45 protein-coding genes (1 of these 45 running past the window's edge) are annotated in these 57,671 nt (G+C 61.7%); 36 read left to right on the top strand and 9 right to left on the bottom strand.

The annotated features are described in order from the left end of the window. From KGA82_RS15375 to KGA82_RS15360, 4 genes are all read right to left on the bottom strand, one after another. Positions 1-465, bottom strand: partial view of a non-ribosomal peptide synthetase gene (locus KGA82_RS15375; protein WP_223451082.1) — the 5' portion only. The gene continues 2,952 nt to the left of window position 1, outside the view; 465 of the gene's 3,417 nt are visible here — the first part of the coding sequence; it begins with the start codon at positions 463-465; its stop codon lies beyond the left edge, outside the window. Between the two features lie 13 nt (positions 466-478). Then, entirely contained in the window at positions 479-1,408 is a 930-nt protein-coding gene (locus KGA82_RS15370; protein WP_223451080.1) for a diiron oxygenase, read from the bottom strand. Beyond that, positions 1,405-2,181, bottom strand: a complete 777-nt coding sequence (locus tag KGA82_RS15365) for a DUF3050 domain-containing protein (RefSeq protein WP_008039599.1) — start codon at positions 2,179-2,181, stop codon at positions 1,405-1,407. Before KGA82_RS15365 ends, KGA82_RS15370 begins: the two co-directional genes overlap by 4 nt. A gap of 638 nt (positions 2,182-2,819) precedes the next feature. Continuing rightward, positions 2,820-3,530 carry a GntR family transcriptional regulator gene (locus KGA82_RS15360; RefSeq protein ID WP_008039600.1) on the bottom strand — a complete coding sequence of 237 codons (711 nt, stop codon included), beginning with the start codon at positions 3,528-3,530 and terminating at the stop codon, positions 2,820-2,822. A 193-nt stretch (positions 3,531-3,723) separates the two neighbouring features. Here KGA82_RS15360 and lapG point away from each other — a divergent pair, with 193 nt between their 5' ends. Together lapG and lapD are read left to right on the top strand one after the other, a co-directional pair. Then, positions 3,724-4,416, top strand: coding sequence for a cysteine protease LapG (gene lapG, locus KGA82_RS15355; protein ID WP_192226605.1), 693 nt, complete (start codon positions 3,724-3,726; stop codon positions 4,414-4,416). Between the two features lie 14 nt (positions 4,417-4,430). Further along, positions 4,431-6,377: a cyclic di-GMP receptor LapD gene (gene lapD, locus KGA82_RS15350; protein WP_223451078.1), complete on the top strand. Its 1,947-nt coding sequence runs from the start codon at positions 4,431-4,433 to the stop codon at positions 6,375-6,377. Positions 6,378-6,473: 96 nt separating this feature from the next. Here lapD and KGA82_RS15345 read toward each other — a convergent pair whose 3' ends face one another. Next, the gene (locus tag KGA82_RS15345) at positions 6,474-6,839 is read right to left on the bottom strand and encodes a tryptophan synthase subunit beta (protein ID WP_192226609.1); all 366 of its coding nucleotides are present in this window, start codon (positions 6,837-6,839) and stop codon (positions 6,474-6,476) included. A 499-nt stretch (positions 6,840-7,338) separates the two neighbouring features. Here KGA82_RS15345 and bcsQ point away from each other — a divergent pair, with 499 nt between their 5' ends. From bcsQ to KGA82_RS15240, 21 genes are all read left to right on the top strand, one after another. Next, a complete protein-coding gene (gene bcsQ, locus KGA82_RS15340) occupies positions 7,339-8,478 on the top strand; it encodes a cellulose biosynthesis protein BcsQ (RefSeq protein WP_223451076.1) in 1,140 nt (379 codons plus the stop codon). Continuing rightward, positions 8,475-10,697 carry a UDP-forming cellulose synthase catalytic subunit gene (gene bcsA / locus KGA82_RS15335; protein ID WP_008039607.1) on the top strand — a complete coding sequence of 741 codons (2,223 nt, stop codon included), beginning with the start codon at positions 8,475-8,477 and terminating at the stop codon, positions 10,695-10,697. Before bcsQ ends, bcsA begins: the two co-directional genes overlap by 4 nt. Then, positions 10,697-12,970, top strand: coding sequence for a cellulose biosynthesis cyclic di-GMP-binding regulatory protein BcsB (gene bcsB, locus KGA82_RS15330; protein ID WP_223451071.1), 2,274 nt, complete (start codon positions 10,697-10,699; stop codon positions 12,968-12,970). The genes bcsA and bcsB overlap by 1 nt, the downstream gene beginning before the upstream one ends. Next, positions 12,970-14,205: a cellulose synthase complex periplasmic endoglucanase BcsZ gene (gene bcsZ, locus KGA82_RS15325; RefSeq protein ID WP_223451070.1), complete on the top strand. Its 1,236-nt coding sequence runs from the start codon at positions 12,970-12,972 to the stop codon at positions 14,203-14,205. Before bcsB ends, bcsZ begins: the two co-directional genes overlap by 1 nt. Next, positions 14,181-18,158: a cellulose biosynthesis protein BcsC gene (locus KGA82_RS15320; RefSeq protein ID WP_223451069.1), complete on the top strand. Its 3,978-nt coding sequence runs from the start codon at positions 14,181-14,183 to the stop codon at positions 18,156-18,158. The genes bcsZ and KGA82_RS15320 overlap by 25 nt, the downstream gene beginning before the upstream one ends. A 54-nt stretch (positions 18,159-18,212) precedes the next feature. Further along, positions 18,213-18,836: an SGNH/GDSL hydrolase family protein gene (locus KGA82_RS15315; RefSeq protein ID WP_050562986.1), complete on the top strand. Its 624-nt coding sequence runs from the start codon at positions 18,213-18,215 to the stop codon at positions 18,834-18,836. Further along, the gene (locus tag KGA82_RS15310) at positions 18,833-19,501 is read left to right on the top strand and encodes an alginate O-acetyltransferase AlgF (RefSeq protein ID WP_223451065.1); all 669 of its coding nucleotides are present in this window, start codon (positions 18,833-18,835) and stop codon (positions 19,499-19,501) included. The genes KGA82_RS15315 and KGA82_RS15310 overlap by 4 nt, the downstream gene beginning before the upstream one ends. An 18-nt stretch (positions 19,502-19,519) precedes the next feature. Beyond that, on the top strand, positions 19,520-20,935 hold the full coding sequence (locus tag KGA82_RS15305) for an MBOAT family O-acyltransferase (protein ID WP_223451063.1): 1,416 nt from the start codon (positions 19,520-19,522) through the stop codon (positions 20,933-20,935). 11 nt (positions 20,936-20,946) lie between these two features. Further along, on the top strand, positions 20,947-22,089 hold the full coding sequence (locus KGA82_RS15300; protein WP_223451061.1) for an alginate O-acetyltransferase AlgX-related protein: 1,143 nt from the start codon (positions 20,947-20,949) through the stop codon (positions 22,087-22,089). A 301-nt stretch (positions 22,090-22,390) separates the two neighbouring features. Next, complete coding sequence (locus KGA82_RS15295) at positions 22,391-23,278, top strand: TauD/TfdA dioxygenase family protein (protein WP_223451059.1); 888 nt, start codon at positions 22,391-22,393, stop codon at positions 23,276-23,278. A gap of 18 nt (positions 23,279-23,296) precedes the next feature. Beyond that, the gene (locus tag KGA82_RS15290) at positions 23,297-24,322 is read left to right on the top strand and encodes an ABC transporter substrate-binding protein (RefSeq protein ID WP_008024498.1); all 1,026 of its coding nucleotides are present in this window, start codon (positions 23,297-23,299) and stop codon (positions 24,320-24,322) included. 5 nt (positions 24,323-24,327) lie between these two features. Continuing rightward, a complete protein-coding gene (locus tag KGA82_RS15285; RefSeq protein ID WP_008024500.1) occupies positions 24,328-25,188 on the top strand; it encodes an ABC transporter ATP-binding protein in 861 nt (286 codons plus the stop codon). A gap of 20 nt (positions 25,189-25,208) precedes the next feature. Beyond that, a complete protein-coding gene (locus KGA82_RS15280) occupies positions 25,209-26,075 on the top strand; it encodes an ABC transporter permease (RefSeq protein WP_207285547.1) in 867 nt (288 codons plus the stop codon). A gap of 90 nt (positions 26,076-26,165) precedes the next feature. Further along, positions 26,166-27,092: a LysR family transcriptional regulator gene (locus tag KGA82_RS15275; RefSeq protein ID WP_192226630.1), complete on the top strand. Its 927-nt coding sequence runs from the start codon at positions 26,166-26,168 to the stop codon at positions 27,090-27,092. A 212-nt stretch (positions 27,093-27,304) separates the two neighbouring features. Continuing rightward, on the top strand, positions 27,305-28,843 hold the full coding sequence (locus tag KGA82_RS15270; RefSeq protein WP_223451057.1) for an MFS transporter: 1,539 nt from the start codon (positions 27,305-27,307) through the stop codon (positions 28,841-28,843). 26 nt (positions 28,844-28,869) lie between these two features. Further along, the gene (locus KGA82_RS15265; protein WP_223451055.1) at positions 28,870-29,934 is read left to right on the top strand and encodes an HlyD family secretion protein; all 1,065 of its coding nucleotides are present in this window, start codon (positions 28,870-28,872) and stop codon (positions 29,932-29,934) included. Continuing rightward, complete coding sequence (locus KGA82_RS15260; protein WP_223451054.1) at positions 29,931-31,514, top strand: efflux transporter outer membrane subunit; 1,584 nt, start codon at positions 29,931-29,933, stop codon at positions 31,512-31,514. The genes KGA82_RS15265 and KGA82_RS15260 overlap by 4 nt, the downstream gene beginning before the upstream one ends. A gap of 74 nt (positions 31,515-31,588) precedes the next feature. Continuing rightward, positions 31,589-32,374 (top strand): efflux RND transporter periplasmic adaptor subunit, encoded by a 786-nt coding sequence (locus KGA82_RS15255; protein WP_008039635.1) that lies wholly within the window; start codon positions 31,589-31,591, stop codon positions 32,372-32,374. Then, the gene (locus KGA82_RS15250) at positions 32,371-33,690 is read left to right on the top strand and encodes an efflux RND transporter periplasmic adaptor subunit (RefSeq protein WP_223451052.1); all 1,320 of its coding nucleotides are present in this window, start codon (positions 32,371-32,373) and stop codon (positions 33,688-33,690) included. Before KGA82_RS15255 ends, KGA82_RS15250 begins: the two co-directional genes overlap by 4 nt. Beyond that, positions 33,691-35,787, top strand: a complete 2,097-nt coding sequence (locus KGA82_RS15245; protein ID WP_223451050.1) for an efflux RND transporter periplasmic adaptor subunit — start codon at positions 33,691-33,693, stop codon at positions 35,785-35,787. It begins immediately after the preceding gene. 11 nt (positions 35,788-35,798) lie between these two features. After that, positions 35,799-36,296: a GNAT family N-acetyltransferase gene (locus tag KGA82_RS15240; protein ID WP_192226644.1), complete on the top strand. Its 498-nt coding sequence runs from the start codon at positions 35,799-35,801 to the stop codon at positions 36,294-36,296. Between the two features lie 126 nt (positions 36,297-36,422). Here KGA82_RS15240 and KGA82_RS15235 read toward each other — a convergent pair whose 3' ends face one another. Together KGA82_RS15235 and KGA82_RS15230 are read right to left on the bottom strand one after the other, a co-directional pair. Then, the gene (locus KGA82_RS15235) at positions 36,423-36,734 is read right to left on the bottom strand and encodes a DUF6916 family protein (protein WP_223451048.1); all 312 of its coding nucleotides are present in this window, start codon (positions 36,732-36,734) and stop codon (positions 36,423-36,425) included. 54 nt (positions 36,735-36,788) lie between these two features. Next, positions 36,789-37,376: a phage tail protein gene (locus KGA82_RS15230; RefSeq protein ID WP_223451046.1), complete on the bottom strand. Its 588-nt coding sequence runs from the start codon at positions 37,374-37,376 to the stop codon at positions 36,789-36,791. Between the two features lie 240 nt (positions 37,377-37,616). Between KGA82_RS15230 and KGA82_RS15225 the strand changes: the two genes are divergently transcribed. From KGA82_RS15225 to cysC, 5 genes are all read left to right on the top strand, one after another. Further along, the gene (locus KGA82_RS15225; RefSeq protein WP_192226650.1) at positions 37,617-39,188 is read left to right on the top strand and encodes a glycosyltransferase family 39 protein; all 1,572 of its coding nucleotides are present in this window, start codon (positions 37,617-37,619) and stop codon (positions 39,186-39,188) included. Between the two features lie 143 nt (positions 39,189-39,331). After that, positions 39,332-40,186 carry a sulfotransferase family protein gene (locus KGA82_RS15220; RefSeq protein ID WP_008039654.1) on the top strand — a complete coding sequence of 285 codons (855 nt, stop codon included), beginning with the start codon at positions 39,332-39,334 and terminating at the stop codon, positions 40,184-40,186. 51 nt (positions 40,187-40,237) lie between these two features. Continuing rightward, complete coding sequence (locus KGA82_RS15215) at positions 40,238-47,209, top strand: Ig-like domain-containing protein (protein WP_223451040.1); 6,972 nt, start codon at positions 40,238-40,240, stop codon at positions 47,207-47,209. 38 nt (positions 47,210-47,247) lie between these two features. Then, positions 47,248-48,762, top strand: coding sequence for a TolC family protein (locus KGA82_RS15210; protein ID WP_223451038.1), 1,515 nt, complete (start codon positions 47,248-47,250; stop codon positions 48,760-48,762). Further along, positions 48,746-49,351, top strand: a complete 606-nt coding sequence (gene cysC, locus KGA82_RS15205; RefSeq protein WP_008039663.1) for an adenylyl-sulfate kinase — start codon at positions 48,746-48,748, stop codon at positions 49,349-49,351. The genes KGA82_RS15210 and cysC overlap by 17 nt, the downstream gene beginning before the upstream one ends. A gap of 4 nt (positions 49,352-49,355) precedes the next feature. On the opposite strand, the gene KGA82_RS15200 is transcribed toward cysC, so the two are convergent. Next, positions 49,356-50,111 carry a slipin family protein gene (locus KGA82_RS15200; RefSeq protein ID WP_008034707.1) on the bottom strand — a complete coding sequence of 252 codons (756 nt, stop codon included), beginning with the start codon at positions 50,109-50,111 and terminating at the stop codon, positions 49,356-49,358. A gap of 2 nt (positions 50,112-50,113) precedes the next feature. Then, positions 50,114-50,644 (bottom strand): NfeD family protein, encoded by a 531-nt coding sequence (locus KGA82_RS15195; protein ID WP_192417291.1) that lies wholly within the window; start codon positions 50,642-50,644, stop codon positions 50,114-50,116. 273 nt (positions 50,645-50,917) lie between these two features. Here KGA82_RS15195 and KGA82_RS15190 point away from each other — a divergent pair, with 273 nt between their 5' ends. The 8 genes from KGA82_RS15190 to KGA82_RS15155 all read left to right on the top strand — a co-directional run bounded on the left by KGA82_RS15190 (position 50,918) and on the right by KGA82_RS15155 (position 57,641). Continuing rightward, a complete protein-coding gene (locus KGA82_RS15190; RefSeq protein ID WP_008039666.1) occupies positions 50,918-51,379 on the top strand; it encodes an aminoacyl-tRNA deacylase in 462 nt (153 codons plus the stop codon). 139 nt (positions 51,380-51,518) lie between these two features. Next, the gene (locus KGA82_RS15185; protein WP_008039667.1) at positions 51,519-51,764 is read left to right on the top strand and encodes a DUF2789 domain-containing protein; all 246 of its coding nucleotides are present in this window, start codon (positions 51,519-51,521) and stop codon (positions 51,762-51,764) included. 126 nt (positions 51,765-51,890) lie between these two features. Continuing rightward, a complete protein-coding gene (locus tag KGA82_RS15180) occupies positions 51,891-52,319 on the top strand; it encodes a MarR family winged helix-turn-helix transcriptional regulator (RefSeq protein ID WP_223451036.1) in 429 nt (142 codons plus the stop codon). After that, on the top strand, positions 52,316-54,388 hold the full coding sequence (locus tag KGA82_RS15175; protein ID WP_223451034.1) for an FUSC family protein: 2,073 nt from the start codon (positions 52,316-52,318) through the stop codon (positions 54,386-54,388). Before KGA82_RS15180 ends, KGA82_RS15175 begins: the two co-directional genes overlap by 4 nt. After that, positions 54,385-54,594, top strand: coding sequence for a DUF1656 domain-containing protein (locus KGA82_RS15170; protein WP_008034684.1), 210 nt, complete (start codon positions 54,385-54,387; stop codon positions 54,592-54,594). Before KGA82_RS15175 ends, KGA82_RS15170 begins: the two co-directional genes overlap by 4 nt. Next, a complete protein-coding gene (locus KGA82_RS15165) occupies positions 54,591-55,478 on the top strand; it encodes an HlyD family secretion protein (protein ID WP_192226661.1) in 888 nt (295 codons plus the stop codon). The genes KGA82_RS15170 and KGA82_RS15165 overlap by 4 nt, the downstream gene beginning before the upstream one ends. Then, on the top strand, positions 55,475-56,923 hold the full coding sequence (locus KGA82_RS15160) for an efflux transporter outer membrane subunit (protein ID WP_223451033.1): 1,449 nt from the start codon (positions 55,475-55,477) through the stop codon (positions 56,921-56,923). Before KGA82_RS15165 ends, KGA82_RS15160 begins: the two co-directional genes overlap by 4 nt. A gap of 82 nt (positions 56,924-57,005) precedes the next feature. After that, positions 57,006-57,641 carry a hypothetical protein gene (locus KGA82_RS15155; protein WP_008034678.1) on the top strand — a complete coding sequence of 212 codons (636 nt, stop codon included), beginning with the start codon at positions 57,006-57,008 and terminating at the stop codon, positions 57,639-57,641. Positions 57,642-57,671 lie beyond the last annotated feature (30 nt).

The following is a 57,671-nucleotide window of genomic DNA, read 5'->3' as shown; positions in this document are numbered from 1 at the left end:
GTGCTCCAGGAACCGCAGGCTTTCTAGCCGCTCGAAATGCACCGGGGTCGCTGGCTCGGCCAGTAGAAAATAGTCGGCGTCCCGCGAGAAACGACTGACCAGCAACGCTACGTGGTCCACCAGCTCCGCCACCGCCCGCACACGCAATGCCTGGCCGTTGCCCGAAGGCTCGTCGGCAATCGGCACGCGCGTGAGCAGCGTCGAACCGTGCAGGCATAGCAAGTCCAACGGCACAAGGCCTGAAGTCTGCGGCTCGCCGATGCCCAGTTGCAGCGTCAGTCGCGATGTCGCGCCGAAGTCCTCTAACGGCAGGCTTGTGTCGTCGATCAGCAAATCGAACGGTCCCGTCGCAGGCTGATCAACTGCCTCAAGCCGCATCAGTGAATGACCGTGTTGTTCGAGCTCCAGCGCCAGGTCGGTCAGGGCCTGGCTCTGCCCGATGAGCAGAATGTCGAGACGTCTCATGATGTGCTCCTCGTTAAACCAGGTAGTCGCTCAGGGCTTCTTGAACGCACGGCGAATCGAGCAGCGAACTGCTGCGGAAAAACCGCACGATGTTGGCGACCAACGGGTGATGGCGGTTGATCGGGAAGGCCAGTCCCGACACCTCGCGCTTGAGTGCGGCGCGCGCGGCTTCGCTGATCTGCAAGGAATCGATCAGGCGGAAGTCGAACGACTTCTGAATGTCGTTGGTCAGGTAATGGCCGATGAACACCGGCAAAATCTGCGCGATGCATTGGCGGTCTTCTTCGCTTGCGGTGTGCCAGTAGATGCGCACCAACCGCGCCCAGAAGCCGGAGTGACGACCCTCGTCGAGCAGATGGTCAGCCATCAATCCCTTGATCGATTGCTTGACCGTGTCGTCCTTGGCAAACGCCGCCACGTCGCCGGTGACGGTGTTCTCGGCGATGGCCACGCAGATCAATTCCACGGCACTGCGCAGGTGTTCCGGTGCGAGTGCCACGGCGGCCGGAATCGCCCGGCTCAGTTCGATTTCATCCGGCAGGCCGATGGGCGTGATGCCCGTCATGGCGACGGTTTGCTGCATGAAATCCATTGCGACCAGCGCGTGATAATCCTCGTCCACCACCACGGTCATGGCGTCGTACCGGCAGGCAAACGGGAAGGTCACGGCAAAGCGGTTCTTGGCGATGCTACGCGCGGTTTTGTCGACGATCTCGGTTTCGAAAATCACCACGTCGTTGATGAATTTGTAGAGCGTCTGCACCAGGGCGAAATCCCGTTGCTCCGGGCATTCGCGCAGAAAGGTTTCGCTCAATACCAGCGGTTGGCGACTGAGCGGGTAGATCAGCTTTTCGTCGTTCTCCAGCACGCGGCGCGGTCGGGTGCGGATGGTCGCGCGGCTTTCCCAGGCGTCGGCGAAGGATTGGTAGTCGGCGGCGTTCATGCGTTCACCTCCGCCAACGGCTCGCTCATGCTCAGACGCAGGCCGTCCCACAGGGCAATGCGGCTTTCCACGGCGGCGAGGGCGCTGGCGTAGACGTCTTCTTCGCGTTGCGGATCGCCATTGACCAATCTCGCGAGGAGTTTTTCCGCTGCCGGGCCGTGGTCTTCGGAATCGACTTCGATGTGCCGTTCCAGGTAGTAACGAAAGGTCGGCGCCTGCTCGATGCCGATGCCCCAATCGTCGAGAATCCGCTGGAACATCTGCGGAATCACGCTCTCGCGACCGTGCAAAAATGCCGCTGCAACACTGTGGCCGGGTGCATGCAGCGCGGTGTGCAAGGTGTGGCGCACGAACTGCGCAGCGGCCGGGTCAACGTCCACGCTCTGCAATGCCACGTCATAACTCACGCCTTCTTGCTGCAGCGCCACGAAGCGTTCGATGACGGCCGTGCTGGCCCCCACTTCGCGCATCGCATCGAGGTACAACTCGAAATGGCTGTAATGGCCGTGGGCCGGACGATCATCGGACTCTTCACCAAGCACGATCTCGTTGATCAGGCGCGCCGCCTGCGGATCGCTCGGCGGCAGCCAGGGCAACTGAACGCAGGTCAGCTCCTGTTGCAGGCGCTTGGTCAGCGACATGAAATCCCATACCGCAAACACATGGGATTCCATGAAACGTTGAAGTACCGAAAGCGAATGTATTTCAGAGAAAATCGGGTGCGCGCTAAGTTCTGCTTTCTTCTGATTAAGACGGTCTTTAGTCGATTTCATGGCGAGCCTATAAGTGGTCCGGAGTGAGGTGTGATCAATAAGTAATGAGTGATTTAAAAAGTCTGATGGCGAGCGGATGCCTCAAATGAATTGATCGGTATTAGTTGCATATAAGCCTTATGGCTAAGGGGTTGCAGCCAGTAGCCAGTAGTGGCGGAGAAAAACTAATACACGAATAAAGTGCTGGGCAAGTTATTTTTATACTATTTTAAAGTTTAACTTTTTCGAGCGTGACAAGTTCCAATAAGACTTTTTGAATAAGTTTTATTTGGGCGTAGTTGCTCCTTTCGGCTTATATAAGTCGAAATCGAAATAAAGAGTGAATGCCTCACTCGAAGCAACTTTCTAAGGGTGATCGTTAGTGTGATTTGAGGGGTGGAAGTTGGCCGGGACGCCGATGCTTCCTTTCCCGTGGCAAGACTCCTTCCTTAGGTTCTTGATGCGGGGACTGCGCCGCTCATGCGGTGCGTCGCCCGTTTGTTATTCGTTGGCAGCCCAAGAGTGAGCGTAAATCAAGGCAGCCGCTATCACCGACGCGTCATAGGGTCAGTGCAAGGGGCGGGTTTGGCAGAAAGGATGTGCAGGCGCGGCAAGCGCGGGCGAGCAGGTCGACCTGCTCGCGCCGTTGCCGGGGTGATTTATTTCGAGGTTTTTCTGCTTTGCGCTTCAGGGCTTTCGAGATAGCGGGTGATGACCTCGACACCTCGGTTGAGGTGATGTTCGAGCAGCTTCACCGAACGCTCGATGTCGCGGTCTTCCACCGCCCGCAGCAGCGCACGGTGATCTTCCTGGGACAGTTTGCCCAGGCCCATGGCTTCCAGGTTGAAGCGCAGGAAGCGTTCCTCTTCGTTCAGTCCGTCTTCGACCAGCCTCAAGAGCCGACGGTTAGGCGCCTTGCAATACATCGACATGTGGAACAGGCGGTTCAGCCGGCCGATTTCGGTGTAATCGTGTTCCGTTTCCAGTTCGTCGATGTAGCGGGCGGCCTGCTCGAAGTCTTCGTTGGTGAGCAAAGGGATCGACAGGCGCAGGGCTTCGGACTCCAGAAGGATGCGCAATGCGTAAGTCTCGACGGCGTCGCCCTGAACCAGTGGCGCGACCACCGCACCTTTGTGGGCGACCACGTTAAGCAGTGCATGGGCTTCGAGCTGGCGCAAGGCTTCACGGACCGGCATGCGGCTGACACCAAACAGGTCGGCCAGGTCTTGTTGGCGAAGGGCCGTGCCGCAAGGAATGCGACCATCGAGAATGGCGGCACGCAGGGTCTCTTCGATGACCGAGCGGGCCAAATGCGCGGGAATCGGCCCGTTGACCTTGATACTGCTGAGAGGGTTGGGCTTCTGTGTCACTACAACGCACCCTGAATGACTGAGATAATTTGGATCCAAGAGGACACTAGTGACTGCCTGACAGGTTGTCAAACGCACACAGGGTCACACTTCAAGTTTAGTCGGCCCGCAGTGATCTCACCGTGCCATTGTTATTTAACAGGCTAACCTTCAACATCAATCGATTCCACCTGCCCACCCTGGATGCCTCGCATTGGCGGCACGTTTCGCGATCCCTCGGACCTTGCGCTGGTTGTGCTGCGCGTTGCTGCTGGCCGGTGTCATTTCGGGCGGCCTGCACGCCGACTGGGATTTTTCCCTGATCAGCCGTCGGGCGCAGGCGTTGTACGGACCATTGGGCGAGGGTCAGCAGCGCATCGATGCCTGGCAGCAATTGTTGGCGACGCAGAAGCAACTCAGTGAGCTGGACCAGCTCAATGTGGTCAACCAATTCTTCAACAAACAGATGCGCTATGAAGAGGACATCGACCTGTGGCACGAGGTCGATTATTGGGAAACCCCGATCGAAGCCCTGTGGAAAGGCGCCGGTGATTGCGAAGATTTCGCCATCGCCAAGTATTTCAGCCTGCGCCGCCTCGGCGTTTCCAGTGACAAGTTGCGCATTACTTACGTAAAGGCCCTGAGCCTCAATCGCGCGCACATGGTGCTGACCTACTACGCCAGCCCCGACGCCATGCCGCTGGTGCTCGACAGCCTGATCGATGCGATCAAGCCCGCCAGCCAACGTACCGATCTGTTGCCCGTCTACGCTTTCAATGCCGAAGGCTTGTGGTTGCCGGGTGCCAAGGGCAACAAGAAAGTGGGCGATACCAAGCGGTTGTCCCGTTGGCAGGATGTGTTGAAGAAAATGCAGGCGGAAGGATTCCCGGTCGAAACGATTAACTAGGAGCACGCGCTCAGATGTCTTTGTTCAAACAGCTATTGATCGCTATTTGTCTGTTCCTGGTGGTCGCCTTCACCGGCAGCTTCATGGTCAGCCTCGAGAGCTCGCGCACCCAGTACGTCAACCAGTTGCGCTCCCACGCTCAGGACGCCGCGACGGCGTTGGCGCTGTCGTTGACGCCGAACATCGATGACCCGGCGATGGTCGAGCTGCTGGTCAGCTCGATCTTCGACAGCGGTTACTACGCGAGCATCCGCGTGGTCGATCTGTCGAACGACAAGACGCTGGTCGAACGCAACGGCATCCCGGCGGTCACCAATGTGCCGGACTGGTTCATCAAACTGATCGGCCTGGAACCGGCGGGCGGCGATGCGATTGTCAGCCGTGGCTGGGAGCAGGCTGCGCGGGTCGAAGTGGTCAGCCATCCGATGTTCGCGCTGGCCAAGCTTTGGCAGAGCGCACTGGGCAGTCTCGGCTGGTTGCTGCTTTGCGGCGCGGTGAGTGCGGCGCTGGGGGCGTTGCTGTTGCGTCGGCAATTGAAACCGCTGGACTACATGGTCCAGCAATCCCACGCCATTGCCCGCCGCGAATTCCTCAGCCTGCCGGACCTGCCGCGCACACCTGAATTGCGCCGGGTGGTGCAGGCCATGAACCAGATGGTCGAGAAGCTCAAGGCGTTGTTCCAGGAGCAGGCCGAACGCAGTGAAAAACTGCGCGCCGAGTCCTATCAGGACAACCTGACCGGGTTGGCCAACCGGCGCTATTTCGAGATGCAATTGAACGCGCGGGTGAGCAATCCGGAGCAGGCGAGTTCGGGTTATTTGCTGCTGCTACGGGTCAAGGACCTCGCCGGGCTGAATCAGCGTCTGGGCGGTCAACACACCGATGATTTGTTGATCGCGGTCGGCGAGCAACTGTCCCGCGAGTGCGCCAAATACCCCGAAACACTGAACCTTGTCACGCGGATCCGTGGTGGTGAATTTGCCGTGCTGGCGCCGGGATTGCTGCGCGCAGAAGCGCTGCAACTGGCGCAAAACCTCGACAGCGCCTTGGTCACCCTGCATGCGACCGGCGCCACCGACGTGGCCGCCGTGGCTTTCATCGGGCTGGCGCCGTTTGTGTATGGCGATGCCCCGCAAGCGGTGCTCGGGCTGGCGGATCAGGCACTGGCGCAGGCCGAAGGCCAGGGCGATTCCCGATGGGTGTGCCTGGACCGCGCAACGTCGACCCCTGTCGGCGATGATCATCATGCCTGGCACAGCTTGCTCGATCTGGCGCTGAGTCAGCAGCGCTTCGAGCTGTATTTCCAGCCGGTGGTGGCCAGTCAGGACACGACGCGGGTGCTGCATTACAAAGTGCTTTCACGCCTGATCGACGAGCAGGGCCAGGCGATCCCCGCCGGCCGGTTCTTGCCGTGGCTTGAGCGTTTCGGCTGGGCCGCGCGCCTGGACCGCCTGATGCTGGAGCGGGTGCTCGAGCAGATGGCCGACCATGAAGCGTCGTTGGCGCTGAACCTGTCCTCGGCGACGCTGGCCAATCCGCAGGCGCTGAGTCAACTCTTCGATATTTTGCGTGCGCATTCCAGTTTGGGGTCGCGGCTGACGCTGGAAATCGGTGAGGAACAACTGCCAGAGCAGGCTGAGCTGGAAGAGCTGACACGGCGCCTACGTGAACTCGGCTTCTCGTTGAGCCTGCAACACTTTGGCGGGCGCTTCAGCATGATCGGCAACCTGGCACGGCTCGGGTTGGCGTATTTGAAGATCGACGGCGTTTACATCCGCGCGATTGATCAGGAGAGCGACAAGCGTTTGTTCATCGAGGCGATTCAGCGGGCGGCGCACAGCATCGACTTGCCGTTGATTGCCGAGCGGGTCGAGACGGATGGGGAGCTGGCGGTGATTCGCGAGATGGGGATTTACGGTGTGCAGGGGCAGTTGATTGGTGAGCCCAAGCCCTGGCAGTGATCAGATCTGAAGATCACCATCGCGAACAACCCGGTAAACATTGTAGGAGCCGGCTTGCCGGCGATGGCGTCAGCACAGAAAACGACAAAGGTTGGATCAGATCAACCCCGAATCATCCTCATCCACCAGATTACTCAACCCACCCAACGCTTCCCGGGCCTGTGACCGGTCCATCAGTTTGGCCTGTGCGGCGGCCGGCAGGTCGGTGACGCGGATCACGCCCTTATCGGTCAGCACCTGAATCAGGTCGTCGAGTACCCGGATCATGTCCAGGTCACTTTGTCTCAATTGCTTGAGTTGTTTGATTTGCTGAAGTTGCTTGTGGCTGGTCGCCATGACTTCGCTGGCAAACCAGGCTTGAAGATCGGGATGGTCGGCCGGGAGTATTTCGGTAGACCCGGCATAGGCCTCGGTTTCCACGCGCATCAGTTGGCCGTCTGCATTGCGTTGCACGTAGAACATAGAGCATCCCTCATGAATGACCCGCATAGGTCTGTCAGCAGCATAGCCAACGGAGCGGTGGCTGGATGTCAAACCGTGGCAAAACATGCTTATGAACTAAGTAACTAATTGATTTAAAAGATATATACGAAACAACTAAACGTCTATTCGTTAATTGCCTGGGTAAATGGTCCGCTTATTGCTCCGTTGTTACTTGTGTTCGTGATGTTGTCAGCGACTGAATGAGCCTGCCATTCGGCGCCAAAATGAGCGGCCGTTCAGGCTTGAGTGGATAATCGCGCGCCGTCCGGTCGAGCCGTTTTTTCGGTGAATGCATGCAGAGATCTGCAGCCAAAAAAACAGCGCTAAGTCAAAAAAATGGCGATTAAAAAATAATTTTGATCGCGATTAAGTATTACGCTAGTGTAGTTCAAAATATTGACGATATCATTTTAGTGGCTCACCTCGACGGACCGTCACGAGCTTCGTGTTCTATCTCAGTAAGCGCCTCGGGCAGTCTATGAATCGTACAGACGATATATCGAACCTGTTCAACAGGTTCGGGGCAAGTGCGGACAGCTATCTCGAATTCGATAGCCATTTTGACTACAAAGAAAAGCCGTTGGCGCTGGTGCCGACTACGCCTGCGTCCGTGGTGATTGAAGCCCCTCAGGCCGCTATTGAGGTGGTTGAAGCCGCACCGGTCGAACGTGCGATACATGTTGAGGCTGAACTGCCGCCCGTCAAAATCCCCCAGGTTGCTGCGCCGCTTCGCCATTTACTGGCCGAGGTCGCGCTGGCGCGTCAGGCAGAAGCGCAGGCACGCAACGAAGAGGCGCTGCGCCAGGTGCTGCCTCATGGCCGTCCGAGCAAAACCAAGGCGTATGTCATCGCGTTGATATCGGGCAAGGGCGGTGTTGGCAAAAGCACCCTGGCTTCGGCGCTGGCTACCCTGTTGCGGGTTGAGCACGGTCAGACGCTGGCCATCGACCTCGATCCGCAAAACGCCTTGCAGCATCACCTGGGTGCCGAGCCGGATGTGGCGGGCATGGCCAACGCCAGCCTGCAGGGTGAAAACTGGAATTCACTGCTGTTGGCCGGGCCGGCAGGCTCATTGTTGCTGCCTTATGGTGCGGTCACTGAAGATGAGCGCCGGACGCTGGAACGCTATCTGGAAAACGATCGATTCTGGCTGGCCCGTCAGTTGGCGAACATGGCGCTGGGCGAAAACGACGTGGTGATTCTCGACACACCACCGGGTCGTACGGCTTACCTGGACCAGGCCTTGATGGTGGCTGATCAGGTGCTGGTGGTGGTGACCGCCGACGCCGCGTGCTTCCTGACACTGGACCCGATGCAGCGCTTGCTCGACGAACGCAAGGCCCGGGGGCAGGCTCCGCAGTGCAATTACGTGATCAATCAGTTCGACGCCTCCCGAGCGTTTTGCCGGGATATGCAAGAGGTGCTCAAGCGCCGTCTCGGTAATGATCTGCTGGGGGCCGTGGCGCTGGATCACAGCATCGGTGAGGCGTTGGCGTACGGTCAAAACCCGTTGCTGGAACCGGGCTTTTCCCCGGCCTGCCGAGACATGCGAGTCCTGAGTGACACGCTCAAGGCGCAACTGAAATCGATGGATATCGCGGAGTCGTACGCTTCGTGATTACAGCCTCAGCTCCCGATACCGAAGCCCTGACGCGATCGCAGCGTTGGGCGCAGGCGCTGTCCGAACGCGTAGACAGTTTGCCCAAGGCATTGCGTCGAGCGTTGATCCTCGGCGTCACGCTGATGTGCGCGCTGATGGCTGTTTTTATCATCACAGTGCCGTTCGATCTGTATTCGCAGTGCCTCTTTGCGGCGGGTTGCTTCGCCACCGCGTTGGTGCTGCGCAAGATTCCGGGGCGCCTGACGGTGATGGTGCTGATCGGTTTGTCACTGACGGCGTCCCTGCGCTACCTGTACTGGCGGCTGACGTCCACCCTCGGTTTCGAAGGTTGGCTGGACATGCTGTTTGGCTACGGCCTGGTCATGGCCGAGCTGTACGCGATGATCGTGCTGGTGTTCGGTTACATCCAGACCGCCTGGCCACTGCGCCGCAAACCGATATTGATGAGCGGCCCGCCCAGTGAATGGCCGACGGTCGATGTGTTCATCCCGTCGTACAACGAAACACTGGATATCGTCAAAGTCACGATCTTCGCCGCTCAGGCCATCGACTGGCCTCGCGACAAGCTGCGCGTGCATGTTCTCGATGACGGGCGCCGCGAAGACTTCCGCGAGTTCTGCGGGCAGATCGGCGTCAACTACATCGTTCGTGACAACAACCGCCACGCCAAGGCAGGCAACCTCAATGAAGCGTTGAAGGTCACCAGTGGCGAGTTCGTGGCGATTTTCGACGCCGACCACGTGCCCACGCGCTCTTTCCTGCAGGTGAGTATCGGCTGGTTCCTCAAGGACCCCAAGCTGGCGATGCTGCAAACGCCGCACTTCTTTTTCTCCCCTGACCCGTTCGAAAAAAACCTCGACACCTTCCGTTCCGTGCCGAACGAAGGTGAGCTTTTCTACGGCCTCGTGCAGGACGGCAACGACCTGTGGAACGCGACGTTCTTCTGCGGTTCCTGTGCCGTCATCCGCCGTGAACCGTTGCTGGAAGTCGGTGGCGTGGCCGTCGAGACCGTGACCGAAGACGCCCACACGGCGCTCAAACTCAACCGTGCCGGCTACAACACTGCGTACCTGGCCATTCCTCAGGCGGCGGGCCTGGCGACGGAAAGCCTGTCACGCCACATCAGCCAGCGGATTCGCTGGGCACGGGGCATGGCGCAGATTTTTCGCACCGATAACCCGCTGTTCGGCAAGGGCCTCAGCCTGGGCCAGCGTCTGTGCTACGTGAACGCGATGCTGCACTTTTTCTATGGTTTGCCGCGTCTGGCGTTCCTTACCGCGCCGCTGGCCTTTCTGATTTTCGACGCGCGGATCTACCACGCCTCGGCCTTGATGATCACCGCTTATGTGCTGCCGCACATCCTTCACGCCAGCCTGACCAACTCCAGCATTCAGGGGCGGTTCCGCCATTCGTTCTGGAACGAGGTCTACGAGACGGTACTGGCCTGGTACATCATGGGCCCGGTGCTGATGGCGCTGGTCAATCCCAAGTTCGGCGGCTTCAACGTGACCGACAAGGGCGGGATCATCGACAAGAAGTACTTCGAATGGAAGCTGGCGCGCCCCTACATCATCCTGCTGAGTTTGAACGTCGTCGGCATGATCATCGGTGTAGTGAAGCTGATGGAGGGCGCGGACGATGCGGCGACCACGATCCTGATCAACCTGGCCTGGACCGTTTACAACATCATCATCACCAGCGCCTCGGTGGCGGTGGCCAGTGAAACCCGGCAGATGCGTTCCGAGCCGCGGGTTGCGGCGGCGTTGCCGATGCGCCTGACCCGTGCCGACGGCAGTGTCATCGAAGGCACCACTCTCGATTTCTCGCAAAAAGGCCTGGGCTTCCGTTTGCCTGACGGGGTGACGGTTCCCCAGGGCGAGCGGGTGCAGATCTCGCTGTTTCGCAATCAACACCTGAGCGTGTTCCCGGCGGTGATTGTGTTCAGTCGCGGCACCGTTTTGGGCGCGCAGTTCGATCAGTTGACGCTGCGCCAGCAAAGCGAACTGGTGCGCCTGACCTTCTCGCGCGCCGACACCTGGGCGTCGACCTGGGGCAGCGGTCAGGTCGACACGCCGTTGGTGGCGTTGCGTGACGTCAGTGCCATTGGCCTGCGCGGTATCTACGAACTCTTCAAGGCCACGGTCCTGGAAGCGCGGGCATGGCTGCGCAACCGTCGTCCACCCCCACCCCTCTTAGAAAACGTTCTGGACAAGTGATGAACTCGAAGTCTTTCGCTGTCGGTAACCTGCGCGGCGTTCGTCGCGCTCTGGCTCGTGCGACCTGCACCTTGCTGGCGTTGGGGAGTGGTGTCGCGGCGTTCGCCGAAACGGCGCCGGCGACCAGTGCCACGGCAGGTGCCGGCAACTACAGCCTGACGCTCAAGCAGCTGGGCCGGAACTATCCGATGACCCTGCGCGGCGTCGAGTCCGCCGACAGCGTCAACTTCGACGTGCGCGCCGATGCGATCGTGACCGGCGCGCACCTGACGTTGCAATACACCTACTCCCCTGCGCTGCTGGCCGACCTTTCGCAGATCAACGTGATGGTCAACGATGAGGTGGCTGCCAGCCTGCCATTGCCCAAGGAAAACGCCGGGGCGATGCAAAAACAGGTGGTGGAGATTCCCGCTCACCTGATCACCGAGTTCAACCGTTTGAGCCTGCAGTTCGTCGGCCACTATTCGATGAGTTGCGAAGACCCGCAGCACTCCAGCCTGTGGGCCAGGATCAGCAACAACAGTCAGCTCGACATTCAAGTGTCGCCACTGACCTTGCCGGACGATCTGGCGATCCTGCCGTTGCCGTTTTTCGACCGTCGGGATGCGCGTCAGCTGAGCTTGCCGTTTGTGTTTGCCGCTGCGCCAGACAACAGCACCCTGGAAGCCGCCGGCGCACTGTCGTCGTGGTTCGGCGCCCAGGCCAGCTATCGCGGCGCGGTGTTTTCCTCGCGCTTCAACCAACTGCCGGCCAGCGGCAATGCCGTGGTGCTGCTCAGTGGTCCTGATGCGCTGCAACTCGGTGGTTTGACGCTGCCGGCGGCGACAGGGCCGACCCTGACGCTGATGAGCAATCCCAACGATGCGAACGGCAAATTGCTGGTGATCACCGGTCGCGACGGGGCGGAACTCAAGCGCGCCGCGACGGCGTTGGTGCTGGGCAGTCAGGCGTTGTCGGGCAGCCGCGTGGTGATCGACCATCTCGACAACGTGCAGCCACGCAAGCCGTACGATGCACCGAACTGGTTGCCCACCGATCGTCCGGTCAAGCTGGGTGAGTTGATTGCGGCCAAGCAATTGAATGTCGCCGGCTACAACCCCGGCGAGATCACCGTGCCGCTGAATTTCCCGCCAGACCTGTTCACCTGGCGCGACGAAGGCGCACCGCTGGACCTCAAATACCGCTACACCCCGCAAGAGAAATCCTCCAACTCGTCGTTCATTGTCAGCTTCAACGACGGGCTGATTCAGTCTCGCAACCTGCCGTCCCAGGACAAACTCGACAGCGGTGTGCTCAGCGCGCTGAAGACCAACGACAGCCTGGCCCGCGAAGTTCGTGTGCGCCTGCCGTTGAACTCGGTCGCCCTGCAATCGCGCCTGCAACTGCGCTACATGTTCGATTACATCAAACAGGGCGAGTGCGGCGACATCATCATCGACAACATGCGCGGCAGCGTGGACCCGGAATCGACCCTGGACCTGCGCGGCTACGACCACTTCATGGCCATGCCCAACCTCGGCGTGTTCAAGGATGCAGGCTTCCCGTTCACCCGTTTGGCCGACCTGTCGCAAACCGCCGTGGTGCTGCCGGACAACGCCGGGGCTACTGACCTGGACGCCTACCTCACGGTGCTCGGACGGTTTGGTCAGTCCACCGGTTACCCGGCCACCGGCGTACAGGTGACGCAAGCGGCGCAGGTCGCTGCGGCTGCTGACAAGGATCTGCTGGTGTTGGCGTCCGGTGCCAACCAGCCGCTGCTGACCCAGTGGGCCGACCGTCTGCCGGCGGCCGGGAATGACGGTAAGCAACGTTTCGAACTGTCCGACTTGCCCATGCGCGTACGGGATTGGTTCAGCCCCGACCCGGATGCCAACCAGCGCAAGGCACGGCTGGCCATGGCGTTTTCCGGCGGGCAGCGCAGCACGTACCTGACCGGTTTCGAGTCGCCGCTGAAGAGCGGTCGCAGCGTCGTGGTGATTGCCAGCGACCGGCCGGAAGGCCTCACCGAAGCGACCAAAGCCTTGGTCGGTGGCGAGGAATACACCCAGTCGATCCAGGGCAGCCTGGTGGTGGTTCGCGGCAAATCCATCGAAGCGCTGGTGGCGGACGAGCAGTACTACGTCGGCGAACTCGGGCCGTTCAAGTACGTGCAATGGATGTTGTCGCGGCATGTGGGCTGGATGTTTGCGCTGACCGGGCTGGCCATCGTGCTGCTCAGTGGTCTGGCGTACGTGTCGCTGCGTGCCCGCGCCAAACGACGTCTTGACGTGTGATGAGCGTGCCCGCCTTCGCCCATAAACGCCCGTGCCGTGCCGCCGTGATCGCGCTGTCGACGCTGCTGCTGGCATGGCTGCTGCCCGCCACCGCCCAGGCGCAACGTTGCGAGGCATCGACCTGGCCGTTGTGGCAGACGTTCGTCGAGCACTTTGTGCAACCCGACGGGCGTGTGCTGGACGCCAGCACGCCGCAACGTCACAGCTCGTCTGAAGGTCAGTCGTACGCCATGTTCTTCGCCCTGGTGGCGAATGATCGGGTCACCTTCGACAAGCTGTGGCGCTGGAGTCAGGACAACCTCGCCCAGGGCGATATCAAGAACAATCTGCCGGGTTGGTTCTGGGGCCTGGACGAGCAGGGCAACTGGCGCCTGCTGGACAGCAACTCGGCGTCTGACGCCGATCTCTGGTTCGCCTACGCGTTGCTCGAAGCCGGAAGACTTTGGCAGAGCGACGCCTACACCCAGGCGGCGCGCCAGATCCTGCACAACGTTGTCACCCAGGAGGTCGAGGACCTGCCGGGGCTGGGCAAAATGCTGATGCCGGGAAAGTTCGGATTTATCAAACCCGACCTCAACAAGCCTGAGCTGTGGCAGCTCAACCCCAGCTATCTGCCGATTCCGGTGCTGCGCCGATTCGCCGACATCGATCGCAACGGACCGTGGGCGGAAATCGCCACGAACACCGCGACCCTGATCAAGGCCGTCAGCTACAAAGGCTTCGTTGCCGATTGGGTCAGTTATCGCCGCACCGGGCCGGGCAAGGGCGAGTTCATCGTCGACCCGGTCAAGGGTGAATTGGGCAGTTACGATGCGATCCGCACGTACCTGTGGGCGGGCGTGATGCCCGTCAAGGACCCGATGCGCAAACCGTTGCTCGGCAGCCTGGGCGGCATGCTCGCCGCCACGCTCGCCGACGGTGTGCCGCCGGAGAAAGTCCAGGTGCTCAGCGGTCAGCGCAGCGGTGCCGGCCCGTTCGGTTTTTCCGCCGCGCTGCTGCCGTATTTCAAAGCGCTGGGCAATGCGTCGCTGCAACAGCAACAGGCCTTGCGCGTGCAGCAACTGATGGCCCAGACCCTGACCGCCGAAGCGGTCCAGGCAAAGCAGCCACCCTATTACTTTTTTGTACTGAGCCTGTTTTCGCTGGGCTACATGGACAACCGCTACCACTTCCTCGATCACGGGAAGTTGCAACCGATGTGGGAGAAGCAATGCCAGCGCGCCGTCACGCCATAGCCTTCGGGGTTTTCGCCGCCCTGATCCACAGCAGCAGCTTTGCCGAGCTCAATGGTGCCGGCAAGGCGCTGCTGCAACAGGGGCAATACTGGCAGGCACAAGGTGACCAGGTCCGGGCCACCGAAGCCTGGAAAAAACTGCTGCTGATCGATCCGCAGCAAGCCGATGCGATTTACGGTCTGGGCTTGCTGGAGCTCAAGGCCAACCGCCCTGCGGGTGCCAATCGCTACCTGGATCAGCTCAAGCAATCCCATCCCGGCGAATCGCAAACGTTGTTGCTGGAACAAGCCATCGCCTTGCAAAGCGGCAGCAATCTCGATCAGTTGGAGCAGGCGCGCCTGCTGGCAACGGCGGGCGAACTGGACAAGGCCATGCCGATCTATCGGCAGATCTTCGCGGACAAGGCACCTCAAGGGGAGCTGGGCCTGGAGTTCTACAACTACCTCGGTTACTCGACCGGTGGCTGGGCCGAGTCGCGCCAGGGCCTGGAGCGTTTGCTGCAACAAAGCCCGGACAACGCCAAGATCAAACTGGTGTTGGCCAAGCTGCTGCTGCGTAACGAAGTGACACGTACCGACGGTATTCGTCGCTTGGGTCAGCTGTCGACCCTGCCCGAACTGGGCGGTGAGGCTACCGAAAGTTGGCGCGAGGGGCTGGTGTGGCTGGGTTCGCCACGAGCGGCGGAGATCCCGTTGTTCGAGGAGTACCTCAAGGCCAATCCGGATGACGCCGAGATTCGCACGCAAATGAACAGCCGTGGCACGGCTGCCGTGGCTGCCCAGCAGAATCCGAACCTGGCACGCGGTTTCAAGGCGCTTCAGGACAACCAGTTGAATGTCGCCGAGCAAGCCTTTCTGGCACGACTCAAAGAACAAGCGCAGGACGCCGACGCGTTGGGCGGCCTGGGGATCGTTCGTCAGCGTCAGGGCCGCTTGAGCGACGCCAATGAACTGCTCAAGCGTGCCGCCGGCCGTGGCGGTAACCCGCGCTGGCAAGCGGCGCTGGAGAGCAATCGCTACTGGGATCTGCTGGGCCAGGCTGACAAGGCCAAATCCGACCATGACCTGGTGCGGGCGCGCAGCCTGTTGCAACAGGCCATCGCCAGCAAGCCGCGACAAGTCGAAGGCTATGTCGCTTTGGGCGGTGTGCAAGCGGAGCAGAACCAGTTGGACAATGCCGAGGCGAGCTATCGTCAGGCACTGACCCTGGACAATGACAACCCTGCGGCCCTGCTGGGACTGATCACCGTGCTGGCGCAAAACGGTCAGGCCAGCCAAGGGTTGCGAATGATCGAAGGGCTGAACCCGGCCCAGCAAAAACGCCTTGGCGATTTGCGGCCATTGCGTGCCGCCGTCGCGGTCGGCCAGGCGAAAAATGCCGAGCGCAGCGGCGACCTCAACGGCGCGATTGCCGCGCAACAGGAAGCCGTGCGCAACGACCCGCAGAATGTCTGGACGCGCTATGACCTGGCGCGTCTGTACGTGCAAGCGAAGGCCCCGGACAAAGCCCGGCAGACCATGGCGGAGCTTCTTAAGGCCGATCCGCAACGCGTCGATGCGCTGTACGTCAGCGCGTTGCTGTCGAGCCAGTTGGGTGAGTGGTCGAACGCGCAAAGCACACTGGAGCGCATCCCGGTGAGCCAGCGCAGCACGGCGATGCAACAACTGGCCAACGAGGTTCAGGTGCAATCCTTGGCCAGCCAGGCCTCTACCCTGGCCAAACAAGGTGACCGCAGCCAAGCCATCACGTTGCTGCGTCGTGCCGAATTGGCGGCCAACGGCAAACCCGAATCATTGGGCATGCTGGCCTCGGCGTACGTCGATGCCGGTGATACCGAACACGCGTTGTCGATGCTGCGCAACGCCATGGCACAAAGCAGCACACCGTCAGCGTCGCTGCGCCTGGCGTACGCCGGCGTGCTGCTGAAGACCGGTGACGACGTGCAGGTCAATCAGATCCTGCACGAGCTGCAAAGCCAGCCATTGGCGGCGGCGGATCAGCGCAGTTACGACCAATTGTTGTACCTCTACACCGTGCGTCAGGCCGATCTGTTGCGGGAAAAGGGCGACCTCGTGGCGGCCTACGACACGCTCGCGCCGGCGCTGGCTCAGCGTCCGAACGACCCCTTGGCGGTTGGCGCGCTGGCGCGCATGTACCTGGCCAACAACAACGCCAAAAAAGCCATCGAGCTGTATCAACCGCTGCTCGACCAGGCGCCGAATGATCCGCAGCTGCAGATCGGCATGGCCCAGGCCTTGAATCAGTCCGGCGATTATCGCGGCGCTGAAAAAGCCATGGACAAGGCGCTGGAACTGGCGCCGAACGACGCGCCGATTCTCGCCACCGCCGCCAGTCTGTATCGCGCCCAAGGCAAGAACGCCAAGGCCGCGCAGCTGTATGCACGTGCCCTGGCACTGCAAGCGCCGAGCAAGGAAGACGCCAATCCGTTTGCCGGGACCGTGGCTGCCAACCCGTTCGTGGGCAAGGCTGGCCAGCGCAGTCAATCGCGGCTGGCCGAGGCTACGCTGTCGCAAATTCCGGCGCCCGCGCAGGTGCAAGTTGCGCAGGCGGCGGATGAGGCCGAGCCGGCCCTATCGAATGCCCTGGCGAGTAATGGCAGCGCTGGCGCTTACGCTGTGCAACCCGCGCGGGCCCCGGCCAAGCCGACGGACCCGCAGGCAGAAGCCCGCCAGGCGATGCAAAGTGCGCTGGACCAGATTGATCAGGAGCGCAGCCCGCGTGTCACTCAAGGCGTGACCATCCGCAGCAATGACAGCGAGTCGGGCCTGAGCAAAATAACCGACGTCGAAACGCCGCTGGAAATCAGTGTGCCGCTGGGTGATGACCGTCTGGCGCTGCGCGTTACGCCGGTGTCGCTGAACGCCGGTGGCATCAGTGATCCTGCCAAGTCGCGCTTCGGTGGTTTCAATGAGCAGCAGATGGCCGCGTTGCAAGCCCAGTTGGCGAACAACACGGACCCGGTCCAGACCGATTTTCTGCGTAATCAGATCAGCGGCCCGATCGGGCGCCAAAAGGACACGGGTGTCGGCCTGGCCGTGGCTTACGAGAACCCGTCGCTGGGGCTGAAAACCGATCTTGGCGCAAGCCCCATGGGTTTCCTCTACAGCACCGTGGTCGGTGGTATCAGCATTGATCGCTCGTTCACCGAAGGCAGCGATTTCCGCTACGGCCTGAGCCTGTCGCGGCGCCCGGTGACCGACAGCCTGGTGTCTTTCGCCGGTGCGCGAGACGCCCGCAGTGGCCTGGAATGGGGCGGCGTCACCGCCAATGGCGGGCGTTTGCAGCTCAGCTATGACAATGGCGATTACGGCGTCTATGGCTACGGTGGCCTGCACAAACTGGTGGGCAACCACGTCGAATCCAACAGCCGTGCCGAGGCCGGCACCGGTGTCTACTGGTACTTGCTCAATGACGATAGCCGTCAGCTGACCGCCGGCCTGAGCCTCACCGGCATCAGCTACGACAAGAACCAGGGCAACTTCACCTACGGCAACGGCGGTTACTTCAGCCCGCAAAACTTCTTTTCCATCGGCGTGCCGATTGGCTGGTCGCAACGCACCGATCGCTTGAGTTACTCGGTCAAGGGCTCGGTCGGCGTGCAGCACATCGAGCAGGATGCGACGCCGTACTTCCCGAATGATAGCGACATGCAGAGCGTGCTGAGTCAGGTCTCGCAGCAGTACGCCACGGCCGGGATCATTGTGCCGACCCAGTACTCGGGACAGAACAAGACAGGCGTCGGCTACAACCTGAATGCGGCCGCCGAGTACCGTTTTGGCGACAACGTCTTCCTGGGCGGCAGCTTCGGCCTGGACAACGCCCAGGACTACAAGCAATTCACCGGTGGTTTGTACCTGCGGTACATGTTTGAAGACTTCACCGGTCGCATGGCGATGCCGGTCAGCCCTTACCGTTCCCCTTATTCGAATTAAGCAGCAGGAGTTTGCACCGTGGCAGTATCGATTCTGGCAGGCATGACCATTTTGATGATTGGCGACAGCCACCTGGCAACGCCTGACTATCTGATTTCCTCCCTGCACGACAGCCTGGTTGCCCAGGGTGCGACCGTGCATACCTTGGGTATTTGCGGCGCCAATGCCGGTGACTGGCTCAAAGCCACGCCGGGCACCTGCGGTGGCGCCGAGCGTCGTGGCACGGAAAAAACCGTGGTGCTGGGCGGTAAAGCCGCGACCTTGCCGATCAGCCAGTTGCTGGCCACCGACAAACCGGACCTGGTGCTGATTGTCATGGGTGACACCATGGCCAGCTACACCAAACCGGCGTTCCCGAAAGCCTGGCTGTGGCAGCAGACCACTGCGCTGACCAAGGAAATCTCGGCCAACGGCACCCGTTGCGCGTGGGTCGGCCCGAACTGGGGCACCGAAGGCGGCAAGTACGGCAAGACATTTGCCCGGGTCGAGATGACCTCCAAGTTCCTCGCCGCCAACGTGGCGCCGTGCAGCTACATCGACTCGCTGCAGTTCTCCAAGCCGGGCCAATGGGCCACGGTGGACGGTCAGCATTTGACCGCGCCGGGCTACAAAACCTGGAGTGCTGACATCAGCAAGGCTCTGCTGGAAGCCCCGGCCGTCAAGGAAGCCAAGAAATGATCAAGCTGTTCACGGCGCTCGCGGCCGTCCCGGTGTTGTCGATCAGTACCCTGGCCCACGCCGAAGTGGCGTTGTACCCCACCGGCCCGGCCGAAGATTCGGCGTTCATCCGCTTCGTCAACACCGTCACCGCGCCGCTGGACGTGATCGCTCAGGCCGGCCAACCGCCGCTGCGTCTTGAAGTGGCCGCACCGGTATCGTTGTTTTTCCCGGTGCAGGCCAGCAGTCCGATCAAGGGCAGCCTGGTCAGCGGTGCGCAAAAACTGGCCATGGATTTGAAAGTCGAGCCCGGTGAATTCGCGACCGTGCTGGTGTTGCCGGACGGTGCAGGCATCAAGCAAGTGGCGGTGCGCGAGCAGCCGGACGACTTCAACGGCCTGAAAGCGTCGCTGGCGTTCTTCAACGTCGACGCTTCGTGCGCCGATGCCAGTCTGCGTCCTGCCGGGCGTACCGCCGACCTGTTCAAAGCGGTGCCGGTCGACAGCTTGCAGCGTCGCTCGATCAACCCGGTGAGCCTGTCGGTGCAACTGGTGTGCGCCAACGCCAACGTCGGCGGGCCGCTGGATCTGGGGGAACTCAAAGCGGGTGAGCGCTACAGCGTGCTGCTGGTGCCGTCGGCCGCAGGACCGCGTCTGTTGAACGCCACGGACTCGTTGTCCCACTGATCGGATCTCTGCGCCGCCATGGTCTTCGCCTCATTAGAGTTCCTGACATTGTTTTTGCCAGCGTTTCTGCTGGTCTACGCATTGGGCCGACCGGCCTGGCGCAATGTCATCCTGTTGCTCGGCAGTTGGCTGTTCTACGGCTGGCTGAGCCCGTTGTTCCTGACGCTGCATATCGTGCTGACGATTGTGGCGTGGGTGGGCGGCCTGCTGGTGGCCCGCGCACCGGACGGCTCCCGCGGGCGAGTGCGGCTGTTGATCGCGTTGATCGTGTTCAACACAGCGGTGTTGTGCTGGTACAAATACGCCAACATCCTCGCCGGGACCTGGAGTGAACTGATCACGTATTACGGGGCGATGCCGCTGGAATGGCAGCGGGTGGCGCTACCGGCGGGCCTGTCGTTCATCGTGCTGCAGGCGATTTCCTATCTGGTGGATGTGCATCGGCATACCGTGCCGGTGGAGCGCAGTTTCATCAATTACGCCACGTACATTTCCATGTTCGGCCACTCCATTGCTGGCCCGATCATTCGTTATGACTGGGTGCGCCGAGAGCTGACGCAGCGGTATTTCAGTTGGCAGAATTTCTCCCTCGGTGCACGTCGATTCATGATCGGCATGTGCATGAAAGTGCTGGTGGCCGATACGCTGTCGCCGCTGGTGGATGTCGCGTTCCACCTGGAAAACCCGTCCTTTGTCGACGCCTGGATTGGCTGCCTGGCCTACTCGCTGCAACTGTTTTTCGACTTCGCCGGCTACAGCGCCATGGCCATCGGCCTGGGCCTGATGCTGGGCTTTCACTTTCCGGAAAACTTCAACCGGCCGTACCTGGCCAGCAGCATCCAGGACTTCTGGCGGCGCTGGCATCTGTCGCTGTCGAGTTGGCTGCGCGACTACCTGTACATCGCCCTTGGCGGCAACCGCAACGGTGCGTGGAAGACTTATCGCAACCTGTTCCTGACCATGGCCATCGCCGGTCTGTGGCACGGCGGCGACAGCTGGAATTACCTGTTGTGGGGTTCGGCGCACGGGGTCGCATTGTGCGTTGATCGCCTCTGGTCCCGTTCCCGATTGCCAAACATTCCGCCGTTGCTCTCGCACAGCCTGACGCTGCTGTTCGTGTTCCTCGCCTGGACGCTGTTCCGCGCGCCGGATTTCCATTCGGCGCTGACGATGTATGCCGGGCAGTTTGGCCTGCATGGCTTTGCGTTGGGCGATGCGCTGGCGGTGACCCTGCGCCCGGTGCATGGGCTGGCAGCGTTGCTCGGCGTGGTGTGCATTCTCGCGCCGCTCCTGCAAAGCCGAGTCGAGCAGCGGTTCGCCCGTCATGCCTTGTTCGTTCCGGTCACGGCTCTGTGGCCGGTGGCGGGGTTCCTGCTTTCGTTTGCGTTGATCGCGAGCCGTGAAGCCGTACCCTTTCTGTACTTTCAGTTCTGATGACCGCGCCCATGACTTCTTCGTCTCCCGCACCGGCTCAACCCTGCGAACGTACCGCCCGCATCAGCAAGCTGTCGGGCGTCGTGTTCGTGGCTTTTCTGGCGCTGGGTTTCGCCTCTTGCGCCTGGCTGCTGGCGAGCGGCAAAGTCGAGTTCGTGCCGCCAAAACTCACGCGTCAGGCCGCACTGGAAGGCGACATCACCCACAAGATCGCCAAGCAGTTGTCGCAGGCGTCAGTGCCTGAGCAAGCGGCGAATCTGGAGCGCGGCGCAAGCTGGCTGGCGCTGCACGATACCGGCCCGCGGGTGCGCTCGGGATGTGCCGGCTGGTTGTTCCTGACCGATGAGATGCGCATCAACCGTCACGCCCACGCCAATGCCGACACCAAGGCCGGCGTGGTGCGTGAACTTCAGCAACGCCTGGCCAAACGCGGCGTCACGTTGCTGGTGGCGGTGGTGCCGGACAAGAGCCGCATCGCCCAGATGCAATTGTGCGACCTGCGTCGCCCGGCGATGTTGCAGGACCGCGCTGCGGCGTGGGTCGATGGGCTGAACAAGGCCGGTGTCGCTGCTGTGGACCTGGCGCCGAGCCTGCAACCGTTGGGCGCTGACGCGTACCTGCGCACGGACACCCACTGGAGCGAAACAGGCGCCGCCGCCGCGGCAAAAGCCGTGGCCACGCAGGTGCAGCGCATGGGCATCAGCGCCACGCCGCACAAAGATTTCGAGGCGCAGGTGCAAGAACCGGCGCGCCGTCCGGGCGACCTGGTCAGGCTTGCCGGCCTGGAATGGCTGCCGGTGGCACTGCAACCGGCCCCGGAAACCGTGGCGGCCACCCGGATCAGCGAGAAAGCGGCCGCAGCGCAAAGCGGCGGCGATAACCTCGACGACCTGTTTGGCGATGACAACCTGCCGAACGTGGCGCTGATCGGAACCTCGTTCTCGCGCAACTCCAACTTCGCGGGATTCCTGCAGCAGGCGCTGGGTGCGCCGATCGGCAATTTCGCCAAGGACGGCGGCGAGTTTTCCGGTGGCGCCAACGGCTACTTCAACAACCCGGCGTTCAAACAGACGCCGCCCAAGCTGATCATCTGGGAAATCCCCGAGCGGGATTTGCAGACGCCCTACAGTGAAGTGATTGATTGGGCAAAGTGAGGTGGGGCTGATGGCCTCTTCGCGAGCAAGCCCGCTCCCACAGTTAACCGAGTAGTCCTGACGGACACGGTCAAGGTGGGAGCGGGCTTGCTCGCGAAGGCTGCCTGACAGACAACACAATTCAAAAGCCATATCGTTATTCGCTAACGGTATTTAAATTTCAATTCTTATATCTATAAAGTCACTCACCTGCGTACCTGCCGACCAATCGGCGCGCCGCACGAAACGAACCAACACGGGACCTCCGTGAGTTTCTGATCGACGCGCGCGCCTTTGAGCGTGCCGTGCGTGGGAGTGATTTATGTCTGTCGTCTCTGCAACTCAAAGCATCGCACCGCAAACCTTCGAGATTCGCCCGTTCAGCGGTGCCGTCGGAGCCGAAATCATCGGCCTGGACCTGTCCCGTCCGATCAATGATCAGGACTTCGCCCGCATCCATCGCGCGCACCTGGATCATCACGTCGTGGTGTTCCGCGAACAACGCATTACTCCCGAACAGCACATCGACTTCAGCCGCCGTTTTGGCGTGTTGCAGATCCACGTGCTCAAGCAGTTCTTGCTGACCGGGCACCCGGAAATCCTCATCGTTTCCAACATCATCGAAAACGGCCAATCCATCGGCCTCGGTGACGCCGGCAAGTTCTGGCACTCCGACCTGTCCTATAAAGAATTGCCGAGCCTGGGCTCGATGCTGCACGCCCAGGAATTGCCGTCCGAGGGCGGCGACACCTTGTTCGCCGACATGCACAAAGCCTGGGACAACCTGCCTGAAGCGTTGCGCAAAGCGGTCGAAGGTCGCTCGGCGGCGCACTCGTACACGGCGCGCTACAGCGAGACCAAATTCGAAGGCAACTGGCGTCCGACCCTGACGCCGGAGCAACTGGCCCAGGTTGCCGAAGTCGTCCACCCCATCGTGCGCACGCACCCGGAAAACGGTCGCAAGGCGTTGTTCGTCAGCGAGGGTTTCACCACCCGCATCGTTGGTTTGCCGGACGACGAGAGCAAGCAACTGCTCGACGAGCTCTACGCCCACAGCGTGCTGCCGCACAACATTTACCGCCATCAGTGGCAGCCCCATGACCTGGTGTTCTGGGACAACCGTTCGCTGATCCACCTCGCCGCCGGATGCCCCAGCCATCTGCGCCGCAAGTTGTATCGCACCACCATTCAGGGCGACGCGCCTTTCTGATTTGTCGGAGATTGAATCATGTCCAAACGTCTTCCCTTTGCACCGCTGGCTGCGGCCATCGGCCTGGGTTTCAGCCTGATCGCCGGCAGCCTGGTGGCGCCGACCGTGGCTCACGCCGAAGGTGAAATCCGCATCGCCGAACAGTTCGGCATCGTTTACCTGTTGCTCAACGTGGTGCGCGATCAGAACCTGATCGAGAAGTACGGCAAGCAGGAAGGCATCGACATCAAGGTCGACTGGACTCAGCTGTCCGGCGGCGCGGCGGTCAACGATGCGTTGCTTTCCGGTTCGATTGATATCGCCGGTGCCGGCGTCGGTCCGCTGCTGACCATCTGGGACCGCACCCACGGCAAGCAGAACGTCAAAGCCGTGGCTTCTCTCGGCAACTTCCCGTACTACTTGGTGAGCAACAATCCGAAGGTCAAAACCATCGCCGACTTCACCGAGAAGGACCGCATCGCGGTGCCGGCCGTGGGCGTGTCGGTGCAGTCACGCTTCCTGCAATACGCGGCCGCCAAGCAATGGGGCGACAAGGAATTCAATCGCCTCGACAAGTACACCATCGCCGTTCCGCACCCGGACGCCACGGCCGCGCTGATTGCCGGCGGCACCGAGTTGACCGGGCATTTCTCCAACCCGCCATTCCAGGATCAGGCGCTGGCCAACCCCAACGTCCATGTGGTGTTGAACACCTATGACCTGCTCGGCCCGAACTCGCCGACGGTGCTGTTCGCCACCGAGAAATTCCGCAACGAGAACCCGAAAACCTATAAGGCGTTCGTCGAGGCGCTGACCGAAGCGGCGCAATTTGCCCAGAACGATAAAGGCGCCGCCGCCGATACCTACATCCGCGTGACCAAGGCGAAAATCGATCGCGCCGCGCTGCTGAAAATCATCGATAACCCGCAGTTCGAATTCAGTGTCACGCCGAAAAATACCTACCCACTGGCCGAGTTCCTCTACCGCGTCGGCGCGATCAAAAACAAACCGGATTCATGGAAGGATTACTTCTTCCAGGACACCAAACCGCTGCAAGGGAGCTGACCGACATGAACGCCCCTTTGCAAGGCCACACGGTCAGCAAACCGAACGTCGCAGCCCAGGCGCTGCTGTCGGTCGACAACGTCAGCCTCGAATACCGCACGCCGCAGCGTGTGGTTCGAGCGACCCACCAAGTCAGTTTTGAAATCGACCCGGCGGACCGCTTTGTTCTGCTCGGTCCTTCCGGTTGCGGCAAATCCACATTGCTCAAGGCGGTTGCCGGGTTCATCCAGCCCGTTGAAGGCGAAATTCGCCTGCAAGGGCAAACCGTCCATGCACCGGGGCCCGACCGGATCGTGGTGTTCCAGGAATTCGATCAGCTGCCGCCATGGAAAACCGTCAAACAGAACGTGATGTTTCCGCTGCTGGCGTCGAAAACCCTCAAGCGCCAAGAGGCCGAAGAACGGGCGCTGCACTATCTGGACAAGGTCGGGCTGGCGGCGTTTGCCGATGCTTATCCGCACACCTTGTCTGGCGGCATGAAGGCTCGCGTTGCCATCGCGCGGGCATTGGCGATGCAGCCGAAAATCCTCCTGATGGACGAACCCTTCGCCGCCCTCGACGCCCTCACGCGTCGCAAGATGCAGGAAGAATTGTTGCTGCTGTGGGAAGAGGTGCGTTTCACGTTGCTGTTCGTCACGCACTCCATCGAAGAAGCGCTGGTGGTGGGCAATCGCATCCTGCTGCTGTCGCCGCATCCCGGTCGGGTACGGGCGGAAGTCCACAGCCATCAGTACGATTTGCACAGTCTTGGCGGCGTGGCGTTTCAGGAGTCGGCGCGGCGGATTCATCGGTTGTTGTTCGATGAAGGCCAGTCACCGGAAACCGAACGCGAGCTGGATTTTTCCGACATTCGCATCGCTTACTGAGCCATTGAGAGGAGTGCCCGATGAGCCAGTTATCATCTGCGCGTGAAGAGTTCGAAACCGTTTTACAGCCGCTGACCAGCGTCCCGCTGGAGCGTGAGTTGCCCCTGGGTCAACGCCTGTGGCAACAGGGCTGGATTCGCAAAAGCCTGATCCTGATTTTGCTCGCGGTGCTGTGGGAGGTGGTTGCGCGCATTCAGAACAACGACCTGCTGCTGCCGAGTTTTCTGCAAACCGCCGTTGCGCTGTATGACGGCCTGCTCAGCGGCGAATTGCTAGGCAAGGTGTGGATTTCGCTGGTGGTGTTGCTGAAGGGGTATTTGATCGGCATCGTCCTGGCGTTTGCCCTGACCACCTTGGCGGTGTCGACGCAGTTCGGTCGCGATCTGCTGAGTACGCTGACCTCGATGTTCAACCCGCTACCGGCCATTGCGCTGCTGCCGCTGGCGCTGCTGTGGTTTGGGTTGGGGCAGAACAGCCTGATTTTCGTGCTGGTGCATTCGGTGCTCTGGGCGTTGGCGTTGAACACCTATGCGGGGTTCCTGGGTGTCTCGGAAACCTTGCGCATGGCCGGGCGAAATTACGGTTTGAAGGGCATGCGTTTCGTGTTGTTCATCCTGATTCCGGCGGCGCTGCCGTCGATTCTCGCCGGGCTGAAAATCGGTTGGGCCTTTGCCTGGCGCACGCTGATCGCCGCTGAGTTGGTGTTTGGTGCCACCAGCGGCAAGGGCGGTTTGGGCTGGTACATCTTTCAGAATCGCAATGAGCTGTACACCGACAAGGTGTTTGCCGGGTTGGCGGTGGTGATTTTGATCGGGTTGCTGGTGGAGAACCTGGTGTTTGATTCGCTGGAGCGGGTGACGGTGAAGCGTTGGGGGATGCAGCGTTAAGTTCTGTGGTGTCTGTACGGGCCCCATCAATCAGGGGATGTTTGCTAGCATTGCGTCTGAATCAATCCAGATCAGGCAAGAGTGCTCAGCATGCAACTCCCGGACATGAATCTTCTGGTCGCCCTCGACGCCTTGCTCGACGAAGGCAGTGTGGTGGGCGCCGCGCGCCGCATGAACCTCAGCCCGGCGGCCATGAGCCGCACGCTCACACGAATCCGCGAAGCCATCGGCGATCCGATTCTGGTGCGTGCCGGCCGCGGTCTGGTGCCCACGCCCAAGGCATTGGCGTTGCGCGAACAGGTGCGGGAGGTGGTCGAACAGGCCGCGTTGCTGTTCCGTTCCGCCGATGACGTGGAGCTGGGCAGTTTGCGCCGACGCTTCAGCATTCGCGCCAACGATTTCTTTGTCGGTGTCTACGGCGGCAAGCTGTTCGACACCATGGAGCGTCAGGCGCCGCACTGCGAATTGCGCTTCGTTCCGGAGGGCGATGGGGATGACGAAGCGTTGCGTGAAGGGCGCATCGATCTGAGCGTCAGCAACAATCGGCCGCTGATGCCGGAAGTGAAGGTCCAGAACCTGTTCTCCACCCATTTTGTCGGCCTGGTGCGCGAAGACCATCCGCTGTTCGACGAAGAAATCACCGCCGAGCGTTTTGCCGGGTTTTCTCACATCAGTATGTCCCGGCGCGGGATTGCTCGCGGCCCGATCGATACCGCGCTCAATGCTTTGGGCCTGGAGCGGCGAGTGGCGGTGATCGCGCCGAGTTTCCATGCGGCGATGTTTGCCTTGCCTGATTCCGATCTGATTCTGCCGGTGCCCAAGGAAGCGCTGCTGAGCGTGCGGCGGCTGGGCTTGAAATTGCGCTCGTTCACCCTGCCGATCCCGTTGCCGACCCTCATGCTGACCCAGGCCTGGCACCCGCGTTTTGACAAAGACCCGGCGCATCGCTGGATGCGTGAAACCCTCAAGGCGTGTTGCGATGCGACATGGCTGGCCGCACAACCCACGTCAGACTGAACACGGGCCCTGTAGGAGCCGGCTTGCTGGCGATAGCGATTTTTCATTCAACATTTTCATCGACTGATACACCGCTATCGCCAGCAAGCCGGCTCCTACAGGGGTTTTGTATTGCTGCGTGGGGCGCACTTATAACCTGCCAATAAGTTGATTTTCGTCAGGTCTCGCGCTTCTTAAAATGCTCCGACATTCACATCCCGGAGCTTGCAGTAATGACTTCCCTCACGGCCCCGGCACCTCTCGTCGTGGCCAGTCCAACGGTCGCCGTGACGCCACCTGTCTTCGGTCCGCGAATCATCATTGGTCTGGTGGGTGTTTTGCTGGCGGTGCTGGTGTCGGGCCTCAACGAGATGGTGACCAAGGTCGCCCTCGCCGATATTCGCGGCGCATTGGCCATCGGCTATGACGAAGGTACCTGGCTGGTCGCCAGTTACACCGCGACCTCGGTGGCCGCGATGGCGTTCGCGCCGTGGTGCTCGGTGACGTTCTCGTTGCGGCGCTTCACCCTCTGCGCGATCAGCGTGTTCACGTTGTTGGGCGTGCTGTGTCCGTTCGCCCCGAACTACGAAAGCCTGCTGCTCATGCGCACCTTGCAAGGCCTGGCGGGTGGTGCCTTGCCGCCGATGTTGATGACCGTCGCCCTGCGTTTTTTACCGGCCAACGTGAAGCTCTACGGTCTTGCCGGGTATGCCCTCACGGCCACCTTCGGTCCGGGGCTCGGCACGCCACTGGCCGGGTTGTGGACCGAGCATGTCGGCTGGCAGTGGACGTTCTGGCAAATCATCGCGCCGTGCCTGCTCGCCATGGCGGCGGTAGCCTACGGCTTGCCCCAGGATCCGCTGCGCCTTGAGCGTTTCAAGCAGTTCAACTGGCGCGGATTGCTGCTGGGTTTTCCGGCGATCTGCATGCTGGTGATCGGCATCCTGCAGGGCAATCGGCTGGACTGGTTCGAATCGACCCTGATCTGCGGATTGCTCGGCGGCGGGCTGGTGTTGCTGGTGCTGTTCCTGATCAACGAATGGTCGCAGCCGACGCCTTTTTTCAAGATGCAGATGCTCGGCATCCGCAACCTGTCGTTCGCCTTGCTGACCCTGGCCGGTGTGCTGGTGATTTTGCTGGCGGTGATCATCATTCCGTCCAGTTACCTCGCGCAGGTCCAGGGTTATCGCCCGGTGCAGACCGCACCGGTCATGTTGCTGGCGGCGCTGCCACAGTTGCTTGCGCTGCCGTTGGTGGCGGCGCTGTGCAACCTGCGCCGGGTGGATTGCCGCTGGGTGTTGGGGATCGGCCTGAGCATGCTGGCGCTGTCGTGTATCGGCGGCTCGCAACTGACATCGGCGTGGATTCGCGACGATTTCTACGTGCTGCAACTGCTGCAAATCTTCGGTCAACCGATGGCGGTGTTGCCGCTGTTGATGCTCTCGACCGGCAGTATCAGCCCGATGGAAGGGCCGTTCGCTTCGGCCTGGTTCAACACCGTCAAAGGCCTGTCGGCGGTGATCGCGACTGGCGTAATCGACGCGCTGACCACATCGCGGCTGCATTTTCATTCGACCATGCTGGTGGACCGTCTCGGCAACTCGCCGTTGGCCGACAGCGACAGCGCGGGCCTTGCCCACCGGCTGCATGAGCAAGCCGTGGTGCTGACCGCCTCGGACCTTTATCTGTGCATGGGCGGCGTCGCTTTGGCGCTGATCCTGTTGATTTTCTGGCTGCCGACGCGGATCTATCCGCCGCGTGCGCCGACATGAATGCTTCATTGAAACAGAAGGTTTTTATGACGACTCAATCCAAGCAAAAAATCGCCGCCGCAATGGCCTCCGTGGTGGCGGTCGGCGTGCTGGTGTATCTGCTGGCGCCGGGAGTTTTTGGCAAGCGCACGCAACAGAACACCAATGACGCCTTTGTCTCTGCCGACTTCACGTTGGTCGTGCCCCGCGTCGCCGGGTTCATCAAGGAAGTGCTGGTGGAAGACAATCAGCAGGTCAAGGCCGGGCAGTTGCTGGCGCTGATCGATGACCGCGACCTGCGCGCTGCCGCTCAAGCCGCCGACGCCGAAACGCTGGTGGCGCGGGCGCAACTGCAAAACGCTCGGGCGACCCTTGAGCGCCAGACGTCAGTGATTGCGCAGGCGCAAGCCACGGTGGTGTCGGCGAAGGCTGAGATGGCGTTCGCCGAGCATGAATTGAACCGCTACAACCACCTTGCCGGCGTTGGCGCGGGTACGGTTCAGAATGCTCAGCAAGCACGTACGCGTATTGATCAAGCCAGTGCCCGGTTAGTCAATGCCACAGCGGTGCTGTCGGCGGAGCGCAAGCAAGTGGAGATCCTCACCGCCCAGCGTGACGCCGCCGACGGTGGATTGAAACGGGCGCTAGCGGCCCTGGAAATGGCCAGCTACGAGCTGTCCTATACGCGCATCGTCGCGCCGCAGGACGGCATGGTGGGCGAGCGTGCAGTGCGTGTCGGTGCGTATGTCACGCCGGGCAGCAAGCTGCTGGCCGTGGTGCCGCTGGCGCAAGCGTATGTGGTCGCCAATTTCCAGGAAACCCAACTGACCGAGGTGCAGCCGGGGCAGGGTGTGCAGGTGCGCGTCGACAGCCTTGGCGGCGAAGCGTTGCGTGGTCGTGTCGAGAGCATTGCGCCGGCCACCGGGGTGACTTTCGCGTCGATCAAACCGGACAACGCGACCGGCAATTTCACCAAGGTTGTGCAGCGGATACCAGTGAAAATCGTCCTCGATCCGGGGCAGCCATTGGCTGAGCGGTTGCGGGTGGGGATGTCGGTGGAGGCGAGTATTGATACGGCTGAAACTGGCAAGCATGAGGTTGCTCAACGATGAGAATCTTCGTCGGCCGGGCTGGCCTCATCGCCGGCAAGCCGGTCTCGCTCCCACAGGGGGATCTGCGCAACGGCCACATTCTCAGCACAAAAGAAGACCCCTTGTGGGAGCGAGCCTGCTCGCGAAGAGGCCATCTGCTTCGACACAGTATTTGTACCTTGCTCGTCATGAGCCTCACCGCCTGCACCGTCGGCCCTGATTTCCAGAAGCCTCAAGCCCGGCAAGTTGCCGAATGGTCGAAACCATCGAAAGCCGCCGCCAGTGAAGTGATAACCGCTGACATGGACGAACGCTGGTGGGAAGTTTTCCAGGACCCGAAACTCTCGGCCCTGACCCAACGCGCTCTGACCGACAACCTCGACCTGAAACTCGCCAGCAGCCGTTTGCAGCAAAGCCGCGCTGCGCGGCAGGTGATCACCGCCGAACGCTATCCCAACACCGCCGCCACCGGCAGCTACGGGCGCAAACGCAACAGCGGTGAAGGCCTGAGCGATCCGTCGGGGCACCACGGTGACTCGGCGTTCAACCTGTGGGACGCAGGTTTCTCGGCCTCCTGGGAACTGGATTTCTGGGGGCGTGTGCGACGCGAAACCGAAGCGGCTGACGCCACCCTTGAAGTCGCGGAAAACGACCAGCGCGGCGTGCTGCTGTCGGTGCTCGCCGAAACCGCCCAGGACTACATTCAACTGCGCGGCGTGCAAAGCACACGAGCCGTCACCGAGCAGAACCTCGACGTCGCCCGCCACAGCCTGAAGCTGTCGCAACTGCGCCTGGCCGACGGTGTCGCCACCGACCTGGATGTCGCCGAAGCCGCCGCGCAAGTCGCAGCCATCGAATCGCGCTTGCCGGCACTGGAGCAGCGCCAGTCGCAACTGATCAACGCGCTGAGTCTGTTGATGGGCGAGCCGCCGCAAGCGCTGCACGCCGAGTTATCCACAGACGCGCCGGTGCCACAAACCCCGCGTCAGGTCGCCATCGGCCTGCCGTCGCAACTGGCCGAGCGCCGCCCGGACATCCGCCAGGCCGAAGCCCGCTTGCATGCCGCCACCGCAAACATTGGCGTGGCCAAGGGCGATTTTTATCCGCGCATCACCCTGTCGGGCAACCTCGGTTCGCAGGCCATGCAACTGAGTGACTTCGGCTCATGGGGTTCGCGTACTTTCGGCATCGGCCCGCAATTCAGCTTGCCGCTGTTCGACGGCGGTCGCCTGCGCGGTGTGCTGAATTTGCGTGAAGCGCAACAACAGGAAGCCGCCATCGCGTACCAGCAAACCGTGCTGCGCGCCTGGCACGAAATCGACGATCAACTGACCACCTACAACGCCAGCCAACTGCGTCGCGACAGCCTCGCCGAAGCCGTACGCCAAAACCAGATCGCCCTGCGCACCGCGCAACAGCAGTACATGGAAGGCGTGGTGGATTTCGTCAACGTCCTCACTGTGCAAGGTGAATTACTGGCAACTCAGCAGCAATGGGTCGAAAGTTCGACCGGGGTGTCGCTGGCGATGGTCGGGTTGTACAAGGCGTTGGGTGGGGGATGGGAGTCGGTGTATCCAGTAATGGAAACGGTGCTGCGTTAGTCCAATCAAGCCCACCCACTTGACGCTCACCCACGCTGTCATAGACTCCGCTCATCCGTCAGGGAGTTACGGTTATGCGACGAGTTCGTGTGTGGGTTATCGGATTGACCATTTTAACGTGTACCGCTCAGGCGCAAACGCCCGTGCCAGATGATCCGCTGCTGGACAGCAGCACCGTCGGCAGCAGCGGTTCGGCAGCCAGTACCGAGGCCCGTGGTGTGTTGCGGGCCAGGGATCAGGCGATGCTTGCCAGTGAGTTGTCCGGGCGGATTGTCGAGTTGCCGTTCAGTGAGGGCGAGTCGTTCAAGAAGGGCGATACGCTGGCGCGTTTCGATTGTTCGGCTTATCAGGCGCAGCTCAATGCGGCGCAGGCTGCGAGCCGTGGGGCCGGTGAGGAGTTGGCTCACAACAAACAACTGGCGGCGTTGAATTCGGTCGGGCGCTTCGAAGTGGCGCGGGCCGAGGCCAGGCTCAGCGAGACGCAGGCGCAATCTCAGGTGTATCAGGTTCAGGTCAAACGCTGCAGCGTGGTTGCGCCGTTTGATGGCCAGGTGGTGGAGCGCAAGGTTCAGCGTTTTGAAAGCGTTGCCGCCGGCGCGCCGTTGCTCGATGTGGTCGACAACCGCACCCTGGAAATCCATTTGTTGGTGCCGTCGCGCTGGATGGGCAAACTCAAGCCCGGCCAGACGTTCAGTTTTGTCCCCGATGAAACCGGCCGGCCACTGGATGCCACGGTCAAACGACTGGGGGCGCGAATTGACGAGGGCAGTCAGACCTTGCTGTTGGTCGCGACGTTGCCCAACGCCTCTGGTTTGTTGGCCGGCATGAGCGGCACGGCGCGTTTCGCGGAGCTCAAGTGAACGCTCCGGTCAGCGGCGGCGCGGAACAGGTCTTCGCCCGCTTTCTCGATCTTGAACGCCAGACCCGCGCCGCACGCACTCCGTCGCAACTGGCCTACAGCCTGGTCAATGACGCTCAGGGGTTGTTCGGCTTTCGTCATGCCGCGTTATTGATTGCCGGCAAGGTGCACGCGGTGACGGGCGTGAGCACCGTCGACCCGAACGCGCCGTTCGTGGCGTTCGTCGAGCAGGCCGTGGCGCAGTTGTTCAAGCGTGATGTGCTGAAGCAGGCGCGGGTGATTGCGCCCGATCTGCTCAGCGAATCGATTCAGGCGGACTGGCAAAGTCTGTCCGCCGCCCAGGTGTTCTGGCTGCCGCTGATCGATCACCAAAGCGAAGTGTTCGGCGGACTGTGGCTGGCCCGGGATTTACCGTGGAACCCGGCGGAACAAGTGCTGCTGTCGCAACTCGGCGACACTTACAGTCACGCCTGGCTGGCGCTGCAACCGCACAAGCCCTGGCGATTGCGCTGGACCCGAAAACGTCAGGTCGCGTTGATCGTGCTGCTGGTGCTCGGAATGTTGATCCCGGTGCGCCAATCGGTGCTGGCGCCGGCCGAAGTAGTGCCATTGGGTGGGCGCGTCGTGGCTGCGCCGCTGGACGGCGTGATCGCCGAATTCCTGGTCAAACCCAACCAGACGGTGAAAACCGGCGACCCATTGCTGCGCTTCGAAGGCACCACCCTCAAGGCTCAGGCTGACGTGGCCGAACGCGCGTTGGGCGTTGCCGAAGCTGAATTGAAAGCCAATTCCCAGCGCTCGTTTGCCGATGCCGAGTCCAGTTCGAAGATTGATCTTCTGGCGGCGCGCGTCGAGCAAAAACGCGCAGAACGGGACTACGCCCGTGAATTGCTCAAACGCAGCGAAGTGCGGGCCGAGCGCGACGGTATCGCGGTGTTCGCCGACGCTGAGCGCTGGACCGGCAAACCGGTGCAGACCGGCGAGCGGCTGATGGAAATCGCCGACCCGAGCCAGGCCGAACTGCGTATCGAGCTGGCGGTGAGCGATGCGATTTCCCTGGATCCGGGTGCGCAAGTCGCACTGTTCCTCGACAGTGATCCGTTGCAACGGCATTCGGCCCGGCTCGAGCGCGCCGCATACGAAGCACAACCCACCGCCGGCGGGCAGTTGGCCTATCGGCTCGATGCCAGTTTCGATCAGGCGCCGCCGCGCATCGGCTTGCGAGGGACGGCGAAAATCTTCGGCGATCGCGCGCCCCTGGCGCTGTACCTGTTACGTAAACCACTGGCCGGTTTGCGCCAGAGTGTGGGCCTGTAGATGAGCCTGCCGAGCCTGCGCGCGGATTTGCAATTGACGCCCGCTTCACCGGCGCTGGATGGCTCGCCGCGCTGGACGTTGGCCGACCCGGTGCGCGGTCGCTATTTCAAACTCGGGGTGGCGGCGATGCGCTTGTTGCGACATTGGTCTCTGGGCGATCCCGAAAAAATACTGCACGCCGCCAATCGCGAGCCGGGTTTGCCGTTGGCCGGCAGCGATCTGGAGCAACTGCTGAGCTTTCTGCGCAGCCACGATCTGATCAGCGCCCTCGACCCGCAGCAGCGTGAAAGTTACAACTTGAAAGCCGCCGCCCAGCATCAGTCGTGGTGGCAGGTCTTGTTGCATCAGTACCTGTTTTTCCGGATTCCTCTTTGGCGGCCGGACGCCTTTCTCAATCGCGCCTGGCCCTGGCTGTCGCGATTCGGTCCGCAAACGCTGCGCTTCGGATTGCCGGCAACACTGATCCTGGGGGTATTTCTGGTGTCCCGGGATTGGCAGCGATTCATCGCGACTTTCCCCCATTTGTTCAGCCTGGGTGGCGCGCTGGCCTTCGGCGTGGCGTTGTTCTTTGCCAAGCTGTGCCACGAATTCGGCCACGCGTTCATGGCCAAGCGCGCGGGCTGTCGGGTGCAAAGCATGGGTGTGGCGTTCATGGTGCTGCTGCCGATGTTTTACACCGATGTCAGCGATGCCTGGCGGGTCAATGATCGACGTGCCCGATTGCTGATCGGGGCCGGTGGCGTGTTGGCCGAACTGCTGCTGGCGAGCATCGCGCTGCTCGCCTGGTCGCTGTTGCCCGACGGACCGGCGCGCACGGCGGCGTTCATGCTCGCCAGTGCCACCTGGATTACTACGCTGGTGATCAACCTCAATCCGTTCATGCGGTTCGACGGCTACTTTCTGCTCAGTGATTTCTGGGACGTGGAGAACCTGCAAGGGCGAGCCTTTGCCCTGTGCCGCTGGCATCTGCGTGAGACCTTGTTCGGCTACGGCGCCCCGGCTCCGGAACCCTGGTCGCCGACGATGCGGCGGCGTTTGCTGGTCTGGGGTTATGGAACGTGGTTGTGGCGCGCGGTGCTGTTTTTCGGGATTGCGCTGGCGGTGTACCACTTGTTCTTCAAGCTCTTGGGGATTTTCCTGATGCTGGTGGAGCTGGTGTGGTTCATCTTTCTGCCCATCGTGCGCGAGTGGCGCGAGTGGTGGAGCCAGCGTGAGCACGCCCATGTGTCGCGGGTGTTGTTGAGTGCGTTGGGGCTGGCCGCGCTTGTACTGTTTCTGGCGCTGCCCTGGCGCAGTGCCGTGGAACTGCCGTCGATGCTCGAGGCCGGGCGCGTCAGTACCTTGCATGCGCCGGTGGCGGCGCGGGTCAAGCAGGTAAACGTCAGTGACGGTCAGGTGGTGGCTCAGGGCGATGTGCTGATCGAATTGGTGTCGCCGGATCTGGATTCGCGCCAGGCCATCGTCCGTCGCGAAATCCAGATCCAGCAATTGCAGATGCGCCGCCAGGCAAGTCGCAGCGAAACCGCCGCCGATGCGGGCATTGTCGAGCAGCGCCTGGCGGAGGCCGTGGCCGAGTACCGTGGGTTGGCTGCGCAACGGGAGCGGCTGCTGATTCGGGCGCCGCAGGCGGGCAAGGTGCGAGATCTGTTGCCGCAGTTGTCCGCCGGTCGCTGGTTGTCGCCCAAAGATCCGTTGGCGCGGGTAGTGGAGGACGGCGCACGGCTGCGTGGTTATCTGGCCGAGGCTGAGTTGTGGCGTGTTGCACCGGGCGCCAGTGGACGGTTTATCGCCGATGATCCGATGCACCCGGCGATCGCCGTGCAATTGACCGAAATCGACACCAACGGTGCGACCTATGTCGATCAGGAGGCATTGACCTCCGATCACCACGGGCCGATTGCCGTGCGCCGGGATGCCTCGCAGCGGGCCGAGCCGGTACAGGGACAATACGGCGCGCGGCTGAACACCCTCGAGGCCACCCCGACGCCGCTTCAACCTTTGCGTGGCGTGGTGGTGTTGCAGGGGAGCGGCGAGTCTTTGCTGGGCGTTGCCTGGCGGCGGATGGCCGCGTTGGGTGTCAGGGAAAGCGGTTTCTAGGGAGAGCAGCGATGGCGAACACGGATGCTGTGGTGGCCGACGGTTTGGTGGTGCGGCCGTCGCGCGTTAACGATGGTCCTTTTCTGCACAGGCTTTATCAATCGGCACGACCGGATCTGCAATGGATCGACGGCGAGCGAGAGGTGGTTGAGCAGGTCGTCGCCCAGCAATTCCAAGTACAGGAACAAGGGCTGGGAGAGCACTTCCCCAACGCGATGCACTACGTGATCGAAAAACTCGACACGGCCATCGGCGCGTTGACCACCGATTTTGGTCCCAATGAAATCCGCGTGCTGTACCTGGCGTTCATCCCGCAGGCTCGTGGCCAGGGTTATGGTCGGGCGGTACTGCAAGGGGTGCAGAAAGCTGCGCAGCAGATTCGCTGCCCGGTGGCCACGGTGGTCTGGGCCAACAATGCCCATGCGCGCCAGCATTACCTGGCGCTGGGGTTTCAGGTTGAAGAGCGTAATCCGGCGGCGGAGCGGTTGGTGTGGTATCCGAATGGCTGAATACAACCATGACCCTGTGGGAGCGAGCCTGCTCGCGATAGCGGTGGATCATTCAGCAGTGATGTTGAGTGTGAAGGCCCCTTCGCCGGCAAGCCGGTCTCGCTCCCACATTTGGCCCCCATGTAATCAGTTGAATGCGATGTAGAAATAGCCCACGCCCGGATCACGCCCCATGGCGGGCACCCGTGAGACAAAAATATCCTCCACGTAGCCAAGATCCGGTAATTCCAGCGCACACAACCCATCTACAAACTCTGTGGGTTGCAGGCTGTTGAACTCGACCACGAACGGCATGCGTTCGCTTTTCGGCATCCGCGATCGGGGTGATTCTTCAAGGCTGTCGAAATGGATCGGCAGCTCACTGCCATCCGGCAACCGCAGCGTCCCCGTCTTTCCCAGAAGCGCCTGAAAGTGTTGGTGTTGAACCTGTTGCAGCATGGCGTCACTCCCAAAATGAAAGTGACCGGGGGCCTTGAATCCCCCGGCCGGATTTCAACCGCGCGAAGGGAACAGCCCTTCCAGGGCAATGCTGAAGTTCAGCACCAGGAACGGGTTCATCGTTTCCATGGGCAGGCCGTTGCCGGCGGACGAGATTTCCCCGGTGACCGTCGTGGCCACACCCTTGAGCGGCACGGCCACCGCACCTTGCTGATCGGAGTAAATGCTCGCCGAGCCCGGTCCGCCGCCGGAAGCGCCGATGTACGAGTTGGTCGCGGTGGGGGTGGTGACCGGGTTGCTCGCCGGGCTGGCCAGTTGCAGGGTGGTAGTGGCCGTCAGCCCGGACAGGGCGTGGGTGTGATTGGGCAGGTTGGTGATGGTCGCGGTGACGTTCTCGGTCCCGGAGAACTCGCCGATGACGCGTGGGGTCAGGTTCAGCCCGTTACCCATGCACACCGGCATTCGGCCTTGCAGGTTGGGCAGCATGAAGTTGGAGACGCCATTGCCTCCGAAGTTGACGCCCAGCAGCGCGAACATTGCGTTGTATTGCTGGATTGCGAGCGTCTGGCCATTACACAAGGCCCAGCCGCTGGGCGCGTAGTTAAAGGCGAAAGGCTGGATAGTGCCGATGAATACTTCCATAGTTCCTCATCCCTCAGGTTAGTTGTCTGGCGCGCCACAAGCGTGGTCCGGACATCCGGCCCCATCGTTGCGATCAGCCGACTCCATTCATTTCCCTGGCTGAGTCACGCCAAACCAGAGCGTAGTTGATGCGCCTCACGGCCGAATGTCGCTGGTCGCAAAACCGGCATCGACGACGAACCGGCGCCGTCCTAAAGTGATCAACAGGCAGGGTGGTCGAGGGCTGTTTCAGGGGGGGTAATGGAGGCGCGCAGAGAAACACCGTTTGGCGGCACCCATGAGCCGCACGCCGCACCCGGCATCTGGGCGATTGTTCAGCGCTGGTTGCGCTGGGCGCAGGAGCACTGGCTGTTGCCGATCCTGGCGTTGGCGGCGCTGGTGCGTTTCTACGACCTGACGGCAGCCGCCATTTGGGGCGATGAAGGTTCCAGCCTGCTGCTGAGTCAGTATTCAGTGGCCGACATCTGGGTCCATGCGGCCCATGACGTGCACCCTCCGCTGTATTTCCTGCTGCTGCATGGCTGGGTCGGGTTGTTCGGCGACGGCATTTTTTCGATCCGCTGCCTCAGCGCCTTGCCCGGCATCGTCACTGTGTGGCTCGGCGTCTGGCTGATGGATTTGCTCGCCACTCGCCGTGCAGCGTTGCTGGCCGGTTTCCTCTTGGCACTGTTGCCCACGGCGGTGCGCTACAGCCAGGAAGTGCGCATGTATTCGCTGTTGGGGTTGTGGCTGATCGGCGCGACGATTGCCCTGGCCTACTGGATCAGGCGCCCGCATCGCAGACGGTATCTGGTGGCGTATGCGCTGTTGATGACTGCTGCGTTCTACACCCACTACTTCACGGCCCTGTGCGTGCTCTGCCACTGGCTGTATCTGGGGCTGATCCGCGTCCAGCCGGGGCATCGATTGCGCCATGTCCAACGCCCCGGCTGGTGGCTGGCGAATGTCGCGATCGTGTTGTTGTACCTGCCGTGGGCGCCGAGCCTGATCGATCTGCTCCAGCACCTGGATCAACTCAAGGCCAACGGCGATGTGGGCTGGGAAACGCCTGTCACGTTCGGCTCGTTGCCTTCGATGTTCTGGTCGTTCCTGATCCAGGACGATGGCGAAAACCTGCCGACGCTGATGTTCATCGCGATGCCGCTGGCGTTACTGGCCATTGTGGGGGTGGCGCTGGCGCGAGACCGCAGTGTCTTTCGTGGCAGCGCGCTGCTGGTGATCTACACGGCGTTGCCGTTGCTGCTGGTGTTCGGGGTTTCGTTTATCACGCCGGTGTTTATCGAGCGTTACCTGACGGCGTATGCCCTGGGGCTGCCGATGATTGTCGCGCTGGCGGTTGATCGTCTGTATTCAGGCTTTCGGGTGCTGGCCGTGACGGTGCTGGTGCTGTTTGTCGGTGTTGAACTGGTGGGTTTGAAGAACAACGCCACGGTGGACACCAATGATCAAATCAACGTCATGGTCGACTACGTGAACCAGCACTTCGTGACCGGTGACCGGATCGTCACCAGCGACATGCTCTGGTACCTCAGTTACGTCTATTACAACCGCACCGAGGCCAAGCCGCTGCTGTTCACTCCGCCGCTGGCCAATGGCGCTTCGAGCCGGCCGAACGCCTATGGCTTCGGCACATTGGTGACTCAGGACACGTACCTCGACAGTCTCGACCGTTTGCCCAAGGGCAGTGGCCGGGTCTGGCTGATTGGCACCGTCGATGTTCCGGACGAGTTCGCGCCGTTGCCCTCAGGCTGGCAGCGCTCGGGCGAAACACAGGCGGGAGGCGCCACTGCGCGATTGTTCGTACTGCATTGAGCCGGTGGAAGGCTTAAACGATTCACCTCACAAGCAGTAATAAAAAACGCGTTTTAGTCAGCGCCGTAACTTCGATTTGATATCAAAACACCACTACTTCTAAGGCCATTCATGGTCTACGCTCCGTCATACATAAAGGATCTATGACTAGGGTGAAGGGATTGCAGCAGTTCCATTTTATTTCCGGCTTGCCGCGCTCGGGCTCGACCCTGCTTTCTGCAATCCTTTTGCAGAACCCGCGTTTCCATGCCGGCATGACCAGCCCCGTCGGCTCACTTTTTTCCGGTGTCCTCGAACAATGCAGCGCCGGCAGCGAGTTCGGCGCGGTGATCGATACCGACCTGCGCCGCCGTTTGCTTCGCGGCCTGTTTGACTCCTTCTACGCCGACAAGGCCGACAAACCGGTGGTGTTCGACACCAACCGCTTGTGGAGTTCGCGCCTGCCGGCCATCAGCGATCTGTTCCCGCAAGCCAAGATCATTGCCTGTGTGCGCAACGTTGCCTGGGTCATGGACAGCATCGAGCGTCTTTATCGCGCCAACCCTTTTGAAAACACCAAGCTGTTTGGCGATGCGGTCGAACGCAACACGGTCTACAGCCGCTGCGAAACCCTCGCCCAACGCAATCGCCTGGTCGGTTTTGCCTGGGCGGCGCTCAAGGAAGCCTATTACGGTGAACACGCCGACTCGCTGCTGATCGTCGATTACGACCTGCTGACCCAAGCGCCTGACCGGGTGATGCGGCTGGTCTACGACTTCATTGGCGAGCCCTGGTTCGAGCACGATTTCGACCACCTGGCCTACGACGCGCCGGAGTTCGATCAAGCCCTCGGCGTGTCCGGCCTGCACAAGGTCAAACCCAAAGTCGAGTTGCAATCGCGGCGCACGATTTTGCCGCCGGATTTGTTCAAGCAGTACGCAGAATTGTCCTTCTGGCTCGATGGCTCTGCCAGCGCCGCCAATGTCATTCGTATGAAAGCCGATGCCGCGATCAGTTGATCGCGGCGTTTTCGTTTACGCAGAAAAAACGTTCGAGTCCGGGTGAGTAACATGTGGTGGAGCAACGGCAAGTCACGGATTACCAAAGGCGCACGAGCGCTGGCCTCTCCAATGATCATGTCCCTGGAACCGCGAATGCTGTTCGACGGCGCGGTCGCGGCCACGGTGGCCGATAGCGCCCAGGCTGACAGCCACACCACGGCCGACGCGGCCAAGCCGCCCGTTGCGGATAAACCGGTCGCCAGCCAGGACACCCACGGCCAGGCCGATGCCACGCCCGCCGTGGCGCCCGTTGCCGTGCCGGGACAGAGCGTGGTGTTTGTCGATTCCCGGGTCAAGGATGCCGACAGCCTGCTCAAAGGTGTGGCGCCCGGTACTCAGGTGGTTCAACTCGATGCCACCAAGGACGGCTTGCAGCAGATTGCCGATTACCTGGACACCCATCAGGGCATCAGCTCGGTGCAGATCATCGCCCACGGCAATGCGGGCGATCTGTGGCTGGGGAACAGTTACCTGTCTGCCGACAACGTCGCGGCCCGCAGCGCGGTGCTGGCGGAAATCGGCAAGGACATGAACGTCGGCGGCGACATCCTGATCTACGGCTGCTACACCGCCGAGGGTGAACGGGGTTTGAACTTCGTCGATTCCCTGGCGCAATTGACCGGCCGTGATGTGGCGGCGTCCAGCAACCGTACCGGCGTGGGTGGCGACTGGGATCTGGAGATCGCCACCGGCAATATCGAAAGCGCCAACGTGCTGTCGAAAATGGCCATGAGCGACTATCAGTGGGGCCTGGCGAGCTGGACGGCCACCAACAATGCCAACACCGGCGTTGGCTCATTGCGTGCCGCCATCGCTTCGGCGCAGAACGGCGATACCGTCACTTTCAGCACCGGCATGACGGTGCAGTTGACCTCCGAACTGCTGATCAACAAGAACATCATCGTTGATGGCGACTTGAACAACGACGGTGTGGCGGATGTGACTCTCGACGGTCAGTACAGGACCCGGGTGATTGAAATTGCGGCGGGCAAAACCGTGACGCTCGATGGTCTGGTGATCACCCGTGGCCTGGTGTCGGGCACGGGCGGCAACGGTGGCTACGGCGCCACGGGCGCGATGGCCGGGGGGATTTTCAACGCAGGGGTCCTGACGCTGAACAACGTGACCGTGACCTCAAACGCCGCTTCTGGCGGCGGTGGCGGCGGCGGTGTCACGGGGGCGTTTTACGGCGGTGGCGGCGGCGGCGGTGGCGGTCTGGGCGGCCAGGGTGGCGGGCACGGCGGTTCGGCCGGGCCGGGCACCGGCACGTTGGGCGGCCAGGCGGGCAGCGGTGGCGTTGGTGGTTACGGCGGCGGTTACGACGCGACCCACATGGGCGGTCGCGGCGGTACCAGCACTGGCGGGGCTGGCGGCGTGGGCGTTTCCTACTACAGCAACGGCGGTAACGGTGCGACGGCCACCAATGGCACGATTTCCATTGGCGGCGGTGGCGGCGGCGCCGGTTGGGACAAGGTCGGTGGCGCCGGCGGCAACGCGGCGGGCGGGATCTACAACGCAAGCTCCGGCGTTATCACCATCATCGGCACGTCGAACATTACCAACAACATCGGCGCCGGTGGCGGCGGCGGCGGTGGCGGTGGTCAAGGCAGCAACGCCTCCAACGGCGGCATCGGCGGCCGGGGCGTCGGTGCGATCTGGAACAAGGGCACATTGCTGATCACCGCCGCCAACTTCGCGGCCCTGTCCGGTAATGCCGCGGGCAGCGGTGCCGGTGGTTCTGCGCAGGGCGGGGGGACAATTGGCACCTCGCCGACCGCCGTGGCGGCAATCTACAACGACGGCGGGATACTCAATACCGCCTATGCACCGCCGCCGACCGCAACCATTGTGGTCGCCGATAGCACGTTGAGCATCGGCGAAACGAGCCTGGTGACCATCACCTTCTCCGAAGCGGTGACCGGTTTCACTAACGCGGACCTGACCATCGCCAACGGCACCTTGAGCGCAGTGAGCAGCAGCGACGGCGGTATCACCTGGACGGCAACGTTCACGCCAACCGCCAGTATTTCCGACACGACCAACGTCATCACCCTCGACAATACCGGGGTGATCAACGGCCTGGGCACTGCTGGCGTCGGCACCACCAATTCCAATAACTACGTCGTCGATACCGCTCGCCCGACTGCGGGCATCGTGTTTGCCGACACGGCGCTCAAAGTCGGCGAAACCTCGCTGGTGACCATCACCTTCAACGAGGCCGTGACTGGTTTAACCAACGCGGACCTGACGATTGCCAACGGCACCTTGACGGCGGTGAGCAGCAGCGATGGCGGCATCACCTGGACGGCCACGTTCACACCGACGGCCAGCATTACTGACTCGACCAACCTGATCACCCTGGACAACACCGGTGTCAGCGACCTGGCGGGCAACGCCGGCAGCGGCACCACTGACTCGAGCAACTACGCCATTGATACCGTGCGGCCGACCGTGACCATCGTCGTGGCCGACACCGCGCTGAGCATCGGCGAAACCTCGCTGGTGACGTTCACCTTCAGCGAAGCGGTCAGTGGTTTCACCAACGCCGACCTGACCATCGCCAACGGCACATTGACGGCGGTGAGCAGCAGCGACGGCGGCATCACCTGGACTGCAACCTTCACCCCGAACACCAGCATCAATGACACGACCAACCTGATCGTCCTGAACAACACCGGCATCAGCGACCTGTCGGGCAACGCCGGCAGCGGCACCACCGATTCCAACAATTACGCCATTGATACCGTGCGTCCGACCGCGACCATCGTGGTGGCCGACAATGCACTGAAAATCGGCGAAACCTCGCTGGTGACCATCACCTTCGCCGAGGCGGTGAGCGGTTTCAGCAACGCCGACCTGACCATCGCCAACGGCACCTTGAGCGCAGTGAGCAGCAGCGACGGCGGCATCACCTGGACGGCGACCTTCACCCCGACCAGCGCCATCACCGACAGCACCAACCTGATCACCCTGGACAACACGGGTGTCAGCGACCTGTCGGGCAACGCCGGCAGCGGCACCACCGACTCCAACAACTACGCCATCGACACCGTGCGGCCAACGGCAACCATCGTCGTGGCGGATACTGCGCTGAGGATCGGTGAAACCTCGCTGGTGACCATCACCTTCAGTGAAGCAGTCAGTGGTTTGACCAACGCGGACCTGACGATTGCCAACGGCACCTTGAGCGCCGTCAGCAGCAGCGATGGCGGCATCACCTGGACTGCGACCTTCACGCCGAGCGCCAGCATCAACGACACGACCAACCTGATCACCCTGGACAACACCGGCATCAGCGACCTGTCAGGCAACGCCGGCAGCGGCACCACCAATTCCAACAATTACGCCATCGACACCGTCCGGCCTACCGCGACCATCGTCGTGGCCGACCCAACCCTGACCGCCGGCGAAACCTCGCTGGTGACCATCACCTTCAGCGAAGCGGTCAGCGGTTTCACCAATGCGGACCTGAGCATCGCCAACGGCACCTTGAGCGCGGTGAGCAGCAGCGACGGCGGCATCACCTGGACCGCAACCTTCACGCCAACGGTGGGTGTGAACGATGCGACCAACGTCATCACCCTGAACAATACCGGTGTGGCCGACCTCTCCGGCAACACAGGCAGCGGGACTACCAACTCCGGTAACTACACGATTGATACCGTGGCACCGACAGCCACCATTGTCGTCGCCGATACCGCGCTGAGAATCGGCGAAACCTCGCTGGTGACCATCACGTTCTCCGAGGCCGTGACCGGTTTCAGCAACGCCGACCTGACCATCGCCAACGGCACCTTGACGGCGGTGAGCAGCAGCGATGGCGGCATCACCTGGACGGCAACCTTCACCCCGACCAGCGCCATCACCGATGCGACCAACCTGATCATCCTGGACAATAGCGGCGTGCAGGGGGGCAGCAGCGGCAACGTGGGCATCGGCACCAGCAATTCGAACAACTACGCCATCGACACCGTGCGTCCGACAGCAACCGTCGTCGTGGCGGATACTGCGCTGAGGATCGGTGAAACCTCACTGGTGACCATCACCTTCAGCGAGGCGGTCACTGGTTTCACCAACGCCGACCTGACGATTGCCAACGGAACCTTGAGCGCGGTCAGCAGCAGCGATGGCGGCATCACCTGGACCGCGACCTTCACGCCGAGCGCCAGCATCAACGACACGACCAACCTGATCACCCTGGACAACACCGGCATCAGCGACCTGTCGGGCAATGCCGGCAGCGGCACCACCGATTCCAATAATTACGCCATCGACACCGTCCGGCCTACCGCGACCATCGTCGTGGCCGACCCAACCCTGACCGCCGGTGAAACCTCGCTGGTGACCATCACCTTCAGCGAAGCGGTCAGCGGTTTCACCAATGCGGACCTGAGCATCGCCAACGGCACCTTGAGCGCGGTGAGCAGCAGCGACGGCGGCATCACCTGGACCGCGACCTTCACGCCAACAGTGGGTGTGAACGATGCGACCAACGTCATCACCCTGAACAATACCGGTGTGGCCGACCTCTCCGGCAACACAGGCAGCGGCACCACCAACTCTGGTAACTACACGATTGATACCGTGATTCCGACGGCCACCATTGTCATTGCCGACAACGCGCTAAAAATTGGCGAAACGTCGCTGGTGACCATCACGTTCTCCGAGGCCGTGACCGGTTTCAGCAACGCCGACCTGACCATCGCCAACGGCACCTTGACGGCGGTGAGCAGCAGCGATGGCGGCATCACCTGGACGGCGACCTTCACCCCGACCAGCGCCATCACCGACAGCACCAACCTGATCACGCTGGACAACAGCGGTGTACAAAACGGCTCGGGCAACACCGGCATCGGCAGCACCGACTCCAACAACTACGCCATCGACACCGTGCGCCCGACGGCGACGATCATTGTGACGGACCCCACGCTGGCGGTGGGTCAAACCTCGCTGGTGACGATCACCTTCAGCGAGGCAGTCACTGGCTTCACCAACGCCGACCTGACGATTGCCAACGGCACCTTGAGCGCGGTCAGCAGCAGCGACGGCGGCATCACCTGGACGGCCACTTTCACGCCGAGCGCGAGCATCAACGATGCGACCAACCTCATCACGCTGAACAACACGGGGATCGCGGACCTGGCCGGTAACTCGGGCTCAGGCACCACCGATTCCAACAACTACACCATCGACACAGCCCGGCCCACCGCGACCATCGTGGTCGCCGACAGCACCCTCAGCGCGGGCGAAACCACGCTGGTGACTATCACGTTCAGCGAAGCCGTGAACGGTTTCGACAACAGTGACCTGAGCATCCCCAACGGTACGTTGAGCGCGGTGAGCAGCAGCGATGGCGGCATCACCTGGACCGCCACGTTCACACCGACGGTTGGCATCAAGGACACCAGCAACCTCATCACCCTGAACAACACCGGGGTGACCGACATCGCCGGTAACACGGGCAGCGGAACCACCAACTCGGCGAACTTCACGATCGACACTGTGCTGCCGACAGCCACCATTGTGGTCTCCGACACGGCGCTGAAGGCGGGTGAAACCGCTACGGTGACCATCACCTTCAGCGAAGCAGTGAGCGGTTTCTCCAACGCCGACCTGACGATTGCAAATGGCACGCTCAGCAACGTGTCTTCGGGCGATGGCGGCGTCACCTGGACGGCAACGTTCACCCCGACGTCGAGCATCACCGACACGAGTAACCTGATCACCCTCGACAACACCGGCGTGGCCAACGCCTCGGGCAACAGCGGCGTGGGCACCACCGACTCCAACAATTTCGCCATCGACACCGCGCTGCCGACCGCCACCATCGTGGTTGCCGACAACCGCCTGGGCATCGGCGAAACCACCACGGTGACCATCACCTTCAGTGAAGCGGTGAGTGGATTCGATCTGTCGGACATCAGCGTGGCCAACGCTGTGCTGTCGAACCTGACCAGCAGCGACGGCGGTATCACCTGGACCGCGACCCTGACGCCGACCTCCGGCATCAACGATGCGACCAACCTGATCGTGCTCGACACCGGCACCTTGCAGGACCTCGCGGGGAATGCCGGCGCGAGCATCGCTATTTCCAACAACTACGCCCTGGACGTAACCCGGCCAACGGTGAGCATCGTGGTCGCCAACCCGAGCATGGCTGCCGGCCAGAGCACGGTGGTGACGTTTACCTTCAGCGAGGCCGTGAGTGATTTCGACCTGTCGGACCTGAGCGTGACCAACGGCGACTTGTCCAACCTGAGCAGCAGCGACGGCGGCAAGACCTGGACCGCGACCTTCACGCCAACTGCCAATGTCAGTGACCCGAGCAACTTCATCGCCCTCGACACAAGCAATGTCACCGACCTGGCGGGTAACGCGGGGGCCACGGTGTCGGTCTCCAACAACTATGCGATAGGCGTCGTGGCGCCGGCTACGGTGCAGGTGACCCCGGATCCGGAGTTCCTCAGCAGCGACCCGGTGACCGTGACCGATCAACCGAACGTGCCACTGCAACCGATCATCTTCGCCCCGCCCTCCGGTGATCTCGGCTCGCCGCTGACGTTTGCCCCGTTGTTCGAGGACCGGGTGATCGGCAACGGCATCCGGCCGTTGGGCGACATCTTCATGAACAACGGCGCGCTGGCGCAGAGTTTCATCGCGCAGGTGTTCAGCAGCAGCGACAGCGGCGGCGAAGGTGCAGGCCACGGCTTCCTTGGTTTCGGTGGTGGCGATGGCGGGGTTTTCAGCACCAGCACGTTGTCGAGTCTGTTTAATCAGGAGTCCGGTAACGAGCGAGACTCGCTGAATTCCTTTGGCAACCATTCGATCAAGGCCGGCGATGTTTCACAGGGGCTGCGCGGCGTGTTTGGCGCGCCGAGCCTCGTCCAGCAATTGCAACAGCTCAAAGATACCGAGCAACGGCAGGTCAACGACCTGGCCGCTGCTTTGAAACAGGCCGGCATCAGCGAAATGCAGGCCTGAAATACTTAAAGCAGTGCGTCACCCAGGGGCAGTCAAGGATGAAGAGAAGTCAGCAGTTGTTTGTCGCCAGTCTGCTCGCGTTGGCGATCAGTGGATGTGCCGTCAAAAGTGAACCGATCGAACGCAGCGTCAGCGAACAGCGCGCCAGAAGCGATCTGCAAAGCATGTACAAGGGGCAGGAACCGCTCAGCGGTCCGCTGACCCTGCATCAGGCCATGGCCCGCGCGGTGAAGTACAACCTCGAAGGCCGGCTCAAGATCATGGAAGAGGCATTGGCCAAGCGCCAACTCGACCTCGCCAGTTTCGACATGCTGCCGCGCATGGCGCTGGACGCCGGTTATGTCGGCCGCAACAACGTCAGCGCCTCCAGCAGCCAGAGTGTGCGGACCGGCACCCAGTCGTTGGAGCCGTCGACTTCACAGGACCGCGATCGTGAAGTGGCAGACCTGACCATGGTCTGGAACGTGCTCGATTTCGGCGTCAGTTACATCAGTGCCAAGCAACAGGGCGACCAGCGGCTGATCGTTCAGGAACGCCGGCGCAAAGTGATCAACACCATCGTTCAGGACGTGCGCTCGGCCTATTGGCGAGCCATGGCCGCCGAGCGCTTGCTCAAGCAGATCGACAGCCTCATGTCCCGGGTCGAGACCGCGCGCGGCAACAGCCAGAGCATGAGCCAGCAGCGCATCGGCGATCCGATCCAGGCGCTGGGATATCAACGCTCGCTGATCGAAGCCACGCGCCAACTCGAAGAACAGCGCCGCGCCCTGTCGCTGGCGAAAACCGAACTGGCGACCCTGATCAATCTGCCGCTGGGCACCGAACTGACCCTGGCGACCCAGGACGACTACGTCATCCCGGAACTCAAGGTTGACCTCGCCACCCTGGAGCAGGAAGCCCTGACCAGCCGCCCGGAACTGCGTGAGCAGGATTACCAGAGCCGCATCAGCGCCGCCGAAACCCGCAAAGCCATGCTGCGTCTGCTGCCGGGGCTGGAGTTCTCCGCTGGCGGGCATTACGACAGCAACTCCTTCCTGGTGGAGCAGGGTTGGGCCGACTACGGCGTGAAGGTGACCTGGAACCTGTTCAACGTGATTTCGGCTCCGGCGGCGATCAACGTCGCCAAGGCCGGTGAAGAAGTGGCCACGGCGCGCCGCCAGGCCATGTCGATTGCGGTGCTGGCGCAGCTCTATGTGGCCAACGCCAACTACCGCGAGGCGCTGCGGCAATTCAAGACCAATCAGCAACTGTCGGACATTGACGGGCAGATTGTCGGCCAACTGCGCAATCGCTATCAGGCGGCGGGGCTGGGCGAACTGGACTTGATTCAGGGCGAGTTGAACACCTTGCAAGCCGATCTGCGCCGCGACCTGTCGTACGCCGATCTGCGCAACGCGTACGGGCAGATTTTTGCCAGCGCGGGGCTCGATCCGCTGCCGGACCAGGTGCAGTCCACCGAAGTCCAGTCCATCGCCACCGCGTTGGCCAATCGCGAATCAGCGTGGGCGGCGGGCGACATCACGGTGCCGGTGACGCATGTCCAGACTCAATAACCTGCAGGCGCCGACGGCGAGCATCAGCCGGGCACAACGTGAAGCCCGCAACGGCCATCGCGGCACGGTGATTTTGCTGACCGGTTTGCCGGCAGCGGGGAAGTCGACCCTGGCCCAGGCGCTGCACGCCGAATTATTCGAACGCGGCGTGCAGAGCGTCGTGCTCGACGGCGATGGGCTGCGGGTCGGGCTCAATCGTGATCTGGGTTTTGCTGACAGCGATCGCCAGGAAAATATTCGCCGTGCCAGCGAAGTGGCGGCATTGCTGGTGGAGAACGGGCACATCGTGATTCTGGCGATGATCGCGCCGTTACTGGAGTTGCGTGAGTTGTTTGCCACGCGTCTGGGCGAGGACTACCGCGAAGTCTGGTGCAGCGCATCACTGGCGGTGTGCGAGCGGCGTGACCCCAAAGGTCATTACGCCCGCGCACGTCGCGGTGATTTGGCCGGGTTTACCGGGGTTTCCGCGCCTTATGAACCGCCCCCGTCCGCTGCGCTGGTACTCGACACCGGGGCGCAGTCGGTCGAAGCCTGTCTCGACCGTTTACTGACCTGGCTCGGCGAGTGCGCCGTGTTGCCCAAAGGCTGATTGCTCAAGGTTTCGACAAATCCGCCATGCCCTTGAGCAGCTCGATGGGCAGTGGAAAAACGATGGTCGAACTCTTGTCCCCGGCAATCGAACTCAGGGTCTGCATGTAACGCAGCTGCATGGCGCCCGGCTGACGGCCGAGCATTTCGGCGGCCTGCATGAGTTTTTCCGAGGCTTGCAATTCGCCTTCGGCGTGGATGACCTTGGCCCGACGTTCCCGCTCGGCTTCGGCCTGCTTGGCGATGGCGCGGACCATCGATTCGTTGAGGTCTACGTGCTTGATTTCGACGTTGGCGACCTTGATGCCCCAGGCGTCGGTCTGCGCATCGAGCACTTGCTGGATGTCGATGTTCAGCCGTTCGCGCTCGGCCAGCAGTTCATCGAGTTCGTGTTTACCAAGCACCGCGCGCAAGGTGGTCTGGGCCAGTTGACTGGTGGCCATCAGGAAATCTTCGACCTGGATGATCGCCTTCTGCGGGTCGAGCACGCGGAAGTACAGCACCGCATTGACCTTGACCGAAACGTTGTCGCGGGTGATCACGTCTTGCGGTGGCACGTCGAGCACCACGGTACGCAAGTCGACGCGGACCATTTGCTGGACCACCGGAATCAGCAGGATCAGGCCGGGGCCTTTGACTTGCCAGAAACGACCGAGCTGGAACACCACCCCGCGCTCGTATTCGCGCAGGATGCGAAAAGTCGATCCCGCCAGTGCAATCACCAACAGCAGCAGCGCGGCAAAACCCAGTTGCAGGCCCATGGTTATTCTCCATCCGGCGCCGCGTCAGCCGCGGCCACTTTCAGCACTAATCCCTTGCGTGCCACCACCCGGACCTGTTGCCCGGGTTGCAGTGGCGTGGCGCTGAGTACTTGCCACTTTTCGCCTTGCAGGTGCACCCAGCCGTTGCAGGCATTGCCGGGCTGCAACGACATCACCGGGGCCACGCTGCCCACCAGTCCTGCATCGCCACTGACGGTTTGGCGCGGTCGGGTTTTCAGGGCGTGGATCACCAGGAATATCAACAGCAACGCGCTGATCAGCCCCAGGCCGATCATCAACGGCACAGGCACTTCGGTGTTGCTCAGGATCACCGCGCCGATGACGAACATCACAATCCCGCCCAACCCGATCACGCCGTAGTTGGGCAAGGCGGCTTCGGCGATCAGGAACGCGATGCCGAATGTGATCAGCCAGATTCCGATGGGGTTGGGAATCAGCACGATTGTGTCCGTCGCGAACGCCGACCCGCTCAGGGCCAGCAGTAGTGCGACTGCACAGCAACGAATGTTCACTTGACCCTCCTTGTAGGCGCGAGCCTGTTCCGGGCGGCGTTCCGACGATGAACCTGAGAGCGCCTCGCCATCCGTTCAGTCCGCGTTCCCGCTGACGCCCATCGCTAAATACAGTCTAGTCGAGTGGTGGGTTGTACGAATTTTGTACAGTTGTCGACGGTGTTCCGGTGGGCAGATTTCCCACGCGAAGACGCCAGCGGGCCTAGACTTTTCAATGGTGAGAACAGGTTTATTCATTGTCCGTGAACGTTGTTGCGGACACCGAGGTGCATCATGCGTATGGCAAGAACCATGCAGCGCAGCCTGGAAAAGGCGCACTGCGAATTTGACATCGTTACCCACCCACACTCGGCCAGCAGCCTTGAAACGGCGCGGGTCGCGGGCATTCCTGCCGAACGGGTGGCCAAGTCGGTGATCCTCGACGACCACCACGGTCATTTCCTGATGGCCGTGCTGCCGGCGAGTCGTCACCTGGACCTGAGCAAAGTGCGCAGCAGCGGCGAGTGGCAGATCACCCGGGAAAGCACCCTGGCGCATCTGTTCGAAGACTGCGAACGCGGCGCGGTGCCGGCGTTGGGTGAGTCCTATGGCCTGGACATGGTCATCGACCCCTTGCTGACCCGGCAGAACGACATCTACCTGGAGGCCGGCAACCACAACAACCTGCTGCACATGAGCGTGCCGGAGTTCCTGAAAATGGTGCCGCATGCCGAGGTGCGGGAGTTGAGTAGTTGAGTTTTGCGGCGACAGTGACATCGCCTTCGCGGGCAAGCCTCGCTCCTACAGGACTACGCAGTCCATTGTAGGAGCGAGGCTTGCCCGCGATTGACTGCGCAGCAGTCACCCTTCATTTGCCATAAAAAAGGAGCTAGACATGGAATCCCCAACCCACAGCCTCCCTTCCCTGTTCAAACAACTCGGCCTGCCCGATGACGCCGAAAGCATCGATAAATTCATCGCCACCCACTCACCGCTCAAGCCCGAACTACATTTGGCCGACGCCTTTTTCTGGAGCCCGAGCCAGGCGCAGTTTTTGCGCGACGACATTCTGGATGACGCGGATTGGGCGGAGGTGGTGGATCAACTGGATGTGTTGCTGAGGAAAGGGCGAGGCGGTTAAAAACCGATCATCTTCCTAAAAATTGTTTCAAAACTTGACCAACTTTCCCCTCAAATGACATATTGATAGTTAGCAAACTAACAGTGTGTCTTTCCGCTCGTGCCAAAAAACCTCGACGCTCTCCAGATGAACATCAGCAGCTCCATGGTGGTGGCCGCCCGGCATTGGCGGAAGATCTGCCAGACCACGCTGGTCAACTATGGAATCTCCGAAGCCTGCGCCGTTCCGTTGTTGATGATCGGGCGGTTGGGCGAGGGCGTGCGGCAGGTGACGGTGGCGCAGGCGGCCGGGATGGAGAGCCCTTCGCTGGTGCGGCTGCTCGATCAGTTGTGTCATGCCGGCTACGTTTGCCGCACCGAAGATGCCCATGACCGCCGCGCCAAATGCCTGAGCCTGACCGACACCGGTCGGGAGTTGGTGCAGGCCGTCGAAATCGAGTTGGTGCGCTTGCGTAATGAAGTGCTGGAAGGCATCGCCCCGAGTGATCTGGAGGCAGCTTTGCGGGTATTGAAAGCGTTTGAAGCGGCCAACGCTCCGTCGGTGGTGAACCCTTGAGCGGATTTTTTACCGGCGTTCCCCCGGCGCGGGACTGGTTCTACGGCGTGCGCACTTTCGCGGCGTCGATGATTGCGCTGTACATCGCCATGCTCATGCAAATGCCGCGTCCGTATTGGGCGATGGCCACGGTTTACATCGTTTCCAGTCCGTTTGTCGGCCCCACCAGTTCCAAGGCGTTGTACCGCGCGGTCGGTACGTTTCTGGGTGCGGCGGCGGCAGTTTTTTTCGTGCCGATGTTTGTTCAGAGCCCCTATGTGCTGGTGATTGTTATCGCGCTGTGGACCGGGATTCTGCTGTTCCTGTCGCTGCACCTGCGTACCGCCAACAGTTACGCGTTGATGCTTGCCGGTTACACCCTGCCGCTGATCGCCTTGCCGGTGGTGGATAACCCGTTGGCGGTGTGGGATGTCGCTGAAGCGCGGACTGAAGAGATCTTCCTCGGCATCGCCGTCGCGGCGGTGGTCGGCGCGATGTTCTGGCCGCGACGGCTGGCGCCGGTGTTCAACGATTCGGTGAACAAATGGTTTGCCGATGCCTCGACCTACAGCCTGCGATTCCTCAGCCGCAACGTGCAGCCGGACGAAGTCAGCGCGCTGCGCTCGTCGATGGTCGCGACCTTTAACACCCTGGAATTGATGATCGGCCAGTTGCCCCACGAAGGCGCGCGCCCGCAAACCGTGCGAAATACCAAGGAACTGCGCGGCCGAATGATTCATCTGCTGCCGGTGATCGACGCGTTCGATGACGCGCTTTACGCCCTTGAGCGGCGCACGCCGGAGCTTGTGGATAAGTTCGCGCCATTACTGGCCGCCACCACCGAATGGCTTGACCATAAAGACGCCGACCTCGGTCGCTGGCAAGCGCTGAAAGATCAACTCGAAGCACTGCAACCCACTGCCGAAGCACTGGATGATCGCAAGCAATTGCTGTTCTCCAACGCGCTGTACCGTCTCGGCGAATGGATCGATTTGTGGCAGGACTGCCGCAGCCTGCAATACGCCATACAGTGCGAAAGCCAGGACAGTTGGCGCGCGGTGTACCGGCATTGGCGCCTCGGTCGCCTGTCACCGTTTCTCGACCGTGGGCTGATGTTTTATTCGGCGGCGTCCACGGTCACCGCGATCATTGTCGCCTCGGTGTTGTGGATTCTGCTCGGCTGGACCGACGGCGGCAGCGCGGTGATTCTGGCGGCGGTGGCGTGCAGCTTCTTCGCGTCGATGGACGACCCGGCGCCGCAGATTTACCGGTTCTTCTTCTGGACGGCGATGTCGGTGCTGTTCGCCAGTCTTTACCTGTTCCTGGTGCTGCCTAACCTGCATGATTTCCCGATGCTGGTGCTGGCGTTCGCCGTGCCGTTCATTTGCATCGGCACCCTGACGGTCAAGCCGCAGTTTTACCTGGGCATGCTGCTGACGCTGGTCAACACCTCGTCCTTCATCAGCATCCAGGGCGCTTACGACGCGGATTTCCTCAGCTTCGCCAATTCCAACCTGGCCGGCCCGGTCGGTTTGCTGTTTGCGTTTGTCTGGACCCTGATCGCCCGGCCGTTCGGCGCAGAACTGGCGGCCAAGCGCCTGACCCGTTTCAGTTGGCGCGACATCGTCAGCCTCACCGAGCCGGCCTCCCTGGCCGAGCATCGCCGCTTGGGTGTGCAGGTGCTCGACCGTTTGATGCAGCATTTGCCGCGGCTGGCCATGACCGGCCAGGACACCGGCATCGCATTGCGCGAAGTGCGCGTGGCGCTCAACTTGCTCGACTTGCTGGCCTACACGCCGCGAGTGTTCGGCGTACCGCAAACATTGCTGCACCAAGTGGTGGCTGAGGTCGGCGAGTATTTCAAAGCCTGCCTCAAGGCTGGCGAACGTTTGCCGGCGCCCAGTGCGTTGTTGATGACCATGGACCGCGCGCGCCGTGCCCTGAACCGCGAATGCGATGACGGCGCCCGCCTGCACCTGCTGCACGCCTTGAGCGGCTTGCGTCTGGCCTTGCTGCCCGGTGTGGAATTCCTCGGCACCGGTGACCTCGAAGAACCGCTTCCCCATGGCATCGATGGAGCGCCTTTATGATCGGTGATCTGGATATCAGCGGGGTGTTCCTGCCCACGCTGCTGGTGCTGATGGGCATTACCTATGTGATTTACCTGCTGGTGCACGGGTTGCTGACGCGCCTGCACTTTTACCGTCTGGTCTGGCACCGGGCATTGTTCAACGTGGCTCTCTACGCTTTGCTGCTCGGCGCCGTGGACTCACTCAGTCGATACCTGATGACATGAAAAAACCTTTTCTGACCCTCGGTCGTGTGGTCCTGACCCTGCTGATCGTGACCTTCGCCGTTGTCGTGGTCTGGCGCATGGTGATGTATTACATGTTCGCCCCGTGGACCCGTGACGGACACATTCGCGCCGACATCGTGCAGATCGCCCCGGACGTGTCCGGGCTGATTCAGCAAGTGGACGTGCGCGACAACCAATTGGTGAAACGCGGCCAGGTGCTGTTCAGCATCGATCAGGACCGTTTCAAACTCGCCCTGCGCCAAGCCAAAGCAGCGGTCGCCGACCGTCAGGAAACCCTGGCGCAAGCGCAACGCGAAGCCAAGCGTAACCGTGGCCTCGGCAATCTGGTGCCGGGCGAGCAACTGGAAGAGAGCCAATCACGAGTCGCCCGCGCCGAAGTGGCGCTGATGGAAGCGCAAGTGGCGGTGGACAGCGCCCAGCTCAACCTCGACCGCTCGACCATCCGCAGCCCGGTGGATGGCTACGTCAACGACCGTGCGCCGCGTGCGCAGGAATTCGTCACCGCAGGGCGCCCGGTGTTGTCGGTGGTGGACAGCAATTCCTTTCACATCGACGGCTATTTCGAAGAAACCAAACTCGACGGCATTCATGTCGGCCAGTCAGTCGACATTCGCGTGATCGGCGACCGCGCTCGCCTGCGCGGGCATGTGGAAAGCATCGTCGCCGGCATCGAAGACCGTGACCGCAGCAGCGGCAGCAACCTGCTGCCCAACGTCAACCCGGCGTTCAGCTGGGTGCGGCTGGCGCAGCGGATTCCGGTGCGGATCGCCTTCGATGACGTGCCGGCGGATTTCCGCATGATTGCCGGGCGCACCGCGACGGTGTCGATCATCGGCGACCAGCAGCAGGAGCCGGCCAAATGAGCAGGGCCTCGGGTTTGGCGATTGCCGGATTGAGTTTGCTGCTGTCGGCGTGCCAGATGGTCGGACCGGATTATCAACTGCCGGAAGAGGCGGCCGTTCACCGCGAAGATTTTCAGGGCGAACTGGCCGTGGACGGCAAACCGGTGGTCTCGGCGCCGGTGCCGGCCGATTGGTGGCGGCTGTATCAGGATCCACGGCTCAATCAACTGGTCCAGCAAGCGTTGGCGTCCAACACCGATCTGCGTGTGGCGGCCGCCAGCCTGCTGCGGGCTCGCGCGCAGGTCGATGAAGCCGAGGCCGCCGGAGGCTGGAGCGGTGGCATAAAAATGGGCGCTGAGCGTTTGCAGGAGTCCGGCGAAGCGTTCCTGTTGCCTGAGAAAGTGCCGGTGGCCAACATCGGTGATATCGGCATCAGCGCTTCATACCAGTTCGATCTGTTCGGCACGCTCAAGCGCGGCATCGAAGCGGCCAAGGCCAATGCCGATGCGACCCAGGCCGCCGCCGATACCGCACGTATCACGTTGGTGGCCGATGTGGTGCGCGCCTACACCCAGGTGTGTGCGGCTAATGAAGAACGGGAAATTGCCCAGCACTCCCTCGACCTGCAATCGCAGAGCACCACATTGATCCAGCGCCTGCGCGACGCCGGTCGAGGTGATGAAACCCAGGTCACCCGTTCGCAAACCCAATTCAAGTCCCTGCGCGCCGAGATGCCGCGCTACGAGGCTGCGCGTCAGGCCGGGCTGTTCCGCCTGTCGATGCTGCTGGCCAAACCGGTCGATCAATTGCCGGCCGGCACCGCCAGTTGCGCGCAGCTGCCGAAAATCGCGCAATTGGTGCCGGTGGGCGATGGCGCCTCACTGCTCAAGCGTCGCCCCGATATCCGCCAGGCTGAGCGTCGGCTGGCCGCTGCGACGGCCGGTATCGGTGTCGCCACCGGTGAGCTGTACCCGGACATCCGCATCGGCGCGACCATCGGCACCGTCGGCATTCTGGAAAACCTCGGCGAACCCTCCACCAATCGCTGGGGCTTCGGCCCATCGCTGAGCTGGAGCGTGCCGACCAACGGAGCCCGGGCGCGAATCCGCGAAGCTGAAGCCGTGACCCAGGCGACGCTGGCGCACTTTGATGGTGTCGTTCTCAACGCCATACGTGAAACCCAGACCAGCCTGGCGCAATACTCGGCGTTGCTGCAGCGTCGAGAAGCCCTGGCGGACGCCGAACAATCGGCGAAGCTGGCTGCCGACCAGACGCACCGTTTCTTCCAGGCCGGCCGCGAGTCGTTCCTGGCCGACCTGCAGGCGACCCGCACCTACACCGACGTCACGGCACAACTGGCCGCCGCCAACACTCAGGTTGCGTTGAGCCAGATCGATCTGTTCCTGGCGCTGGGCGGCGGCTGGGAAAGCGGACGAACGCAAGGCTCGAATACCGGCAAACCCTGAGGCCGTTGCTATGCTTTGACTTGATGAGGTCGCGCGTCGAACTCATCAATCAAGGCTCGCGTTGGTCATGGGGATTCCAACAATGAAAAACCCTTATGCTCCCGGCTTCTGGTGCGCTATTGCGGCGTTGGTATTGCTGTCGGCCACCTATTTCTACGGCATCATGCTGGCCCACCAGATCGACAAGGCGCTGGTGTTTCTCGATAGCGCGGCGGCGCTGATCGCGGTGATGGCGATCGTGGTGGTGGCCTGGGCTTCGTTCCAGGGTCAGCGCATCAAAAAAAGACAACTCGAACAAGGCAAGACCCTGGTGCTGATCTGGGACACCAAGGTCGCTTTGCGCCGGGTCGAAACGGTGTTCGATCGTTACTTCTGGGGCAGTTACTGGCAACCGGGGCGCACGTTCCAGGAAGTCATGGGCGAACTCACCGGCACACCGCTGGAAAAAAGCCTCGAAACCTTGAAGAAGCAATGCCTGGCCCTCGACAAACAAGTGTCCGAGGACGACTGGCACTGGCTGAATAATGCCCGTGAACTCTCCGATGTCGCCGCCGCCATGGCACGCGAACGCTATCAGCTGGATTTCTGCGACCCACGCGCGGACGTGACGGGCGGGGCGGTGATCAATCGGGATTTTGAAGTGCTGGTTTATACGTGGACGGCGCGGCTGAAAAGCTTTGATCATCAGCTGGATGAGATGGAAGTGCAGTATTCCTGAATCAGTTTCGTCAGTTCTGACGCCTTCGCG

This window comes from Pseudomonas sp. BF-RE-22 (genome assembly GCF_019956155.1).
Taxonomy (GTDB): Bacteria; Pseudomonadota; Gammaproteobacteria; order Pseudomonadales; family Pseudomonadaceae; genus Aquipseudomonas; species Aquipseudomonas migulae.
Note: the sequence above shows the minus strand (reverse complement) of the source record. Positions and strands in the feature narration are given on the sequence as shown.

What these genes read in the sequence shown, in the direction of transcription:
- KGA82_RS15165 (WP_192226661.1), top strand. Translation starts at nt 54,591, where the DNA reads ATGAAAAAACCTTTTCTGACCCTCGGTCGTGTGGTCCTGACCCTGCTG.
- KGA82_RS15240 (WP_192226644.1), top strand. Translation starts at nt 35,799, where the DNA reads ATGGCGAACACGGATGCTGTGGTGGCCGACGGTTTGGTGGTGCGGCCG.
- KGA82_RS15285 (WP_008024500.1), top strand. Translation starts at nt 24,328, where the DNA reads ATGAACGCCCCTTTGCAAGGCCACACGGTCAGCAAACCGAACGTCGCA.
- KGA82_RS15295 (WP_223451059.1), top strand. Translation starts at nt 22,391, where the DNA reads ATGTCTGTCGTCTCTGCAACTCAAAGCATCGCACCGCAAACCTTCGAG.
- KGA82_RS15345 (WP_192226609.1), bottom strand. Translation starts at nt 6,839, where the DNA reads ATGTTCTACGTGCAACGCAATGCAGACGGCCAACTGATGCGCGTGGAA.
- KGA82_RS15215 (WP_223451040.1), top strand. Translation starts at nt 40,238, where the DNA reads ATGTGGTGGAGCAACGGCAAGTCACGGATTACCAAAGGCGCACGAGCG.
- KGA82_RS15260 (WP_223451054.1), top strand. Translation starts at nt 29,931, where the DNA reads ATGAGAATCTTCGTCGGCCGGGCTGGCCTCATCGCCGGCAAGCCGGTC.
- KGA82_RS15370 (WP_223451080.1), bottom strand. Translation starts at nt 1,408, where the DNA reads ATGAACGCCGCCGACTACCAATCCTTCGCCGACGCCTGGGAAAGCCGC.
- lapD (WP_223451078.1), top strand. Translation starts at nt 4,431, where the DNA reads ATGTCTTTGTTCAAACAGCTATTGATCGCTATTTGTCTGTTCCTGGTG.
- KGA82_RS15200 (WP_008034707.1), bottom strand. Translation starts at nt 50,111, where the DNA reads ATGGGCCTGCAACTGGGTTTTGCCGCGCTGCTGCTGTTGGTGATTGCA.
- KGA82_RS15235 (WP_223451048.1), bottom strand. Translation starts at nt 36,734, where the DNA reads ATGCTGCAACAGGTTCAACACCAACACTTTCAGGCGCTTCTGGGAAAG.
- KGA82_RS15305 (WP_223451063.1), top strand. Translation starts at nt 19,520, where the DNA reads ATGGTCTTCGCCTCATTAGAGTTCCTGACATTGTTTTTGCCAGCGTTT.
- cysC (WP_008039663.1), top strand. Translation starts at nt 48,746, where the DNA reads ATGTCCAGACTCAATAACCTGCAGGCGCCGACGGCGAGCATCAGCCGG.
- KGA82_RS15270 (WP_223451057.1), top strand. Translation starts at nt 27,305, where the DNA reads ATGACTTCCCTCACGGCCCCGGCACCTCTCGTCGTGGCCAGTCCAACG.
- KGA82_RS15230 (WP_223451046.1), bottom strand. Translation starts at nt 37,376, where the DNA reads ATGGAAGTATTCATCGGCACTATCCAGCCTTTCGCCTTTAACTACGCG.
- KGA82_RS15180 (WP_223451036.1), top strand. Translation starts at nt 51,891, where the DNA reads ATGAACATCAGCAGCTCCATGGTGGTGGCCGCCCGGCATTGGCGGAAG.
- KGA82_RS15315 (WP_050562986.1), top strand. Translation starts at nt 18,213, where the DNA reads ATGATTGGCGACAGCCACCTGGCAACGCCTGACTATCTGATTTCCTCC.
- KGA82_RS15310 (WP_223451065.1), top strand. Translation starts at nt 18,833, where the DNA reads ATGATCAAGCTGTTCACGGCGCTCGCGGCCGTCCCGGTGTTGTCGATC.
- KGA82_RS15255 (WP_008039635.1), top strand. Translation starts at nt 31,589, where the DNA reads ATGCGACGAGTTCGTGTGTGGGTTATCGGATTGACCATTTTAACGTGT.
- KGA82_RS15170 (WP_008034684.1), top strand. Translation starts at nt 54,385, where the DNA reads ATGATCGGTGATCTGGATATCAGCGGGGTGTTCCTGCCCACGCTGCTG.
- KGA82_RS15265 (WP_223451055.1), top strand. Translation starts at nt 28,870, where the DNA reads ATGACGACTCAATCCAAGCAAAAAATCGCCGCCGCAATGGCCTCCGTG.
- KGA82_RS15210 (WP_223451038.1), top strand. Translation starts at nt 47,248, where the DNA reads ATGAAGAGAAGTCAGCAGTTGTTTGTCGCCAGTCTGCTCGCGTTGGCG.
- KGA82_RS15220 (WP_008039654.1), top strand. Translation starts at nt 39,332, where the DNA reads ATGACTAGGGTGAAGGGATTGCAGCAGTTCCATTTTATTTCCGGCTTG.
- KGA82_RS15320 (WP_223451069.1), top strand. Translation starts at nt 14,181, where the DNA reads ATGCCAGCGCGCCGTCACGCCATAGCCTTCGGGGTTTTCGCCGCCCTG.
- KGA82_RS15280 (WP_207285547.1), top strand. Translation starts at nt 25,209, where the DNA reads ATGAGCCAGTTATCATCTGCGCGTGAAGAGTTCGAAACCGTTTTACAG.
- KGA82_RS15245 (WP_223451050.1), top strand. Translation starts at nt 33,691, where the DNA reads ATGAGCCTGCCGAGCCTGCGCGCGGATTTGCAATTGACGCCCGCTTCA.
- KGA82_RS15225 (WP_192226650.1), top strand. Translation starts at nt 37,617, where the DNA reads ATGGAGGCGCGCAGAGAAACACCGTTTGGCGGCACCCATGAGCCGCAC.
- bcsB (WP_223451071.1), top strand. Translation starts at nt 10,697, where the DNA reads ATGAACTCGAAGTCTTTCGCTGTCGGTAACCTGCGCGGCGTTCGTCGC.
- bcsQ (WP_223451076.1), top strand. Translation starts at nt 7,339, where the DNA reads ATGAATCGTACAGACGATATATCGAACCTGTTCAACAGGTTCGGGGCA.
- bcsZ (WP_223451070.1), top strand. Translation starts at nt 12,970, where the DNA reads ATGAGCGTGCCCGCCTTCGCCCATAAACGCCCGTGCCGTGCCGCCGTG.
- KGA82_RS15155 (WP_008034678.1), top strand. Translation starts at nt 57,006, where the DNA reads ATGAAAAACCCTTATGCTCCCGGCTTCTGGTGCGCTATTGCGGCGTTG.
- KGA82_RS15160 (WP_223451033.1), top strand. Translation starts at nt 55,475, where the DNA reads ATGAGCAGGGCCTCGGGTTTGGCGATTGCCGGATTGAGTTTGCTGCTG.
- KGA82_RS15300 (WP_223451061.1), top strand. Translation starts at nt 20,947, where the DNA reads ATGACTTCTTCGTCTCCCGCACCGGCTCAACCCTGCGAACGTACCGCC.
- KGA82_RS15275 (WP_192226630.1), top strand. Translation starts at nt 26,166, where the DNA reads ATGCAACTCCCGGACATGAATCTTCTGGTCGCCCTCGACGCCTTGCTC.
- KGA82_RS15190 (WP_008039666.1), top strand. Translation starts at nt 50,918, where the DNA reads ATGCGTATGGCAAGAACCATGCAGCGCAGCCTGGAAAAGGCGCACTGC.
- KGA82_RS15185 (WP_008039667.1), top strand. Translation starts at nt 51,519, where the DNA reads ATGGAATCCCCAACCCACAGCCTCCCTTCCCTGTTCAAACAACTCGGC.
- KGA82_RS15365 (WP_008039599.1), bottom strand. Translation starts at nt 2,181, where the DNA reads ATGAAATCGACTAAAGACCGTCTTAATCAGAAGAAAGCAGAACTTAGC.
- KGA82_RS15290 (WP_008024498.1), top strand. Translation starts at nt 23,297, where the DNA reads ATGTCCAAACGTCTTCCCTTTGCACCGCTGGCTGCGGCCATCGGCCTG.